Annotated in this window: 68 protein-coding genes and 1 riboswitch (1 of these 69 only partly in view); of the genes, 18 read left to right on the forward strand and 50 right to left on the reverse strand. The window is 34.6% G+C overall.

All coding sequences use genetic code 11. From position 1 onward, the window contains the following. Nucleotides 1-21: 21 nt before the first annotated feature. From MKO96_RS06280 to MKO96_RS06385, 22 genes are all read right to left on the reverse strand, one after another. Nucleotides 22-969 (reverse strand): DNA-binding domain-containing protein, encoded by a 948-nt coding sequence (locus tag MKO96_RS06280; RefSeq protein ID WP_240587388.1) that lies wholly within the window; start codon nt 967-969, stop codon nt 22-24. 649 nt (nt 970-1,618) lie between these two features. After that, a complete protein-coding gene (locus MKO96_RS06285; protein ID WP_064459934.1) occupies nt 1,619-2,527 on the reverse strand; it encodes a chemotaxis protein in 909 nt (302 codons plus the stop codon). Nucleotides 2,528-2,647: 120 nt separating this feature from the next. Continuing rightward, on the reverse strand, nt 2,648-3,133 hold the full coding sequence (locus MKO96_RS06290; RefSeq protein WP_042874817.1) for a hypothetical protein: 486 nt from the start codon (nt 3,131-3,133) through the stop codon (nt 2,648-2,650). Nucleotides 3,134-3,451: 318 nt separating this feature from the next. Next, entirely contained in the window at nt 3,452-3,790 is a 339-nt protein-coding gene (locus MKO96_RS06295; RefSeq protein WP_240587032.1) for a DUF3964 family protein, read from the reverse strand. Nucleotides 3,791-3,839: 49 nt separating this feature from the next. Then, entirely contained in the window at nt 3,840-5,153 is a 1,314-nt protein-coding gene (flgE, locus tag MKO96_RS06300; RefSeq protein WP_240587033.1) for a flagellar hook protein FlgE, read from the reverse strand. Between the two features lie 21 nt (nt 5,154-5,174). Then, nucleotides 5,175-5,747, reverse strand: coding sequence for a flagellar hook assembly protein FlgD (locus tag MKO96_RS06305; protein WP_001143481.1), 573 nt, complete (start codon nt 5,745-5,747; stop codon nt 5,175-5,177). A 3-nt stretch (nt 5,748-5,750) separates the two neighbouring features. Beyond that, nucleotides 5,751-6,866: a flagellar hook-length control protein FliK gene (locus MKO96_RS06310; RefSeq protein ID WP_240587034.1), complete on the reverse strand. Its 1,116-nt coding sequence runs from the start codon at nt 6,864-6,866 to the stop codon at nt 5,751-5,753. Between the two features lie 10 nt (nt 6,867-6,876). Next, a complete protein-coding gene (locus MKO96_RS06315) occupies nt 6,877-7,287 on the reverse strand; it encodes a hypothetical protein (protein ID WP_048566834.1) in 411 nt (136 codons plus the stop codon). 116 nt (nt 7,288-7,403) lie between these two features. Continuing rightward, nucleotides 7,404-8,708 carry a flagellar protein export ATPase FliI gene (locus MKO96_RS06320; RefSeq protein ID WP_240587035.1) on the reverse strand — a complete coding sequence of 435 codons (1,305 nt, stop codon included), beginning with the start codon at nt 8,706-8,708 and terminating at the stop codon, nt 7,404-7,406. Further along, nucleotides 8,705-9,391 (reverse strand): FliH/SctL family protein, encoded by a 687-nt coding sequence (locus MKO96_RS06325; RefSeq protein ID WP_240587036.1) that lies wholly within the window; start codon nt 9,389-9,391, stop codon nt 8,705-8,707. The genes MKO96_RS06320 and MKO96_RS06325 overlap by 4 nt, the downstream gene beginning before the upstream one ends. After that, nucleotides 9,378-10,382 carry a flagellar motor switch protein FliG gene (locus MKO96_RS06330; RefSeq protein WP_000883360.1) on the reverse strand — a complete coding sequence of 335 codons (1,005 nt, stop codon included), beginning with the start codon at nt 10,380-10,382 and terminating at the stop codon, nt 9,378-9,380. The genes MKO96_RS06325 and MKO96_RS06330 overlap by 14 nt, the downstream gene beginning before the upstream one ends. Nucleotides 10,383-10,395: 13 nt before the next feature. Continuing rightward, nucleotides 10,396-11,970 (reverse strand): flagellar M-ring protein FliF, encoded by a 1,575-nt coding sequence (locus MKO96_RS06335; RefSeq protein ID WP_240587037.1) that lies wholly within the window; start codon nt 11,968-11,970, stop codon nt 10,396-10,398. Nucleotides 11,971-11,992: 22 nt separating this feature from the next. Then, on the reverse strand, nt 11,993-12,292 hold the full coding sequence (gene fliE / locus MKO96_RS06340) for a flagellar hook-basal body complex protein FliE (protein WP_000701682.1): 300 nt from the start codon (nt 12,290-12,292) through the stop codon (nt 11,993-11,995). Nucleotides 12,293-12,308: 16 nt separating this feature from the next. Further along, complete coding sequence (flgC, locus tag MKO96_RS06345) at nt 12,309-12,722, reverse strand: flagellar basal body rod protein FlgC (protein WP_042511534.1); 414 nt, start codon at nt 12,720-12,722, stop codon at nt 12,309-12,311. Between the two features lie 20 nt (nt 12,723-12,742). Further along, nucleotides 12,743-13,150 carry a flagellar basal body rod protein FlgB gene (gene flgB, locus MKO96_RS06350; protein ID WP_240587038.1) on the reverse strand — a complete coding sequence of 136 codons (408 nt, stop codon included), beginning with the start codon at nt 13,148-13,150 and terminating at the stop codon, nt 12,743-12,745. A gap of 369 nt (nt 13,151-13,519) precedes the next feature. Continuing rightward, a complete protein-coding gene (locus MKO96_RS06355; RefSeq protein WP_001058080.1) occupies nt 13,520-13,792 on the reverse strand; it encodes a hypothetical protein in 273 nt (90 codons plus the stop codon). Beyond that, on the reverse strand, nt 13,782-14,150 hold the full coding sequence (locus MKO96_RS06360; protein WP_087951926.1) for a flagellar export chaperone FliS: 369 nt from the start codon (nt 14,148-14,150) through the stop codon (nt 13,782-13,784). Before MKO96_RS06360 ends, MKO96_RS06355 begins: the two co-directional genes overlap by 11 nt. Nucleotides 14,151-14,172: 22 nt before the next feature. Further along, the gene (locus tag MKO96_RS06365) at nt 14,173-15,576 is read right to left on the reverse strand and encodes a flagellar hook-associated protein 2 (protein WP_048561270.1); all 1,404 of its coding nucleotides are present in this window, start codon (nt 15,574-15,576) and stop codon (nt 14,173-14,175) included. Between the two features lie 19 nt (nt 15,577-15,595). Beyond that, entirely contained in the window at nt 15,596-16,459 is an 864-nt protein-coding gene (locus tag MKO96_RS06370) for a flagellar hook-associated protein 3 (protein ID WP_048561271.1), read from the reverse strand. A gap of 41 nt (nt 16,460-16,500) precedes the next feature. Continuing rightward, nucleotides 16,501-17,799, reverse strand: a complete 1,299-nt coding sequence (gene flgK / locus MKO96_RS06375; protein ID WP_071743550.1) for a flagellar hook-associated protein FlgK — start codon at nt 17,797-17,799, stop codon at nt 16,501-16,503. Nucleotides 17,800-17,816: 17 nt separating this feature from the next. Then, nucleotides 17,817-18,269 carry a hypothetical protein gene (locus tag MKO96_RS06380; protein WP_048561273.1) on the reverse strand — a complete coding sequence of 151 codons (453 nt, stop codon included), beginning with the start codon at nt 18,267-18,269 and terminating at the stop codon, nt 17,817-17,819. Nucleotides 18,270-18,285: 16 nt separating this feature from the next. Continuing rightward, nucleotides 18,286-18,750 carry a YaaR family protein gene (locus MKO96_RS06385; protein ID WP_000946323.1) on the reverse strand — a complete coding sequence of 155 codons (465 nt, stop codon included), beginning with the start codon at nt 18,748-18,750 and terminating at the stop codon, nt 18,286-18,288. Between the two features lie 143 nt (nt 18,751-18,893). Here MKO96_RS06385 and MKO96_RS06390 point away from each other — a divergent pair, with 143 nt between their 5' ends. Both MKO96_RS06390 and cheR read left to right on the forward strand, forming a co-directional pair. Then, nucleotides 18,894-19,391, forward strand: coding sequence for a hypothetical protein (locus tag MKO96_RS06390; RefSeq protein WP_048566824.1), 498 nt, complete (start codon nt 18,894-18,896; stop codon nt 19,389-19,391). Nucleotides 19,392-19,430: 39 nt separating this feature from the next. Continuing rightward, nucleotides 19,431-20,213 carry a CheR family methyltransferase gene (gene cheR / locus MKO96_RS06395; RefSeq protein WP_240587039.1) on the forward strand — a complete coding sequence of 261 codons (783 nt, stop codon included), beginning with the start codon at nt 19,431-19,433 and terminating at the stop codon, nt 20,211-20,213. A gap of 33 nt (nt 20,214-20,246) precedes the next feature. Here cheR and MKO96_RS06400 read toward each other — a convergent pair whose 3' ends face one another. The 7 genes from MKO96_RS06400 to MKO96_RS06430 all read right to left on the reverse strand — a co-directional run bounded on the left by MKO96_RS06400 (nt 20,247) and on the right by MKO96_RS06430 (nt 28,375). Then, on the reverse strand, nt 20,247-20,963 hold the full coding sequence (locus MKO96_RS06400) for a hypothetical protein (RefSeq protein WP_087980051.1): 717 nt from the start codon (nt 20,961-20,963) through the stop codon (nt 20,247-20,249). Between the two features lie 27 nt (nt 20,964-20,990). Next, complete coding sequence (locus MKO96_RS06405) at nt 20,991-22,343, reverse strand: transglycosylase (RefSeq protein ID WP_240587040.1); 1,353 nt, start codon at nt 22,341-22,343, stop codon at nt 20,991-20,993. Nucleotides 22,344-22,372: 29 nt separating this feature from the next. After that, the gene (locus MKO96_RS06410) at nt 22,373-24,016 is read right to left on the reverse strand and encodes a flagellar motor switch protein (RefSeq protein WP_240587041.1); all 1,644 of its coding nucleotides are present in this window, start codon (nt 24,014-24,016) and stop codon (nt 22,373-22,375) included. A 173-nt stretch (nt 24,017-24,189) separates the two neighbouring features. Further along, nucleotides 24,190-26,193, reverse strand: a complete 2,004-nt coding sequence (locus MKO96_RS06415; protein WP_098650490.1) for a chemotaxis protein CheA — start codon at nt 26,191-26,193, stop codon at nt 24,190-24,192. Nucleotides 26,194-26,322: 129 nt separating this feature from the next. Further along, entirely contained in the window at nt 26,323-26,691 is a 369-nt protein-coding gene (locus tag MKO96_RS06420) for a response regulator (RefSeq protein ID WP_000940570.1), read from the reverse strand. 150 nt (nt 26,692-26,841) lie between these two features. Next, the gene (locus MKO96_RS06425) at nt 26,842-27,519 is read right to left on the reverse strand and encodes an OmpA family protein (RefSeq protein WP_016134059.1); all 678 of its coding nucleotides are present in this window, start codon (nt 27,517-27,519) and stop codon (nt 26,842-26,844) included. A 22-nt stretch (nt 27,520-27,541) separates the two neighbouring features. Further along, nucleotides 27,542-28,375 (reverse strand): flagellar motor protein MotP, encoded by an 834-nt coding sequence (locus MKO96_RS06430; protein ID WP_240587042.1) that lies wholly within the window; start codon nt 28,373-28,375, stop codon nt 27,542-27,544. A 172-nt stretch (nt 28,376-28,547) separates the two neighbouring features. On the opposite strand from MKO96_RS06430, the gene MKO96_RS06435 reads away from it, so the two are divergent. Then, on the forward strand, nt 28,548-29,150 hold the full coding sequence (locus MKO96_RS06435; RefSeq protein ID WP_000400774.1) for an HD domain-containing protein: 603 nt from the start codon (nt 28,548-28,550) through the stop codon (nt 29,148-29,150). 25 nt (nt 29,151-29,175) lie between these two features. On the opposite strand, the gene hfq is transcribed toward MKO96_RS06435, so the two are convergent. Further along, nucleotides 29,176-29,364, reverse strand: a complete 189-nt coding sequence (gene hfq, locus MKO96_RS06440; protein ID WP_240587043.1) for an RNA chaperone Hfq — start codon at nt 29,362-29,364, stop codon at nt 29,176-29,178. A 54-nt stretch (nt 29,365-29,418) separates the two neighbouring features. Continuing rightward, nucleotides 29,419-29,637: an aspartyl-phosphate phosphatase Spo0E family protein gene (locus MKO96_RS06445; protein ID WP_033656016.1), complete on the reverse strand. Its 219-nt coding sequence runs from the start codon at nt 29,635-29,637 to the stop codon at nt 29,419-29,421. Between the two features lie 239 nt (nt 29,638-29,876). Between MKO96_RS06445 and MKO96_RS06450 the strand changes: the two genes are divergently transcribed. From MKO96_RS06450 to MKO96_RS06475, 6 genes are all read left to right on the forward strand, one after another. Further along, a complete protein-coding gene (locus MKO96_RS06450; protein WP_000120179.1) occupies nt 29,877-29,996 on the forward strand; it encodes a YjcZ family sporulation protein in 120 nt (39 codons plus the stop codon). Between the two features lie 165 nt (nt 29,997-30,161). Continuing rightward, nucleotides 30,162-30,629, forward strand: a complete 468-nt coding sequence (locus MKO96_RS06455; RefSeq protein WP_240587044.1) for a VOC family protein — start codon at nt 30,162-30,164, stop codon at nt 30,627-30,629. Nucleotides 30,630-30,634: 5 nt separating this feature from the next. Further along, nucleotides 30,635-31,849 carry an MFS transporter gene (locus MKO96_RS06460; protein ID WP_240587045.1) on the forward strand — a complete coding sequence of 405 codons (1,215 nt, stop codon included), beginning with the start codon at nt 30,635-30,637 and terminating at the stop codon, nt 31,847-31,849. Nucleotides 31,850-31,977: 128 nt separating this feature from the next. After that, a complete protein-coding gene (locus MKO96_RS06465; RefSeq protein ID WP_240587046.1) occupies nt 31,978-32,427 on the forward strand; it encodes an ArsR/SmtB family transcription factor in 450 nt (149 codons plus the stop codon). A gap of 19 nt (nt 32,428-32,446) precedes the next feature. Beyond that, nucleotides 32,447-33,667: an MFS transporter gene (locus MKO96_RS06470; RefSeq protein WP_240587047.1), complete on the forward strand. Its 1,221-nt coding sequence runs from the start codon at nt 32,447-32,449 to the stop codon at nt 33,665-33,667. A 126-nt stretch (nt 33,668-33,793) separates the two neighbouring features. Then, nucleotides 33,794-34,519 carry a sulfite exporter TauE/SafE family protein gene (locus MKO96_RS06475; RefSeq protein ID WP_240587048.1) on the forward strand — a complete coding sequence of 242 codons (726 nt, stop codon included), beginning with the start codon at nt 33,794-33,796 and terminating at the stop codon, nt 34,517-34,519. 94 nt (nt 34,520-34,613) lie between these two features. Here MKO96_RS06475 and MKO96_RS06480 read toward each other — a convergent pair whose 3' ends face one another. From MKO96_RS06480 to MKO96_RS06495, 4 genes are all read right to left on the reverse strand, one after another. Then, nucleotides 34,614-35,198, reverse strand: coding sequence for a type 1 glutamine amidotransferase family protein (locus MKO96_RS06480; RefSeq protein WP_240587049.1), 585 nt, complete (start codon nt 35,196-35,198; stop codon nt 34,614-34,616). 86 nt (nt 35,199-35,284) lie between these two features. After that, a complete protein-coding gene (nfsA, locus tag MKO96_RS06485) occupies nt 35,285-36,019 on the reverse strand; it encodes an oxygen-insensitive NADPH nitroreductase (protein WP_240587050.1) in 735 nt (244 codons plus the stop codon). Between the two features lie 201 nt (nt 36,020-36,220). Next, nucleotides 36,221-36,538: a magnetosome magnetite crystal formation protein family gene (locus tag MKO96_RS06490; protein WP_070168618.1), complete on the reverse strand. Its 318-nt coding sequence runs from the start codon at nt 36,536-36,538 to the stop codon at nt 36,221-36,223. Nucleotides 36,539-36,686: 148 nt separating this feature from the next. Continuing rightward, entirely contained in the window at nt 36,687-37,265 is a 579-nt protein-coding gene (locus MKO96_RS06495) for a YdcF family protein (RefSeq protein ID WP_240587051.1), read from the reverse strand. Nucleotides 37,266-37,425: 160 nt separating this feature from the next. Here MKO96_RS06495 and MKO96_RS06500 point away from each other — a divergent pair, with 160 nt between their 5' ends. Then, nucleotides 37,426-38,091 (forward strand): DUF421 domain-containing protein, encoded by a 666-nt coding sequence (locus MKO96_RS06500; RefSeq protein ID WP_240587052.1) that lies wholly within the window; start codon nt 37,426-37,428, stop codon nt 38,089-38,091. A gap of 36 nt (nt 38,092-38,127) precedes the next feature. Here the strand turns inward: MKO96_RS06500 and MKO96_RS06505 are convergent, their stop codons facing one another. Next, on the reverse strand, nt 38,128-39,483 hold the full coding sequence (locus MKO96_RS06505; protein ID WP_240587389.1) for an MATE family efflux transporter: 1,356 nt from the start codon (nt 39,481-39,483) through the stop codon (nt 38,128-38,130). Between the two features lie 129 nt (nt 39,484-39,612). Further along, nucleotides 39,613-40,458: a MerR family transcriptional regulator gene (locus tag MKO96_RS06510; RefSeq protein WP_240587053.1), complete on the reverse strand. Its 846-nt coding sequence runs from the start codon at nt 40,456-40,458 to the stop codon at nt 39,613-39,615. Nucleotides 40,459-40,725: 267 nt separating this feature from the next. On the opposite strand from MKO96_RS06510, the gene MKO96_RS06515 reads away from it, so the two are divergent. Beyond that, complete coding sequence (locus MKO96_RS06515) at nt 40,726-41,889, forward strand: cation:proton antiporter (protein WP_240587054.1); 1,164 nt, start codon at nt 40,726-40,728, stop codon at nt 41,887-41,889. Between the two features lie 63 nt (nt 41,890-41,952). On the opposite strand, the gene MKO96_RS06520 is transcribed toward MKO96_RS06515, so the two are convergent. The 8 genes from MKO96_RS06520 to MKO96_RS06555 all read right to left on the reverse strand — a co-directional run bounded on the left by MKO96_RS06520 (nt 41,953) and on the right by MKO96_RS06555 (nt 48,510). Further along, nucleotides 41,953-42,231, reverse strand: a complete 279-nt coding sequence (locus tag MKO96_RS06520) for a DUF3986 family protein (protein ID WP_240587055.1) — start codon at nt 42,229-42,231, stop codon at nt 41,953-41,955. An 82-nt stretch (nt 42,232-42,313) separates the two neighbouring features. Continuing rightward, a complete protein-coding gene (locus MKO96_RS06525; protein WP_140386722.1) occupies nt 42,314-43,663 on the reverse strand; it encodes an aspartate aminotransferase family protein in 1,350 nt (449 codons plus the stop codon). Nucleotides 43,664-43,843: 180 nt separating this feature from the next. Continuing rightward, the gene (locus MKO96_RS06530; protein WP_001027730.1) at nt 43,844-45,394 is read right to left on the reverse strand and encodes a solute symporter family protein; all 1,551 of its coding nucleotides are present in this window, start codon (nt 45,392-45,394) and stop codon (nt 43,844-43,846) included. Nucleotides 45,395-45,396: 2 nt separating this feature from the next. Next, nucleotides 45,397-45,738, reverse strand: coding sequence for a DUF485 domain-containing protein (locus tag MKO96_RS06535; RefSeq protein ID WP_000817375.1), 342 nt, complete (start codon nt 45,736-45,738; stop codon nt 45,397-45,399). Nucleotides 45,739-45,985: 247 nt separating this feature from the next. Then, entirely contained in the window at nt 45,986-46,615 is a 630-nt protein-coding gene (locus tag MKO96_RS06540) for a sterol desaturase family protein (protein WP_087980036.1), read from the reverse strand. 82 nt (nt 46,616-46,697) lie between these two features. Beyond that, nucleotides 46,698-46,991, reverse strand: a complete 294-nt coding sequence (locus MKO96_RS06545; RefSeq protein WP_000286360.1) for a hypothetical protein — start codon at nt 46,989-46,991, stop codon at nt 46,698-46,700. Between the two features lie 19 nt (nt 46,992-47,010). Then, the gene (locus tag MKO96_RS06550; protein ID WP_087980802.1) at nt 47,011-47,643 is read right to left on the reverse strand and encodes a LysE family transporter; all 633 of its coding nucleotides are present in this window, start codon (nt 47,641-47,643) and stop codon (nt 47,011-47,013) included. Nucleotides 47,644-47,781: 138 nt separating this feature from the next. Beyond that, complete coding sequence (locus tag MKO96_RS06555) at nt 47,782-48,510, reverse strand: YqcI/YcgG family protein (protein ID WP_001005945.1); 729 nt, start codon at nt 48,508-48,510, stop codon at nt 47,782-47,784. A 267-nt stretch (nt 48,511-48,777) separates the two neighbouring features. Here MKO96_RS06555 and cspB point away from each other — a divergent pair, with 267 nt between their 5' ends. Both cspB and MKO96_RS06565 read left to right on the forward strand, forming a co-directional pair. Continuing rightward, nucleotides 48,778-48,975, forward strand: coding sequence for a cold shock-like protein CspB (cspB, locus tag MKO96_RS06560; RefSeq protein ID WP_001161731.1), 198 nt, complete (start codon nt 48,778-48,780; stop codon nt 48,973-48,975). A 119-nt stretch (nt 48,976-49,094) separates the two neighbouring features. Further along, nucleotides 49,095-49,343, forward strand: coding sequence for a DUF2564 family protein (locus MKO96_RS06565; protein WP_000534395.1), 249 nt, complete (start codon nt 49,095-49,097; stop codon nt 49,341-49,343). A 33-nt stretch (nt 49,344-49,376) separates the two neighbouring features. Here MKO96_RS06565 and MKO96_RS06570 read toward each other — a convergent pair whose 3' ends face one another. The 3 genes from MKO96_RS06570 to MKO96_RS06580 form a co-directional block, all read right to left on the reverse strand. Beyond that, complete coding sequence (locus MKO96_RS06570) at nt 49,377-49,553, reverse strand: zinc-finger domain-containing protein (RefSeq protein ID WP_000358801.1); 177 nt, start codon at nt 49,551-49,553, stop codon at nt 49,377-49,379. A gap of 12 nt (nt 49,554-49,565) precedes the next feature. Then, nucleotides 49,566-50,225, reverse strand: coding sequence for a ribonuclease H family protein (locus tag MKO96_RS06575; protein ID WP_240587056.1), 660 nt, complete (start codon nt 50,223-50,225; stop codon nt 49,566-49,568). Between the two features lie 148 nt (nt 50,226-50,373). Further along, on the reverse strand, nt 50,374-50,862 hold the full coding sequence (locus MKO96_RS06580) for a QueT transporter family protein (protein ID WP_001026468.1): 489 nt from the start codon (nt 50,860-50,862) through the stop codon (nt 50,374-50,376). 6 nt (nt 50,863-50,868) lie between these two features. Beyond that, nucleotides 50,869-50,913: riboswitch (PreQ1 riboswitch) on the reverse strand. Between the two features lie 132 nt (nt 50,914-51,045). On the opposite strand from MKO96_RS06580, the gene MKO96_RS06585 reads away from it, so the two are divergent. From MKO96_RS06585 to MKO96_RS06595, 3 genes are all read left to right on the forward strand, one after another. After that, complete coding sequence (locus MKO96_RS06585; RefSeq protein ID WP_240587057.1) at nt 51,046-51,918, forward strand: aldose 1-epimerase family protein; 873 nt, start codon at nt 51,046-51,048, stop codon at nt 51,916-51,918. Between the two features lie 70 nt (nt 51,919-51,988). Further along, nucleotides 51,989-52,375 carry a reverse transcriptase-like protein gene (locus MKO96_RS06590; protein ID WP_002011911.1) on the forward strand — a complete coding sequence of 129 codons (387 nt, stop codon included), beginning with the start codon at nt 51,989-51,991 and terminating at the stop codon, nt 52,373-52,375. Between the two features lie 13 nt (nt 52,376-52,388). Continuing rightward, nucleotides 52,389-53,294, forward strand: a complete 906-nt coding sequence (locus MKO96_RS06595) for a DMT family transporter (RefSeq protein WP_240587058.1) — start codon at nt 52,389-52,391, stop codon at nt 53,292-53,294. Nucleotides 53,295-53,296: 2 nt separating this feature from the next. Here MKO96_RS06595 and MKO96_RS06600 read toward each other — a convergent pair whose 3' ends face one another. After that, nucleotides 53,297-53,557, reverse strand: a complete 261-nt coding sequence (locus MKO96_RS06600; RefSeq protein ID WP_001195212.1) for a DUF6123 family protein — start codon at nt 53,555-53,557, stop codon at nt 53,297-53,299. A 182-nt stretch (nt 53,558-53,739) separates the two neighbouring features. Between MKO96_RS06600 and MKO96_RS06605 the strand changes: the two genes are divergently transcribed. Then, on the forward strand, nt 53,740-54,300 hold the full coding sequence (locus tag MKO96_RS06605) for a cysteine hydrolase family protein (RefSeq protein ID WP_240587059.1): 561 nt from the start codon (nt 53,740-53,742) through the stop codon (nt 54,298-54,300). A gap of 34 nt (nt 54,301-54,334) precedes the next feature. On the opposite strand, the gene MKO96_RS06610 is transcribed toward MKO96_RS06605, so the two are convergent. Then, entirely contained in the window at nt 54,335-55,195 is an 861-nt protein-coding gene (locus tag MKO96_RS06610; RefSeq protein ID WP_240587060.1) for a GNAT family N-acetyltransferase, read from the reverse strand. Between the two features lie 122 nt (nt 55,196-55,317). On the opposite strand from MKO96_RS06610, the gene MKO96_RS06615 reads away from it, so the two are divergent. After that, nucleotides 55,318-57,671: the start of a DUF7507 domain-containing protein gene (locus tag MKO96_RS06615; protein WP_240587061.1), read on the forward strand. Its footprint extends 12,679 nt past the window's final position; the window shows 2,354 of its 15,033 coding nt (coding positions 1-2,354); it begins with the start codon at nt 55,318-55,320; the stop codon falls past the right edge of the window.

A 57,671-nucleotide genomic window follows, 5' to 3' on the forward strand; every position in this document is an offset into this window, starting at 1 on the left:
TTATTTTGTACCCAAATTTTATTACTGCGTTACACTCATAACCTGTCCACTACGATCAACCATAATTTTCATTTTACCGTCTTGTGCGTTATATAACCCTAATTTATGCAAATCTTGTTTACATTCTTTTACGAAGAAAGGCAATGTGCGAATTTGATCAATATCAGAGCTCGTAATGAAATGAATTAAATGATGCGTCATTTCTTTTATATCATGAACAAGCTCTTCCTTTTCTCGCTTTAACCTTTCATTTTCAACCCGTAATACATGTAATTCGCCCTCAAGACCACGAGTATTCTTTTCACCTTTTGAACGCTCTGCAGCCATGCTAGAAAGCTTATAGATTCCTTCCATGAACTGATGTAGTTCATGTTCTTTTCTTTCACTACACTGGCTAATCGTTTCAAAATTATCAACAATACCAGATATAACTGTTACAAGGCTTTTTTCGTTCTCTGTATTTGGAACTTCATTTCTTAATTCTTGTTTGTTTTCTTTTTTCATTTCAACAATTGGTTCTTTTACAGGCGTATATTTTCGCTTTCGTCCTGGTTTTTGTTTTTCAATATTTTCAAACGGTATTTCACATTTTTTTAATTTGTAATACGTATTTTGTAATTGACTTGCTGTTTTTGGAAAAAGATTTAGTTCTTTTTTACTAACGTATTTTGAAATATTCATAATGTTTAAACCGTGACGTTGGGAAAATTGATACACTTCATACAGTAACTCTAACTCAGACTTCAGCCATGTAATTGTAGATTTTTCATACACCCGCATCCCGCCATTTTTTTCTATATCTATTTGAAATAATACCATTCTATTATATAAATCAACTAATTCTTCATACTCTACTCGGAATTGTTTCTCTATTTTTTTTAATTCCTCTTCTAGTTGTACATCGTTCATTTTATTATTTGACATGTTTTGTAAAAGATTTAATACATTGATTGCTGTGTGGTGATACATAATCTGTGCCACTCCCCCTCATCCTTTCACAATTCTCATCTGACTCCCATGTCTTTTCAGAAAATAGCAATTTTTACATATCCATATTATAACATTTCGAAATTATCTGTCAAATATTAAACATACAAAAATGTATAGAAAGTATAGAAATAGAAAAATTATTTTTAATTAATATGTATAATTACATATTAATTATATTATATGGTATTTCGGATATATTTTCACCGAAAAAGTTTGCGTTACTACGCAACCTTACTAGCATATTCCAAAAATACGCTCTCTTATATTTTCAAATAAACAAGCTCGCTATTTATTCATTAAACGAATTGAAAATCTCGAAATAGAGACTATTTATACAGCCACAAACACTCCAGAAATGTTTAATCTTCCTACCTGTACAGCAGAGTATAGAATACAAAAAAGGAACTAGCCAGTACTACTTACACGTGGCTAGTTCCCTCATCCCTACTAAAAAATAGAGTTGTATATCAGTTCTTCAAACCCTCAATCAAAGGCTCTATTCTTCTACTGACCTAAAACCACTCCATATATCTGGTCTCACATCGCATCGGGCTCTATTAGGCACTGACCGCCACCACGCATGGTTAGAGCTTCTATTCCAGCTAAAAAAAGCTTTTCAAAACGTTTTTTACAGCACTAACTTATCAACTAAGCCAATTAACTCTTGAATATCTGGCTTACTTACTTGCGCATTTGCTCCTACAGCTTCGCCTTTATGGAATAATTCATTTGTAATTAATGAAGAGAAAATAATGACCGGTAAACGATTCATTACTTCACTATCCTTAACAACTTTCGTTAAATGATGTCCGTCCATTTTCGGCATTTCAATATCAGTAATTAGCAGGTGAATATGTTCAAACATTTTTTCCCCTTGCTCTTTCGCTAATTTTTCAATTTGCGCTAATGCTTCTGCACCATTGCTGAAGAAATTCATTTTCGTATATCCAGCTGATGATAATGTTTCTTCTAATATTTGACGAAGCATTGCTGAATCTTCTGCAATATAAATCACTTTTTCAGCTCGATCCGTTTTTTGCTCTAAACCTGCAAGTGATTTATTGTCATAGCCAGTACCGCTAATTTCACATACAATTTTCTCGTAATCTAATAGTAAGATGATTTTTCCATCTAGCTTTACAATACCAGATGTCGTTTCCTCTAGTCCCATAGATAATGAAGCTGGCTCATCAATTTGTTCCCACGAAATACGTTGAATACGATGCACTTCATCAACGCGGAAAATAACTTTCATTTGGTTTAATTCAGAGATAATAAATTTCGTTTGATCAAGTGGCTTTGTTGATTTTAAATTAAGAGCCGTTGCTAAATTAATAACAGGTAAAATTTCACCACGTACTTGAACAACACCCTCAACTGCATGATGAGATTCTGGCACAGTTGTAACAGGGAATGGATTAATGATTTCACGTACTTTCATTACATTAATACTAAATAGGTTTTCACCAACAGTATATGTGACAATCTCTAATTCATTTGTTCCACTTTCTAATAAAATACTTTGTGCTTGTGACATAAAGGTGTCGCTCCCCTTCCATTAATTCCGTATATCTAATTATTAAGCTTTATTAAACCGAAAAAGTCAACTACCTATATGAAAAATATAGATAGTCGAACGATTTATTTTAAAAGACGCTTACTCTTGTATAAACGAAGCAAGTGCCTCTAATAATACTTCTTGTGCTCCTACAATTTCTGTCGGCATTGCTTCCCACTTTTTCGAAAGCTCCGTTTCTACTCTTATTCTTAGCTCCGAATCCATTTCTTCTAGCACATATTCTTTCGTCGCTATATCAACATCAAGTAGCGCAAGCGCATATAATTCTGGATCATTTATTTTTTTAAATAATTGTTTCAATATAGATGGTGCTATATGTTTTAATTTTTCAATATGAATTTCCTTATCCGAAAACAGTAACTCATATTGAATAAACGTAACATTTTCTTTAATCACTTTAAAATAGCAATTATTTTTTTTATCATTTACAAAGTAACCGTTCGGATCTGCAATAATACTCTCTACTTTACGAATTAAATCTGGCAAACTACTCGCCGCCATTACAGTCCGCTGCTCAACCTCACTTGGCGAAATGAATGTAACGCGATACTTATTCTGCGCCATCCTCCTCACCTCTCCTTTTATAGAAATCTATCGTCACATACTATCTAGAAGGCACTGGCCTAATATGAAATGATTATCTCATTCCCAACCATCTCCGTACGCCTCCATAGCTCTATTCTTACAAATAGGAGCTCGTCTGGATCATAACTGTTTATCCACACTAAACTTTGCTTACCTCTTCTTATACTACCCTAGTAACTCTCCATACCTCTGTCCTTACACACCAGTCGCGGCCCTATTAGGCACTAACCGCTCCAAAACAACGCTAGGTCCTCTCTTCAACCCTAAAAAGAGCTTTTAAGGTCTTTTTAGATCTTTTTAAGAGCTTTTCAATAACTCGATGTTATTGAACCAAAATGCAATCTGCTGATCCGTTATCCCTGATAGTGTAATAAAAAACTCACGGCACTTCATCTCGTCCTTGAACAGTTGGTACTTCCATTCTCCTTCGTTACCAACACTTACGAAATAAAACTCATGAATACGGCCAATGATTGATTGCTTTTCACCAAATGAATATGCAGGTACTTGCTTAATTTCAAAGTGATCAGGTAAATATATATGCTCTTCTCGTTCCATTTTTAACACTTGCTCTGCAAGTTCACGTTTATTCTCGAAAAAAGGCAATTGTAAAATTCGCTCTTGTCTTGTCGTCATACGAATAAAAAACCCTTTCTACTACATTACAATTTTACTTTATGATATATTATCGAATTAAGTTTACAACTTCATTTAATACTTCATCTGACACTTTAATTACTTTTGCATTTCCTTGGAATCCACGTTGATAAAGCATTAAATCAACAAATTCTACAGATAAATCTACGTTTGAACTTTCTTTTGCTGACCCTCGTACATTACCTGCACCATTCTCACCAGCAACACCTACTCCTGGAATACCCGCTGATGGTGTCGCAACGTAATTTCCATTCCCTGTTTTCATTAATCCACCTGAATTCGGGAATGTAGCTACAGCTAGTTGTCCTACAACTTTCATACTACCATCTGAATATTTCATCATAACGAAACCACCGTCAGAAATAGAATAATCATTTGCAATCGCAGCTGGGCGCCCCGTTACTTCTGTTGTAGAAATAGTTTTCCCTGTCGGATAATTTGTTAAACCACTTAAATCCAGTTTCAATCCCTTTCCAAAAGGAATATCAACCGTTCCACCTTTAGTAATTTCGCCAGTTACTGGATCTTTTTGTACAGGTTCATCTGTTTGCTTTAAATTTCCTAATGTATCAAATATAAGCGGTTTGTTGTCCGGCATACCTTCAATAGGCTTAAATTCTTTTTCGTTTTTAGAATCATTTCTTACAGAAACTGAATATGTATATTCACCTGGCACTGGCTTTTCAACTTCTTTACCATCTACAGTCTCTTTTGTAGTCTTTTGTTTAATATTTACACGTAACGTTAACGAGTTCCCTTCCGCATCAAAAACTGTGAATTCGTGAGATAATGCATTTTGGTTTCTAGGAAGGTTTCCGCCTATTGTCGCTTTATCTGTTTGAATCCCACCAACAGCTGATCCCATTGGAATATGAATTGGGCTTGGTCGTGAAGAAAAATCTACTTCTTGTGTTCCTGTTTTTACACCATAACCTAGTACATACTGTCCACCTGTATTTGTAACATAGCTATCTTTCGATACACCAAAAGACCCTTTTCTCGTATACTCTACATTTCCAGCATTACGATCACCAACTAAAAACAAACCGTTTCCTTCTATCGCTGTCTCCATCTTATCACTAGTTAAAGTAATAGAGCCATCACTAAAATCTGTAGATGTCCCACTGAACTTTACACCGTTACCAATACTCTTTGGATTCGTACCAGCATAAGCACCATCACCACGTGAACCAACTGTATTATTATATAGCAAATCATCAAAAATAGCCTTTTGCTTTTTATATCCAACTGTTTGTGCATTTGCAATATTATTTGAAGTAACACTTAATGCATTTTGTGCTGCATTCATCCCTGTAATACTTGTATATAACGCTTTAATCATAACCTTTGTACACTCCTTTTATTAATCTGGCTTAACCTCTTCATTTTTTTCTATATCATCTTTCTTCTCATCTTCCGGATTAGTTTCTGTTATCGGTTTATCAGAAACCCTTTCTATGAAACGAAGTGAGACAACTTGATTATCAACAATCAGTTGCACATCGTTATTTTCAGCAAGTCGAACTGTTTCCACTTGACCAGTCACTTGCTTTCCATTATTGCTTACACCTCTAACGTACTTTCCTAAAAACTTCATCCCTCCATCAAGAGCCGTCGAATACATCGTTGATTGCAGTTTATCTACTGCTTTCGTCATATTCTGTACTTGCTCCATAAGCGATAGCTGTGCTGTTTGGTTCATCATTTGGTTCATATCCATCGCATTAAACGGGTCTTGATGTTGAAAGCTTGCTAAGAAAAGTTTCAGGAAATCATCTTTATCCATAATACCGGGTGTTTTTTGAGTACTTGCTGATACTCCGTTTGCTTGTTGAGCTGTCGACTGTGCACCAGTAACAGATGCGTTTTTTGTTTGTGCTCCTGCTTGTAACGGAATATGATTTGTACTCGTTGTATTTAATCCAACTGTTGGCACACTTTATTCCTCCAATAATCCCGCAAATTCTTTTGAATGTTGTTTTTCATGTTTCGTACTTGCTAATTTTTGTTTTTGTCTTTGCTCTTGTTCTCGCTGTTCTTTTCGATTTTCATCTTTATCTGAATAGCTAATTTGAATATTGATTTCTTTTTCTTTTAACTTCAGTCTCAATTCATCAAAAATGATTTCAACACGTTTTTTCGCATCATGTTTTTCCATTTCTACGTGAACATCAATTTGATCTCCATGTTTTTTCATAAACACCGTTAATGTACCAAGTTTTTCTGGATTTAACTGAAATAAAACACGCTCTTGTTTCACTACAAATTTTTGCAACGCTTCTACTTGTGCTTCCATTTTCTTTCCTAAGTCAGGTAACGTAACTTTCTCAGCGCCACTATTTGATTTTCCTATTTGATCCGTACCCGTTGCTTTATTTAATAACTCCGCACCCGTTGAACTCGAATCGTTTAACACATCACCTTCAGGCAACTCTCTCTTTACATCATCGCCCTCAGCTTTTGGAAGATCTACATCTAAGTTTTTGGAGTCTTCTTGTTTCTTTGCAATATTACAAGTTTCTGTTTCTACCACTTTCAATACTTGCATCGTTTGCTCCGGCATCTTCATTTTGTCTAATACCATTTGCATTGTATCTTCTAAACATATAGCATTTTTGATATTCATATTTGAAAGAAGCTCTTGCAACTGTTGTAATTCATTGGCGGGTAATTCGTTAAGTTTTATATTCCCATATTCTTTATATAGCTCTTGTATTTTTTGTATGTATTGATATAACAATTCCGGTTGCACACGTAATTGTTCAATTGCAACCATTTGCTCAGATACAGCTAATAGTAACTGTTCTGTCTCTTTTTTTTCTTCTTTCTTTACAATTGGCTCTTCTTTCGTTACTGATTGTTTAGAAAGAATATATTCTTTTTTTTCTTCTTTTGGTGCTTCTTCTTGTTTCATTTTCTCCGTTTTCGGCTGCTTTTTATTTTCCATTCTCATCGTACGATCGAATGAAGAATCTTCACTTTTTGATTGTACTTCTAGCCCTTTTTCTTTTTGCGGAGGTAAACTTTGTTGCACCGGTAATACAGACTGTATCACTATATTCACCTCATCCATTCATACACATTTTCAAATCAAGAAGCATTTTTTCTTCCTGCTTTTCTCGTACTTTAGCAAGCTTTCTACAACCTTCTTGATACATCTCATCAATGACACGTTCTTTTTCTTTTACTTGCTCTAAAAGGCTTTCATTTTTTCGAATAAAATCTTCCGTTTTTTTAATTTTCCGATTCCATTCTTCTATTCTTTCAGGTGAAAACGTATGTGACGAAAGCATACCGGCCATTATACGCTGCCCAGTTTGTACGACTTTACTACGCGATTTTACTACATATAAATCATATTCTTTTTTTTGTTCTATTTTTCTTTTTTCACCTGTTAATTCATACACTTCTTTCAAAATCTGTTCTTTTTCTTGATTTATTTGCAATTTTATCGTGTCGTACTGCTGCTTATCCACCTGTTTTCATAGCCCCTTCCTATTATAACGTTCTCTTTTTCTATTATATAGTTTTTTTCCAAAAAAATCTGTGAAATATTAAAAAACAAAAAAATAAGACCTCTTGGGCTGAGGTCTTATACTGTATGGTGCATCGCTTCAACAATATCATCAAGTTGGAAACTATCAGATCGACCTTGTTTTAAAAACGTATTTATACCTTCTACTTTGTTTTTACATTCAAAAATATAAGCATTTTCTGCATTTTCTTGAATCGTCCCTAATTTAAAATACAATTCATTTTCTTTATAAACAGATAAGATTTTTCTCATTTCATTTGCAAGTTGCCAATGAGTTGGCGAAACAATTTCTTCCATAATCCTACTCACTGAGTCTAGCACTGAAATAGCAGGGTAATGACTAAGTGTTGCAAGTTCACGTTTTAACACAATATGCCCATCTAAAATACCTCGTGCTAAATCTGGTACAGGTCCGTTTAAATCATCCCCATCAACGAGTACGGTATAAATACCTGTTATGGATCCCTTTTGTGTTTTCCCAGAGCGCTCTAACAGCTTCTTCATATAACTTTCCATTAAGAGTGTTTTACCACCGATCGGCAACTCTTTAACGGCAATATCAACACTTCTACGCGCATCAGCAAAACGAGTAACAGAGTCCATCATAAGTAGTACGTTATTACCTTGATCACGGAAATATTCAGCAATAGACGTTGCAAGTTTCGCTGCACGAAGTTGCATTAGGTGACTTTCATCTGACGTCGCTACAACAACGACGCTTTTTCGCATTCCTTCTTCACCTAATTCTTTTCGAATAAAGTCTTTTACTTCCCGGCCACGTTCTCCTACTAAGCTAATAACATTAATGTCAGCTTTTGCATTTTTTGCAATCATTCCGAGTAAAGTAGATTTACCAACACCAGAACCTGCAAAAATACCAATCTTTTGACCGATGCCAATTGTTAGCATAGAATCAATCGATTTGATTCCAGTTTCAAATACATCGGTAATTTCTTCACGTTCAAATGCATGAATAGGCGGGGCATCTAGTTTTATTTTTTGTAATGGAATATTCTCTGCATCCTCATTTAGTACTTCGCCATTTGCGCTTAACACTTTTCCGAGTAAATGATTCCCACGAGGTATGACAACATCTTCTGCAACTAATGCAACTGAATCTCCATAACATACTTTTTCTGTTTGTTCAAATGGAAGTAACATGTTGTTCTCTTTTTCGATTGCAATTACTTCACATAAGACGCTATGTTCTCCAACGAGACAAACATCACCGATTTTCGCCTTTGGCCCTTTCGCTACGAAAAACTGTTCTTGTACACTATGAACTTTACCGACTTTCGTATAAAACGGCGTTTCAATAAATGTATTCCATTTTTGGTTTTCATTCATTAATAGTCGATTCATACATTTTGCTCCTCAAATAACTTCTCTTCTTCCCATTTTTGGCGAAGTTTCGCAAATATAGGTGCAAATTTAAATTCAAAGAACTCTTTCTCTTCTTCTAGAACAAATTCACCGAACTGTAAGGAGAAATCATATTTCCATTCTACTAATTGTAGTAACCAATACTCTTTCGTATTTTCCTTCTCTTCTTGAATACGTTCAAATGTTTCTGGGTGTACGGTAATGACTAATTTTTCAAACGAAGTAGGCAACGTTTGAACGATACCAGTTAAAATGGGTAACACATCAAGCAATCGTGAATCTACCGCTTGATTCACGATTTTTTCTGCTAGATGAAAAGATTGATCCCATAATAACTCTGTCCATTCATATGCTGTTTCTTGTTGTTCTTTTTGAAACTGCATACGTGCTGCTTCCATCTGTTCCATTTGTTCATGAATATGCATTTGAAATTGCTCTTTATCTTGCAATAGCTGTTGACGCTCTCGTTCTAGCATTTGCTGTTCTTGCCTTAGTTGATTCAGTTCAGTATGTAATGATTGTTGCTGTGCAAGAAGCTCTTCATGGTCCACCTGTATTTCTTCTTCGACTTGAACTGGTATTGGTTTTGGAAATTGTAATTCATACGTTTCTTCAGAAAAAGAAACAGAATTCTTCGGAATTCTGTTTTTAAATAAGGACATCATCTTCACCTCTTTGAACGATAATTCTTCCTTCCTTCTCTAGCTTTTTCACTGTGCCTGTAATCGTTTGCTGTGCCTTTTCAGCATCCGTCATCTTAAGCGGCCCTAAGCCATCTAATTCTTCTAGAATCATCTCTTTACGGTTTGAAGACATACATGTAAATAATTTCTCTTTAATTTCTTCTTTTGCAATTTTAAGTGCTTTCGCAATAACACCGTTATCTGTAATTTCTTCTAATACACGACGAAGTGCAAGATCTTCAAGTCCGAGTAAGTCTTCAAATACAAACATGTTTTCTTTAATTTTCTCAGATAACTCATAATCCATTTCATCCAGCTTTTGAAAGACTGTTTTTTCAACACCTCGTGAAACATTATTTAAAATGTTTACTATTGTTTTCAAGCCATCCGTTTTATTAATTGCATTAAATGCCATATTATTTAATTTTGATTTTAATAAATCACCAATTTGATTTATTAATTCACCATCAACTTGCTCTAGCTTCGCAATCCCCATTACCGTTTCTACTCGCTTATGATCTGGTAATCTCTCAATTAATTGAGAAGCAAGCTGCGGTTTAATATAAGAAGCGATAATCGCAATCGTTTGTGGCGATTCATCATTAAGTACAGTAAGAAGCGGTTCTAAATCCGCAAGTGAATTTAAGAATTCAAACGGATTATCTTTGTTATACCAAAGATCTTCCAATAATTTTTCTAGTTCGTCTTCTGGCATATTTTTAAATATGCGACGAATATATTCTTTATCCGGAGTCACTAGGTTTAATTCTTTTACATTTAATTCATACAAGAACTCCCCTAGTACATTTTCTAACGTTTCCGGTTTATATACACGAAACTTCGCGATTTCACGAAGTAATACTTCTTTTTCCTCAGCCGTCATATATTCAATGACTTTTGCTGCCACCCCTTCTTCTAATGTACGAATAAGGATGGCAGCTTTTTCTTTGGAGGAGATTTCATCTAACATCGTTGTTCCTCCCTTACTGTCCATTTAACCATTTTTTAATTACTTTTGCAGTGCCTTCTACATGTTCTTTCGTAGCATCATGCACTTGTTCATCTAACGTTGGTTCTTTCGGTTCTTCTGGTTCTGGTTTTGACTCTGGTACTATTTTTTCTTCAGGAATTTCCATAATACTTTCATTACTTGCAGCAATTTCCTCTTCTGCTAAGTATTCTTCATATTCCTCTTCTTCTTTCTTTCTCTTACGTCTTGCTAATAAGAACCATACTAGACCACCAATCGCTAATAAACCAGCTGGAATTCCACCGAATAACCACCAGTTTATACCGCTTTCTTCTGGTTCTTTTTTCTTCTCTTCTTTCGGCTGATCAAACTGAACAGTTACAACGTTAACTTGACCGTTTGTAAAGTTTCCATTCGGATCAGCTTGAAGCCCAGCAGCTGTGCCGATTGCTTCTTTGAAAGTAGTCATATCCATTTTTCGTTTTACTAACGTATCGTTGTCTACCCATACTACAACATTTGTTTTTGTTAATTCTGGATGTTTCTTAATCGTTTCAACTGTTTTATCTATTTCATAGTTTTCAATTTTGTTACCATTTTTATTATCGTAGACGATTTTTCCATTTTGATTATTGTTCGTACCGTAATTTGGCACTTCACCGTTCGCTGTAATACCAGCGCCTTGTTTCGTCTCTGCTCCTTCTTGCGCAGTAGAGCTTTCTTCTTGCTCTTGTTTACTACGAAGTACACCTTTATCACCATATTTTTCTGACTGGCGTGTAACTTCATCATAGTTTACAGATACTTTCGTATTCACTTTATATTCATTCGGTTTAAACATCGTCATTAATGTTGCGTCAATATCTTGCTTTAGCTTACCTTCAATTTGATGTTGCATCTCTACTTCTTTTTCATAAGAAGAGGAACTAGTAGAATGCGCTTCATCTGCTCCTTTTGAGATAATACCTTTTTTACTATCAATCACGCTTACTTCTTCTGCTTTTACACCTGGAACTGCAGCACTAATCATTTGCTGTATACCTGCAACTTGATCTGCCGTTAATAATTGGCCACGCTTCACTCCAACCGTAATCGCAGCTGTTCCTTTTGCTTTTTCTTCATCAAAAATTGTCTCTTTTTCAGGTAATGTAATTTGAACATTCGCCGTTTCAACTGTCGCAAAGTTTCTTACGATATCTTGCTCCAATTGCTTTTTCGTACCGACAATTTGCTTCATTTTTTTATCTTGCTCACTTGAACCGAGCGAGCTTTCTAATAAAATTTCCTCACCGCTTTTAGAATTAAACGGTAAGCCCATTCCATTCATTTCTTTCCGAACCCATGGAGCATCATTTTTTTGCACACGAATCGATCCATCGGCCGCTAACTGATAATCGACACCTAACTTTGATAATTCTGCTGTAATCTCTTGCTTATCTGTATCATTTAAATTTTGATATACAACAACATATTTATCTGGCAAGGTGAAGTATAAAAGTGCTCCTGTTACAATCGCTAAAAGCGCAGCACCGATTACTAGCTTATGCCACGTTTTTAACGATTGGATAACATTTTTTATCTTTTCCATTTAAACACACCCGTCCACTTTCCTAAATTTGCATATTAATTAGTGACTTATAATTTTCAATAAGATTATCACGTACGAGAGCAGCCGTTTTCATTTGAGACTCAGCTTTCTTCTGCTGAATTAAAACGTCATGCGTTTCTCCTACTCCTTTAGTTAGTAAATCATATACTGCTGTTTGCGCATTGTTTTGCGTTTGATTCATATCTTCCAATAAATCAATAAACTTTTTCCCCTCAACTACAGATGTTTGAGACGTTTTCGGTGCACCAATTGACTGAATTGCTCCAAATGGCTGTGTATTTAACATTGGTTGGATTTTCATATTACTATATTCCCCCTTATCCTCGGCCGATTTCTAAATCTTTATCAAGCATTTTTTTATTCGCATTTAATACACTTGTATTCGCTTCGTACATTTTTTGGGCAACCATTACATTCGTCATTTCAGCAGTCACATCAATATTTGGATAACGTACATATCCTTCTTCATTTGCATGGGGATGTGTTGGGTCATACACTAAGTTTTCAGTTTTATCTGCTTCAATACTTTTTATTTTCACCCCATTAGTAGGAGACCCATCTAACATATTTGCAAAACTATTGTTTGATTCTAGTACTACGCTACGACGCTCATATAAATTTGCCCCCGGAGCCGCCGTTGTATTTGCATTTACAATATTGTTAGAAGTAACTTCCATCCACTTTCTTGCTGTCGTTAGCCCTGAGCCACTTGCATTAATTGCCTGAAACATCGTTGTCTCTCCTTCTACTTTTAACGTCCGCGTGCCGCTTGGTTAATTGCATATTGTGTATTAATCGCGTTAATTGAAATACCATATAACTGATTTGCTTTCATTAAATCTAGCATTTCTGTCGTTACATCCACACTATTTCCATCTTTATTCGTTTGCATTGATTTTGTTTGAATCTTTGCATATGTATTTTTCGTATTCACTGTCGGTAAGTGCATTTCATTCGTTTGATATAAATCTGGATTGCTCTTTAAGTCCGCAGCATTGTTTTTATATAATGCACTACTTTTATTCATTTGCTCAGCAAATGCTACATCTTGTGCTTTATAACCAGGTGTATTCGCATTTGCAATATTACTAGAAACCGTATTTCGTTTCGTCACTAAATAATTCATATAATGGCCTACATCACTCACTAAATCCGGCATATTCCACACCCTTTCTTTTTTAACTTAATGATCCACTGATGGAAGTTTCACTTCATTATTTATTTTCTTATATGTATTTATTAAAATATTAACAATCATGTACCCTTACATATTTTATTCCATTTTTTCATTGTTGTCTTTAGAAAAATACAAAAATATAAAAAAGAATACAAAAAAACTGTATTCACGCAATAATCTATGAAACATTTCAATATATGATCTACAAACTAAAGTTCATTTTCATATTATTTAGATTACTACTATTTTTTCATTACAGTCATAAAATGAAACCTCAATCAGCGGAAGTCTTTATTTAAACAAAGGAATGGATCCCCTCTTAAAAGGGGAATCCGTTTCTAAACTCAATCATTAAAATTTACCGTAAAATGAATTAGCTTTCATGCGCCCATCATTTGTCATAATCATTTCTTCCAAAATCTTTTGCTTATCTCGAATATGCTGTGCCGCTTTAATAATAAATGGGCTTACTTCTGCTGCAACTTGCGCACGTGTTTCCTCATCCAATGTCATCATCCAGCGATTTAGCATCTCACTCTTCTCAGCAAACTCTCCATCTGACACTTGCAATTCACCGATTTCATTAAAACAGCCGACAAACGTCCGATAAATATCATTGTTCATTTTCAAGTGCTCCGCGGTAACCGTCTATTAAATCTTGTAACACTTTCACAATCGCATCCATGTCTTTTGCTTCACGCGTTACTTTCATCGTTTGAATTTGAATGCTAATCCAATCGTATAAACCGTACAGACTATCATATAAATCTTTTGTAATTTCAGGATTTAATTGAAGCTTTAATTCTTCAAAAATACGTTCTAACTTTTCAAGAAGTGCATCTCCTTCTTGTATTTTAAAAGCATTCAACAGTTCTTCTAAATTACGAAACTCTACAATACATCTTTCATAAATAAAAATTGTATTTTTAATTGGATTACTCGTCATAATATCATTTTGCATATAACGTTGCCATGCTTGCATACAATCACTTCCTTACCTTTCATTAATCATCACTTTTTTGTTTTGTCATTGCTTTAATTGTTTTTAATTGGCTATCAAGCGCCGCTAATGTACTTTCTAGCTTTTGATACTTCTTCACAATTTCATCTTGTTTTTGCAAGTTTTGCGTCTCAATATCTTTAATCTTTTTATCTAAATCACTTACACGTGAATCAATGTTTTTTACTCGTTCTCCAACTACACCTTTATCACCAAATAACTTATCAAGTGGTTCTTCCATCATTTTTCCTAAACCGTTAGAACTAAAGAAAAATTGCTTCGCTGCATCTGGCTTCTCTTTTAGTGCTTGTGTTAATTTTTCATCATTAACTTCCATCGTTCCATCTTGCTTTAATTGAATACCAAATGAGAATAAGTAATTGCCCTCTTGTGAAAATGTTACAACATTGTTCATAGCTTGACGCACACTTTGCATAATAGCTTGTCCTTGGAAGGCCCCACCTTTACCAGCAAAGATATCTACTGTAGCAACAGCTTTATTATAATCTGCAACCATCTTTTTAATAATATTTGATGCGTCTGTTACGTTTGAGTCACTTACTGTGAATTTTAGATCTATGCCTTTTGCTTTTGGTTCTGTTGTTGTACCTGCATCTGATGTTCCTTCTACTTTCGGCTCAGTTACTTTTAACAATTCAATTTTCACGCCTGGAAGAGCTTCAATTGTATTGCTAGGACTTTTACCTTCAATACCATTAATAGTATATTTTGCATCTAATGCTTCGTTAATAGTATTTAATTTCATTTCCGTGGCAAGTGGGTCTTTTCCTTCCACTTTCGAATAAAACAAATCTGTAAGTACATTCGGTGGTGTCTTTTCTAATTTAATTTCATTCATTGCCCCTTCTTTTTTCGAGGTCATGAAAATTTTATCTCCAAGTGTATAAGCCGATACACCATAATCTCCGTCATTAATTTTATTAATTAAATCCTTATATGTCATATCAGTTGTTACTTTTAGTTCTTTATCACCTAGTTTTATTGTTTCATCTTTAGGAAGCTTCGCATTTATATCAGTAACCTTATTAGAGGCTATTTGATGACGCTGTGCAAGCTGAGTAATCGTCATATTAAAAGTGCCAGCAATTGCACCACCATCAGCTTTTACATCTATATAGCCTTCTTGCGTTGTCGTTACTTTTTTTTCATTCCCTTTAAAAGCCGCTAAGTTTTTAAAAGTTTGTGTGAAAGAGCTAAATTCCGATTTCAAACTTGTATATAATAGTTTATCATTTGTAAGATCGTTCTTTTCTTTCGTATACGGTGTTTTCCTCATATCTAACGCTTGCAGCTCTAATTCTACTAGGTTAGAAGTATCGATCATATTATTTCCAAGGTTCCAAATCTGTTGTCTACCACCAATACCTGTCATCGTTGTTCCTGCCATTTTTCTCACTCCCTGTATATTACATGTAGTCTAAAATACTCGTTTTACTCATCGTACTAACTGCTTTAAGCGTTGCTTCATACGTTGCGTTTATATAAGCTAAATCAGAGATTGCTACCGCTAAATCAACATCTTCAATTTCTTTACGATTTTCTTGAAGCGCTAGGTTTTGCTCGCTTAAAATTGTTTTGAACGTCTCCATTGTGTTCATTGTCGAACCAACTTCAGTTGTACGATTAATGATGCCATCTAAATTTTTCTTATTTTCTCCTAATAAAGGCTGTAATGCTTTTTGGTCACCTTTTTGCATCGCTTCGCTCATCTGTTTTAACGTATTTATAACAGGAGATAATAGCGCTTCGCCGTTACGAAATGCTTTTAATTCATAACCGTCATTTAGTTGCCAGTTCACATCATTTTGTCCACCTTGATACGTACCATCTTCTGTAAATGGTGGCTTCTCTGCACTATCACCACCGAAAATATAACGGCCTTGCTCTTTCGTATTCGCTAAATATACAACTTGTTTTAAAATTTGATCAATCTCTGCACCGATTGCTTTCAATTCTTTTTCACCATTTTGCTCACTTAATGCTTGTACTGTTAATTGATCTGCTCTCGTTAAAGATTTCAAAACACCTTGTAAAGTATTTTCAGTTTGTGTTAATACATTTTTCGAATCCGCTATATCTTTTTGCATTTGCTCCATATTCGCCAATGAATGTTGAATTGCAAATGATTTACTTGCTGCAAGTGGATCTTCACTCATAAAAAGGTTTTTCTTCCCTGAAGTTACTTGATTTCGGTGGTATTGTTGTTGCACATTCAAATCCATTAACTGATTCTTTGCCCAGCTTGCATTTTGAAATGTAGATACTCTCATTTCTATCTCCTCCTTATATATTTCCAATCAATTACTATCACTTATCGAATAATCGAAAATAGACTATCAAACACTTCATTCATCGTAGTGATAGCTTTAGAGTTTGCGACGAAGTATTTTTGGAAGGCCATTAAATTAACCATTTCCTCTTCCATATTCACACCTTCAACACCCATTTTTTCTTGCTGAATCCCCTCTAATAAATCCCCATGAATTTTTTGATAAGCATTCACTGCACTTTTATCAGATGCAACACCAACTACGAATTGGTCTAATGCTTGTTTATAAGAAAGACCTTCTTTATAATTTCCATCTGTAATTGCTGCTAGTTTATTTGCTGTTTCAGCTGATATTTTCATTTTCGAAACATCTTTTGCAAATTCAGGGTTTAATTTCATATCTTTCGCTTGATCTCCAACGAAGAACTCTTTTCCCATTACTGTGTTCACTTCATTCTTTACAGAGCTCATTAATTCTTCAAGGTTTTTCTTATAACTAGCAATCTTCGCTTTCGTATCGATCGCTGATTGGATTGCTCCACTAGTTAAAGGAATTTCCGAACCGTAAATTTCAGCAGTCATTGGTTCCTTTTCTTTATTTAATTGAAGTGGATATGTATCTTGTCCATTTACTGTTAAAACACCATTCATTCTAACACTCGCGATATTAGGATTCATAGATTCATAAGACACTTCTATATTTGCATACTTAGACATTTCTGTAATGATACGATCACGTTCATCCAAAAGTTGATTTGGTACTTGTGTACCTGCTTGTCCAATTTTTTTATTCGCTTCCGCTAAGCTGCCAGCAAGACGATTAAATTCATTGACATGCGCTTCAATATCTTCTCTCGTTTGTGCTTCTGCTGTATCTAAACCTTTCGCCAGACGATTTACTTGGCTTGTAAACTTCCCAGTTTCAGCAATTAATGTGTCATAGTAATTTGGTTGTTCTGGATTTTTTGCAACTTCACGAAAGGCATTAAAGAAGCCATCCATTAAACTAGATAATGAATTCTTTCCTGTCGTTCCAACCATAGATTCTACACGTGATAAAGTCGAATTCATGTAGTTATAGTATGAGAGTTGAGATAATTGATCGTTAAACTGTTTCGTCTTCACTTCATCTGTAATACGGTCAACACCTAGCGTTTGTACACCGTAACCTATTTTTTGTTCCGGTGAATAGCCATGACTTGCTCCAGCCGATCCGTAATTCACCATTTGACGCACATAACCAGGCGTATGAATGTTAGATAAATTTTGTTTCGTCGTTTGTAATCCCATTTGTGCCGCTAACAAACCCGATAGCGGCGTATTATAATCAGATAGTCTCATTATGTTTCACTTCCCCTTTACAATAGTTCGTTCATAAAGATTTGTGAATTATTGTTTCGCTCTAAATTATATTCAGAAACGGAATCCACAATACTTTCTGTAGTTTTTAATAGTACGTTTAAGTAATATTGATTTTTCAAAAGAATCATTTTTACATTCTCTTCTAATTCAGCTACATTTTTTTGTAATTCTTCCATTTTTTCAATTTCTTCATGAGAAAAATACGAAAATAACGCACTTACGCGAAATGATTCCACGCCCTGTTCTTTACAAAACTGAACAACCATTTCTTCAAATGAACTTGATAACTTTTTTAAACCATCAATGTACTGCAATTGCTCTACTTGTAACTTTTGAACTGCATTTACATTTTTATGTTTTAAATTCTCATATATTTGTTCTCCAAGCGCTTGAATGTTTTCATATGCTTTTTGAATAATAACGAGCTTTTCATATAATTGTATGTACATATAGCTTCCTTCCCTTTTACAAGACTAAATTTACAATTAAACCGTGGATTTCCCCAATTTGATTTAACATTTCTAAATGTCCCGTTTTCGTATTAATTAAATTCATAACATCTTCTAACTCATTTAATCCCATTTCCGCCTGTTTCACAATCGTCATTTTCTGTGAATATCCGTAACGCGGATGGCGAGACATGACATCTTTATATTGCAATACATTATCTACGTAAAAATTCAAAAATGATTTTACTGTATTTTTGTATTCCATTACATTATCAAGCGTTAATTCCATTTCAATTTTCTCTTTAATTTCTCCAATGTTATCGACAAATGCTTCCATTTGTTCTAACAATTTATCTTTTTTCGGATCTGCATGCAAATTATCCGAAAATGCAAGTCCTGTCCTGACATTTGCTTCTTTCGGCATTTGAGTAGCAGGCGGTATATGCGATAAAATTGGATTATGCGAGATCGAACGCAGCATATATATCACCTATTTATTTTTTTATTTCTTCCTAAACTTAATCGTAAAATCCAGTTATTTATAATTATACTCTGAACACTAATATTTTGCAGTTATTTTTTATAAAAGATATGTTACAATTTAGCATGAGGTGGCACAAATCTATGAATATTTTTCTTTGTGGTTCAAATCAATTAACAGCATTAGATCAAGAAGAAATAAAAAAATTTTTAACTGACTATGCTCACAAACATAAAATTTACATATTATGTTATAAATCTATCGAAAATGAGATTCTTCGTTTTTTCATCGAAAACGAAAGACTCGCTCAAAATTTATGCCTTTACACGCTACAGCCGTTACAAGCATTAACAGATGAATTTCAAGAGGTCGTTGATTACTTAAAAAGACATGGAGCCGAGTATGTTACTTTTGATCATCCTTCCGACTCCATTTACCGATCGGATTATATGTTTTTTGTAAAACAAATAATCGAAGATACCGATTTAGTTCTCTGTTTTTATAATGGGGACAAGCATACATCTGTCATTCCCGTTGACGTTGCAAAAGAAGCAGGAATTGATGCTGTTATTTATGATTTACCAGGTTTACATGAAAAACAGATGAAAAAAAACTTTGAACAAAAAATCCGTATGATGTAAAGGGGGAGGCACAATATCGTTATTGTGCCTATTATAAATATGATAATTGAACAAGATTATGATCATTTTATCGCGAGTTTTAAACAACAATTCAATATGGATATCGCTTCATATAAACAAGATAGAATGCGTCGTAGAATCGATGCTTTTATTTCGAGAAAAGGCTTTGAGAACTACACTAATTTTTTAAGTAATTTACGTACTGATCAAAATTTATTTTTAAGTTTTATTGATTATATTACAATTAACGTTTCAGAATTTTTCAGAAATAAAGAACGTTGGCAAACGTTAGAGACGAAAGCACTACCAAAATTACTCGAACAAAATAAAGGAAAATTAAAAGTATGGAGTGCCGCTTGCGCTGCCGGTGAAGAACCATATACACTCTCTTTAATTTTATCAAAGCATCTGGCTCCATTTCGTTTTGAAATACAAGCAACAGATCTTGATTTTCACATTTTAGAAACTGCAAAACGCGGTCAATATACAGAACGTTCTTTAAAAGAATTACCTATCGATTTGAAAGAGCGTCATTTCACAAAAGAGAATGATATATATTCATTACATCAAAATATTAAGCAAAACGTCACGTTCAAACAACACGACCTATTAATGCAGTCGTTCGATACAAATTACGACTTAATTATTTGTCGCAACGTAATGATATACTTTACTGAAGAAGCAAGAGTAAAACTTTATGAAAAGTTTAGTCGTTCTTTACGAAAAGGCGGCGTACTATTTGTTGGTAGTACCGAACAAATTTTAACACCTGAACGTTATAATCTTCAGAGATTTGATACATTCTTCTACGAGAAAATATAAAAGAGGTCGTCACAATGTAAAGTGACGACCTTTTTATATAACTCGAATTAAAATAATAGCAACAATCCATACAAAGAGAAAAAGAAACGTCATAGACCATTTATGTTCTTGCATCGTATGTTTCAAAGCCTGTGATAATTGTGTCATATTCATTTCTGCAAGTGCTCTCCATACGCTTACATCCCGCTCTTTAGCAGTGCGGTCTGTAACGCTAATTAAAATGGTTTCGTTAGACAATTTCGTTATATAAGCAGTAATAACCGTTACCATTAAATTTATATTTCCTTCTGAAGAATCACTTTCCACTCTAGAAATGAGTGCACTTACATCTAATAACGGAATATGTACCTTTCTACCAAATGATAGTTGTACTTCTGCGAAATCATACGTTCCATCTAACAAAGGAAGTTCTTTTATATGCGCCTGTTTCACAAGTCCTTGCAGGCTTCTCATTACTTGTTCAAATATTTTTTCTGTTTGCTTTCCTTCTCCAGATAGCGTGTGTAACTTTTTAAAGAGTAGTAATACTGTATCCATCTCTTTAGAAAGCATTTCCTTCATAACCTTTCCATCACCTAAACTCGCAAGTAAAATCCCTATTTCATTATTTTTCGAAATAACCTTAGACTGTCCAGTAAACACTAAATTGCTATGCTTTCGTTCTTTCTGAATTTCATGTTCCGAAATAGCTGCAGGCTGTTTTAATGGTTGTAGCGTCTTATCTTCAATTGTCGTACGTTTAATTTCCATTTAAGCGCCTCCACTACTATGAAATAATTAGCCCCATTCTTTATTACTTTTTAAAACTAAAAACAATACGAATAAACCTGACATGATAGCAAATACATTAGAAGCTTGTATTCCCGGTTCACTTTTAGCTTCTTTCTTATCTTCTGGCTCTTCTTGTTTCTCTTTCTTTTTCGAAATGACTTGATTGTTATTATCTTTATCTTTTTGAGCCTTCGCTTTATTTACTTCCTTGTTGTCTGTGAGAGGCTCTTTTATAACATAAGTAATTTTTTCTTTCTCTTTCAGTGGTTCTTTTATAAGATCGTTTACTTTCTCTTCTTGCTTCGGAATTTGAACAACTGGCGGTTTTTCTTCCAGGAGCGGGATCTCTATTTTTGAGTCTTCCTGCTTCTCTGGTTCTTTCTCAGGTTCTTCCTTATCTTCTAATTTATCTTCATTCTTTCGTTCTTCTACCTTTTTATCCTCTTCTGTTTTTTGCTCCAAAATAGAAACGATATACTCACTTTCCTCAACCAGTTTATTGCCGGCCGCATCCACTATCTCTACAAGTATTTCGTATGTCCCGATTGGCAACGCATCCGTTATTTCAAATACTTTTTGCCAATCCATGTCGCGCTTATTGTAATCTAATAAAAATGTAATCTCTTTATTTTCTTTCCCTTTTAATGTAACACGAACCTCTTTCACAACTGATTCTACGTCTGTCGCCTTCACTCGCACACGTATAGAATCGCCTTGTTTCCGTTCAATTAGCTTCTCTTTCGCCTCGTCAACAGTAACTTTATGCAACTTCGGCAGTTCTTTATCTATTGTTGGCGTGTCATTATTTATACGAATAAATGGGACTTTCACTTCATTTTCTATAAGCTCTTCTTTCTCAGTTTCTTTAGAACTTTGAATGAGCTGAAGATTCCAATCACCTTGCAAATCAAAAGTTTCGACCTTGTAGTGAGCAATCCATCGCTTCGTTTCCTCTTCATACTTAAACGATAGCATTCTTTCTTGCTCATACTGATCTCCTTTTTTTGGCAAGTGCAAAATACCTTTTATACTTTGAACATTTTGCTCTTTCGGCTCTACAATAACCCGCACTTCTTCGCCAACTTTTAATTCTGGCTTATTTACTGTAATAACCCCTTGATCCGTTTCTATTTTTTTTTCGATTTCTTGTTCATTTGCTACTTCTTGTTGTTCCTCTTTACCTTGATTCACTTCCACTTGCTCTGGCTTCCCATGAACTTCTTTGTTTTCTTCTTGCACATTCATTTCATTTAATTTTTGATCTGGCTCAATTTGTTCTTCCGCCTGACTTTGCAGAGGGAAGAACAGACACACATTTATGAATAACCAGCTCATTAGAAAAAACTTTACGTTTTTCATCTACTAGCTCAAACTCCTATTTCAACGACTTATAGCGATTTCGTCACTTTTACTCCGAAAAACCCATCTACATTTACAAGTTCACCATACGCCACCAATACATCATTTACATAAATACGAATTGGCTCGTCAATATCCTCATCTAGTACAACCGCTTCATTCTCTTGTAAACTTAAAATATCTTGAATTGTTTTCACTGTGCTTCCAAATACAAATTTCACATTCATTTCTACATTTTGTAAGATGGATGTGTCCATGTATACTGGTTCTATTTGTTTTACTTCTTTAAATTCAATAGGTTGCACAACAGGTTCTACAATTTTTTCTTCTTCAATTTCTTCCGTAACAATCTCTTCTTCCTCTTCCATCATTGGATATAGAAGTCTTCTTACCATTTCTTTCGCTTCTGAAATCGGTAAAATTTGATACATTTTCGATTGAAGCAGGTCGCCAATTTCAAGCTTGAACGTAATTTGGACGAGTTCATCCACTTTCATTGACTCTCCCAAATATTCCATTTCTTCTTTTAACGTTACGAATTTAACATTTGGTGGTGTCATGTCCATTTTTTCTTGAAACATTTCTGACATCGCCGTCGCAGCATGCCCCATCATTTGGTTCATGATTTCTTTAATACCGCTCAGTTCTAATTCACTAAGCTCCTTCTCTGGATCAACTTCCCCTGTTCCCATCATCATTAAATCTACCATTGTTAAAGCGACATCTTTCGTAAATACGAATACATTTTCATTCTTTAGCCCTTCAACAAAATCAACATTTAAAATAACAAACGGGACTGGTACTCCGTCATAATGACGAACATTGATTGATTCTACATTGGGCGTACTAATTGTAACTGGCTGATTTAATAGTGTTGACAATACTGTTGAAGCTGAACCAATTGAAATATTTGCAATTTCACCAAGGACATCTTTCTCTTCTTGTGTTAAATGCTCTTTTTCAACTTGTTCTTCTACAATCTCAGTTTCCACTACTTCTGCTGGCTCATCTTTTTCTTCTACTCCACCAGATAATTGCATTAATTTATTTACCATTCGTTTCGCATGTTCAACTGAAACAATTTGCACAAGTTTAGAGTTTACAAGATTATCTATCTTTAAATCAAACGATACTTTAACAATCGTTTGATTCCCATCAATCTCGGAAATTTTCTCCATTTCTTCTGATAACTTTACAACTTTAATTGTCGGCGGAGACATATCTACTGTATCTTGAAAGAATTCTGACATAGATGTAGCTGCGAACCCCATCATTTGATTCATCGCTTCTTGTACAGCACTTAGCTCTAATTCACCAAGTTCTTTTCCGTCTTCCACTTCACCTGTTCCCATCATCATTAAATCAGCAATGGATAATGCAACATCTTGCTTAAGGACAAGAAGGTTTTCCATATCTAATCCTTTTGTAAAATGAATGTTTAATACAACGTGTGGAACTTCGACGTCGCTTGAATCATATAAATCTACCAATTCTATGCGAGGAGCAGTAATACTTACTTGCCTATTTAAGATTGTTGATAATACAGTCGAAGCTGAACCAAATGATATATTTGCAATTTCGCCAAGAATATCGCATTCTTGAGGCGTTAAATGCTCATTTTCTTTTTCTAGCACAATTGTGCTCGTATCCCCTTTTGTGTGTTGCTCAGGCATTTTCTCTGCCTCCTCATTTCTGTTTTTCTATCAAATGATATAAACTCTCATTTTATTTTAACAAACTTATTATATAAAACGTTAATATGTATTTATTCCCATTTTTAGATTCGTAACGATTAGCCAAAAAGCTCCCCAATTGTATACAAGTGGGGAGCTTTCCTTCATTCCTATTATAAACCTTCTGGGTTTAAAATGAGGACCACTCGTCCATCACCGAGAATTGTCGCACCAGAGAAATAATTCGAACTCTCTGCAAAGAAGTCACCTAATGACTTTAGGACTATTTCTCTTTGACCGATAATAGTGTTTACAATAAGTCCATAGCTGCGATGTGTATTACGAACAATTAACACAGGAACCATTTGACCATCATATGACGCAAACGCCTCATCTACTGTTTTCTCACCAAATACAGTACTTAAATGCTTCACTTCAATAATTTGATTACGGTAATTTAACACATCTTTTCCTTGTAAGGATTGGATGTCTTCTCTCTTAATCCGAATTGCTTCAACAATATTACCAAGAGGGAAAGCATAACGTTTATCGTTCGTTTGAACAAGCATAGATTGAATAATGGACAACGTTAATGGCAGTTCAATTCTAAATGTACTACCTTTTCCTTCTTCAGAATCAATAATTAAATGTCCACCTAAACTATGGATTGTATGTTTCACTACATCTAATCCAACGCCACGCCCAGAAAGGTCGGATACAACTTCAGCTGTACTAAATCCTGGTTGGAAGATCAAATCAAATACTTCACGGTCCGTTAATTTATTTGCCTCAGATTCTGTTACAACACCATTTTTAATCGCTTTTTCTAATACTTTCCCTTTATGAATTCCATTTCCATCATCCGTAATTTGAATAACGACATGATTTCCACTATGAAACGCTTCTAATTTAATCGTACCTGTCTCATTTTTCCCTGCATCACGACGTTGTTCAACAGTTTCAACACCGTGATCAATTGCATTACGAATTAAATGGACGAGTGGATCACCGATTTCATCAATAACAATTTTATCAACTTCGGTGTCTTCACCTGTAATTTGTAAATCGATTTTCTTCCCTAAATCTTTCGCTAACATACGTACCATACGCGGGAAACGATTGAATACCGTTTCAATTGGTACCATACGCATGTTTAGTAGAACATTTTGAATATCTTTTGAAATATCACCTAATCGATTTAAATGCTCAATTAATTCCTTGTTTTGAATTGCTTGTGCCAATTCATCTATACGACCACGCTCAATTACACTTTCTTCAAACATGTTCATTAATCTTTCAATTTTTTCTAATTGAACACGTATGGAACGATTTTCCACTTTACCATTTTTCGTTTTTGCAGCGCTTTTAGCAGGTGTAGCATTAGCAGATTGCTTCGATACTTCTTTAGTTGATTCCACATGAGTAGCCGCTTGTAAATCTTCCTGCATAGCTTCTTGTGTACCCAATTCTTTCGAGACTACTTCTTTTAACGTATGTCCTTGCTTCACTTCTACTTTCTCAATTTCAGAAACATGAAGCACTACTTGTTTTAATTCTTCTTCACTTTGATCAGTATCCATAAATACTGTGAACTCAAAACCGAAAGCATCTGCTTCAATTTCTTCAATACTTGGAACTGTTTTTTGTACATTGCCTACATTTTGCAGTGCCTCAATACACATAATTGCACGTACTGCTTTTAAAATAGCATGTTGCTCAACAGTTATATGCACTTCATGCGAAACTGCATCATCATTATTTATAAGTTCTTGCTCAATATATTCCGCAGGAGTTTCTACATTGCCATTCAATAATGCTTCTAATTTCTGCTTAGTTGTAATTACATCAATATTGCCCATTCCGCCTTGTTGCACATCTGCAACCATCTTCTCTAAATTATCAATGCACTCAAAAATCACATCAATAATCTCTGCATTTACAACTATATTCCCATGACGAATTTCATCTAAAACGTTTTCCATTTTATGCGTTAAATCCGCCATTTCCGTAAATTCCATACTCGCTGACATACCTTTAAATGTATGGGCTGAGCGGAATATTTCTCCCACAACATCCATATCAGTGGGATTTTGTTCTAAAGTTAGCACATTTTCATTTAGCGATTGTAAATGTTCTTCTGATTCCTCAAAAAATATATTTAATAGATCTGTTTGCATTTTCATCCCCTACCTGTCTAACAAACATTTCATTTATGTATAACAATTTAGTGTTTTAAAGCAAGAAAAAAGGGGGCCACACGCATATCCGCTATCAATGTTTAGATTCCTTGTGGCACCCCTTCTATATTAGCTGTTTGCTACTTTTGTTAAAGCTTCAATTACTCGATCCGCTTGGAATGGCTTTACAATAAAGTCTTTTGCTCCACCCTTAATTGCATCTAATACCATACCTTGTTGTCCCATTGCAGAACAAATAACAACTTTTGCACTTGAATCAATTTTAATAATTTCTTTTAATGCTTCAAGTCCGTCCATTTCTGGCATAGTAATATCTAATGTTACAATATCCGGTTGAAGTTCTTTAAACTTCTGAATTGCTTCTACTCCATTCTCTGCTTCACCAATAATTTCAAATTCAGAATTACTTTTTAATAAGTTTTTAATCATCGTTCGCATAAACATCGCATCATCTACAACTAAAATTTTATGTGCCATTCTTTTTAATTCTCTCCTTCTATGTATAAATATATCTTAATATTTCACCTTATCATTCTCACTCATTATACAAAATAAAATGATAAAATTTAATATTTTTTTAAAAGAATTTTCGTATTTTTATTATTTTATTATCAAAATAATAATATACTATTCTTTTATATAAATGACAACGCGACGGTTTTTCTCCCAATTTTGCGGTGAATCATTTGGTACAACTGGCTTTGTGTCTGCATATCCTACCGCAGCTAGCCTTTTATCATCCACATTATACACTTCGATTAAGTGGTGAATCATATTTGCTGCTCTTGCTGAAGACAGCTCCCAGTTAGAAGGGAATTTGTCATTATGAATAGGTCTACTATCTGTATGCCCTTCAACAACAATCGGATTTGGTACTGATTGGAAAAAACCAACTAATTGACTTATTATCTCTTTCGCTTCTGGTTTAACGTTCGCGTCACCCGTATCAAATATTAAATTATCTACTATAACGACGCTTACTCCCGTATCCTCTCGATATACATTCACTTGACTAATACCGTTATTATCTACATATGCTTTTAACTTTTTATATAATTCGTCCATTCTCTTTTTAGAGACCATTTTTTCATCATTTTTTTCATGTGAAATATCTGGTATTGTATTTTCCATTACTTTTGCATCTACTTGCTCCACGTCACTAAACTTTTCAAGCATCTGTGACAATTTTACTGCATCCTGCTTTGATGTAGCAACTAGTAATACAAAGAAAGTTAATAATAACATCGTTAAATCTGTAAAAGTCGTCATCCAACGAGGCGATCCCTTTTGCGGTCGTTGCATCATAACCATACCACTCCTTGAAATATTAGGCTGCTCGTTTTACTTTTTTTATCTTTGTTTCGTATACATATGTATCGAGTTTCAACTTTAATTTAGAAGGAATTTGACCGCGATATAATTCTGAAATCGCTTCAATAACAAACTTCTTCTCTGTATATAAATCTTCAATACCACGATACACTTTTTCAGCAAGAGGGATTGCAATCATATTTGCAAGTACTGATCCATACAATGTCGTTAACATCGCAACTGCCATCCCTGTACCAATTTGCGATGTGTCTTGCAAGTTTTGAAGCATAATGATAAGACCGATTAAAGTCCCTATCATGCCCCAAGCTGGAGCAAAATCGCCAATTTTATCTAGTAATGCTGCCCCTTTTCTTAACTCATACACTTCCGTTTCAACATCTTTCATTAACACTTCTTTTAATTCATCTTCATCGTAACCACTTAACATTAATCGAATTCCTTTTTGAATAAAAGGATTGTCTACTTGCTCTCCATCAACTTCTAAAGAAAGCAAACCGTGTTTTTTAGACTTTTTCGAAAAATCGACAAACAAATCCGTTAACTGTTCTAAATCTTCTTCTTTTCTATGTAAAACAGTAAAAATACTTTTCGTATATTTTTTTATTTCTCCAAATCGATATGCCACAACAATTGTCGCAGTTGTTCCCCCTATTACAATTAAAATAGATGAAACATCTAAAAAGTTTTTAAAAGCTTTTACTCCGCCGCCACCAATCATAATCGCTGCCATTACAATAGCAAAACCTACTATTATGCCCACTGGGCTAGAAATATCAAACTTCCTTTTTTTTCTTTCTGGTCTAGCAAACACTTGATTTTCGTCTCCCATATTCCGGCCCTTCCCTTTTCATTTTTATAAAACATTTTTTTATTTTAATAATGCGTTTTCACATATAATAAGTATTATACGCTCATCATCTATTTATCGCAATATACTCATAGAATTGACACATTTCATTTCCATATTAGAATTATAGTATGGAAATATGAGGAGGATCACGATGGAACATAACATTTTACAAGTCATTGCACTAGCAGAAAAACTAAAATATGAAATGCGACATAGCTGGCTTTCTAACGGACGTCAAGAAAGCGTTGCTGAACATACGTGGCGCATGTCTCTAATGGCCATTTTAGTTGAGCCTTATTTAGATCAAAAAGTAAATATTGAAAAATTACTTAAAATGGTTATTATTCACGACCTAGTCGAAGCTGAAGCTGGTGATATTCCTGCTTTTGATACAATGAATAGTCATGAATTACAATTACAAAAACAAAAAAATGAGCAAGAAGCAATTTTAAATATTAAACGAACATTAAAAGGTTCTCTCGGTGAGGAATTATATGATTTATGGATGGAGTTTGAAGCGAAAGAAACGTACGAAGCAAAAGTTGCCAACGCACTTGATAAGCTTGAGGTGAAAATTCAGCATAACGAAGCTGATATTGATACGTGGCTACCAATTGAGCATAAAATGACATTCCAAGTGGCAAAGCATACAAACTTTGATTCTTTCCTATCTAAATTACAAAAAATGATTGAACAAGATGGAGAAAAGAAATTACTAGCTGCCGGCATTGACGTGGAAGCTTGCAAACGATAATGAAAAGACACTCAAATTGAGTGTCTTATTTCATTATCGTTGATACAGCCTGCTTGTAAATCAGTTGTTGTTTTCCATCAACTAACATTAAAACGGTAAATTTGTCTATCGCAATAATTTCTCCTACTATTCTAACGCCACTTTTTAAAAAAACTGTAACAATACCTTTTTCTTCTTTTATTTGTTTATATAGCTCTTCTTGTAAATGTTCCAAATAATTTTCTCTCCTTTTTCACAAAATATCTTAATATGAAAAACTATAAATTATTTATTTGTGTACTTTATCTTTTACATTCATAAACTTATTAATAAGTATATCTAAATCTCGGCTAAATAACAAAACTTTATCATGTTCCAATCCGTGTCTAGCAACAAGTTGAATTAGCTCTTTTTTTTTGTTTTCTATTTTATTGTGTAATTTTCCCATCTCCATCTCTTTACTAAAACTCCCTTTTCCCATAATATTACTTGTAAAATTATAGTACAAATCCTCTCATAAAAAAATATAAAAATGGTTTTTTTTACAATTTTTATGTTTTTTTATGAACAAATCGCAAAATATATAACGATTTCTTCACATATCCCTAGCTCAATATACAATCAAAATGACCATACAGGCGTTTGTCTAATTACAAAAGAGACTGGCTCCTTTTCCATACAAAAAACATACTGTATATAGTAGTCCATGAATTATATAGATTAACTTACTCAAAAGGAGGAAAACATATGAGCTATGGTGGAAGTTGCGCTGGTTTCGGCGGTGGATTTGCTTTGCTTATCGTACTATTCATCCTTCTAATCATCATCGGATGTAGCTGCTGGGGTGGCGGCGGATACGGATACTAATATATCCTATCCTTAACAAATGAACGAAAAACTATACGAAAACAGCTCATATTTGAGCTGTTTTTTCATACTTTCGTATGAAGCCATATCCCTCCTTTTTGTGATTTCAACTAAAAAAAAAACGTTTACTATGAAATAAGAAATATTTTACTAAGGAGGATTACAATGATTAAAGGTCTTTACGAAGCACATTTACCTGTCCGGAACTTAGAGATATCAATATCTTTTTATGAATCACTTGGACTGAAATTATATAAAAGAGGAGATGATATTGCTTTCTTTTGGATTAAAGAAAACGAAAGTTGGCTCGGTCTTTGGGAAGGCACAGAATATAAAGTTAATTATCATCCCTCTTTACGACACATCGCCTTTCAAGTAAACTTACATGATTTAGAAAATGCGATTCATTGGCTAAATCAAAAAGGTATTTCAGCAAGAAAAGATTTTGGAATGGAACCAATTGAACCGATTGTTTTTCCAGAATTAGCGCATGTCGCCGTATACTTTAACGATCCTGACGGAAATAGTTTAGAATTAATTGCACAATTACCTATTGGACTTCCTACAGCGGAGAAAGTGTACTTAAGCGAGTGGAAAAAACAAGTTCAAGCATCATCATTACATAAAGATTAAATTTCATGTCAGTTTCTTATTCCACACTTCTAAAAACAAATAAAAACTTCAATAAACTATTTTACGGGCAAATGCTAAGTGTACTTGGAGATTCGCTTCATACTGTAGCTTTATTAACATTCGTCTATAGCATAACGGAATCTCCATTTATGATTGCACTCACCTTTGTAAGTAAAGGATTACCTCAACTTCTTCTTAGCCCTTTCATAGGCGGAGTTGTAGATCGTTTTTCTAAAAAGAAGATTCTGCTTTTCACCGATATTTTACGAGGCATAATCGTCCTCACTTACTTATTTGCACTATATAAAATTGAGATTATTTTCATTTCTAACATATGTTTATCCGTACTTTCTTGTTTATTTGAGCCGGCTAAACAAGCAACCTTAAAACATATCGTACACCAAAATCATTTCGTAACTGCTAACTCTCTTTCTAGTACAATTAATAGTTTTATGTCTATTATGGGGGCTTCTTTAGGCGGAATCCTTGCACAATCTTTACATATTGAGTTCGCTTTTTTAATCAACAGCCTGTCATACTTTATTTCAGCCTATTTTATCTATACTATGAGTGTCCCTTCTCATGATACTTGTAACAAGAAAAAACCATTTTTTACTGATATAAAAGATGGTTACACATACATATTACAAACAAAAATCATTTTAACGTTAATTCTTGTCGGCATTTCATGGGGCATGATTGGAGGCGCTTATCAGCTACTTCTAACGATCTATGCCGAAAAGATTTTCCACACCAACATTGGAATTTTATATACGGTTCAAGGGGCTGGGCTTATGATGGGAAGCCTCCTCGTTAATCTTTATATGTCTCATAATAAAGAAAAAATGAAAAAAGCATTTGGTTGGGCCTATTTCCTACAAGGAATTTTCTTTCTCGGATTCATTTTATCCGATCAACTTATTATCGGTATCATTACACTACTCTGTATGCGCATAGCAGGAGGAATCATCGTTCCACTTGATACGACATTACTTCAAACTTACACGAATGAAAATATGATGGGTAAAGTTTTTTCATTCCATTATTCTATTTATGGATCTCTTATTCAGTTATCCATGTTTTTTACAGGAGCGCTTTTAGAAATTCTTTCTCCGCAAATTATTGGTAGCCTATTAGCTATATGCTGTATTTTTGTTAGTTTTATATGGCTTTACCTGTTTTATCGCGGGAAACTGAGTGAAGAATCTACTATCACTTAATAGCATGTTTATGTACATGCTATTTTTATTTATGTCGAAATATAAAGGAAAAAGGCGATTTATTTCCCTTACGTTCTAATTTTTTAGAATGTACAATAAATTTAGATTACAAGAAAGGAGAGGTCATAATGTTTGACGATAGACTTACTATTTCAGCTGAGCAGCAAAAGCTCATTTCCAACGCAACTCGCATTCAAATTCTTCACCTTTTAAAAGATGAAGCACTCACTGCAAAACAAGTAGCTACTAAACTAAGTAAATCTGCTGGTAGCGTACATTATCACGTTCAAATTTTATATGATGGAGGGTTACTTGAATTAGTAGACACGAAAGAAAAACGAGGAATTATTGAAAAATATTACAAGGCAAAATCTGCTCATTTCTATATTGAAGAAAACGGCACAGAAGGAACGAATACAGGCAGTCATATTGTATCTCATTTATTTTTAACTCCAGAAGAATTACAACAACTTACTTGGGAAGTTACACAAGTTTTATTACGCTGGGAAAACAAAACCGCTCGTCAATCAAACTCCGAAGAGGAATACGCTATTTCCTGCAGGATTAAAAAACAATGAAAGAAAGGTCCATTTGCTCATGAAAAATAAATTATTATTATTGTCGGGAACAGGAATTTCTCGTTTAGGTGATTTTATGTATCTCATCGCCCTAAACTTAATGGTGTTAAATAGCACAAACTCCCCTGCTGCTGTAGCAGGATTATGGATTGTAGGTCCAATTGCCACCGTTGTTACAAAAATATGGTCTGGTAGCATAGTAGATCGATTAAACAAACGTTCCATTATGCTCATCACAGATATAATTCGAGCAGCTCTCATTGGGTGTATTCCACTATTTGATTCTATTTGGTCCATTTATATTTTTATCTTTTTGACTCGTATTGCTACATCATTTTTCGATCCAGCTTCATTTTCTTATAAAACAATGCTCATACGAGCTGAAGAACGCGCTCAATTCAACGCTTGGAATAACTTTTGTACAAGCGGGGCTTTTATTATCGGTCCAGCCCTTGCTGGAATACTTCTCACCACGTACTCAGCATCTTTTGTGATTTACTGCAACTCACTTTCCTTTCTACTTTCTACTATTCTCATTTATTTCTTACCAAACATTACATTACAAACAAAGCAAAACGAAGAAGTTGCAAATACTTTCGTACAAACATTACGAAGTGATTGGAAACAAGTTTTTTCATTCGCTCGAACTGAAACTTACATCATTCTCATATTCGTTTTATTTCAAGCGACTATGCTTGTTTCTATGGCGCTCGATTCACAAGAAGTTGTTTTCACAAATCAAGTACTGTTTTTATCCGACATGGAATATAGCATGCTTGTTAGTATAACTGGTGCTGCTTATGTTTTCGGTTCATTTCTTGTTTCTCTCTTTGCCAAACGAATACCAATTCAACATTGTATCGGACTCGGTATGATATTCACAGCAATAGGTTATGTAATTTTCGCTTTTTCAAATTCATTTATAGTTGCAGCAGGCGGTTTCATTTTACTTGGCATTTCTTCATCATTTGCTGGCACTGGCTTTATCACATTTTATCAAAATAACATCCCTGTACATATGATAGGACGTATCGATAGCGTGTTTGATTCCATAAAAAATTTCATCCAAATCTTTTTCGTTTTAGCAATTGGAGCATCCGCACAATTTCTTTCTGTTCAAATTACTGTAATAAGTAGCTCGTTACTCATTCTTTTCCTTTCCTGTTTATTAGCAATCCGGGTAATGACTCCTTCACGTGAAAAGTATTTTAAAGCTACAGGGTCATCATTGGAATATTAAATACAACATAAAAAGCGGCTATTTAGCCGCTTTTTTCCCGTATTAAAGGACAGTAAGCCCCCCACTGATTAAAGTATCACTTTATGTTAAAATATGTATTGGATCTAATTATGTAGGAGGGCTATTTTGGAGATTATATTCATTTTCATATGTATTATATTAGTAGCTTCTATTTTACAAACAAGCACAGGTTTTGGCTTTTCTATTATGGCAACACCTTTCTTACTCATGGTATTTCTACCACAAGAAGCTATACAAATAAATATCATTTTATCGTTAATTATTTCTATGTCACTCATTTGGAAAATAAGAATGGACATTGATTTTATTCTACTGAAAAGATTGATTTTTGGAAGTATAGTTGGTGTTCCTTTTGGTATTTTCATTTTCATTTCTATTAACATCAACACGTTTAAATTAGCAATTAGCATCCTGCTCTTACTATTAACGTTGATGCTAATATGCAACTTTAAAATTAAATCAACAAAATCTAGAGATTTCTTAGTGGGTGGATTATCCGGTCTTTTAACGACAAGTATCGGTATGCCCGGACCTCCCCTGTTACTGTACTTTACAGGAACTGATACGAAAAAAGAAAAGTTGAGAGCAACTACTTTAGCTTTTTATCTATTTATATATTTCATTAGTCTACTAACTCAAATACTATTTACTGGCACAAACAAAACAATTTGGGAATCAAGTTTTTATGCAATTCCAATCGTATTTTCAGGCTTGTATATAGGTCAAATTATTTTCAAATGGCTTAATCAACGGATTTTCAAAATATTTACGTATATCCTTTTGAGTTGTACGGGTATGTATCTTCTTATTGAAAGTTTGCATTTCTTATAAGTAAGTTTTTCAAAATAATATATGCTTTAGATTGTACAAAAACATATAGACTTAAACGATAAAAAGCGACTATTATGCCGCTTTTTATCTTCACTTAAACTAACGTTTCATCACAAACCTCTGGTACATTTTTAAAGTATTGCAAGCTCTCCTTCACTTCAGCTTCGTTAAATAAATTGAGCTGCTTCATTATTTCAGCAGCAAATTCCACGTACGCAGATCCTACCGCTGTTATTATTTTCCCATCAACGGTTACATCTTTATTTTGTTTATATTCCCATTCATGTAAATGCGCTAATTGTTTTTCATCTGGTGTTAATGATGTTGAGAATTTCTTCTTATTAAGCACGCCTGCTGCATGTAGTAAAGATGTCCCTGCACAAATACCCGCTATCCATTTATTCTGCTTATGTAATTCATTCACGATCGATAACAATTGATCATTTTCTAAATGATCAAAAATATGTCCTCCTGGTACAATAAACAATTCATAATCCGCTACTTCAATATGCTCGATAGAGACATGTGATTGACACAAAAAACCACCTTCTCCTGTAACTGTTTTTCCGTCTACTGTTGCTGTTATTATTTCGAATTCCTTACTTATCAAAAATAAACTCGCTATATTCACTTCAAATTCTGCAAATCCATCAAATAAAAAGAGTAAAGCTTTTTTCATATTATCTCCTCCCCCTATACTTATTCGAAGACAATCATATTTCTCCTCCAAAAAAGGCAGACCTGCATGCAGGTCTGCCTTTTTACTCATTTCTTATTAAATCCTTTTTCACTTAAAAACTCTTTCATATGCATTCTTTTTTCTTTAGCCATAAACGAACTCATTGATTCCGTCCATGTTACATTTTTCTTGTTTGCTGATCTTTCTTTGTAATACGAGCTCATCGTTTCATCGTATTCGTTTAATAATTCATCATATTTCTTTTCATCATACCCATTTTCATGAAGGATTGCTGCTACTGGTAAACGTGGTTTCACTCCATGATCTTCATCTGGTACACCAACTGTCATTCCGAATACAGGATATACTTTATCCGGTAAATGAAGCAATTCACTCACTTCTCTCGGATTATTACGAATACCACCAATATAACAAATACCGTATCCTAACGATTCTGCTGCTAACGCTAAGTTTTGTGCGAACAATGAAGCATCTACCGTCGCAACGATAAAGTCTTCTACTCCTTCATGCTTAATCTCTGTACCATGCTGTTCACATGCCATTTCAAGTCGTTTTAAATCTGCACAACAAACAAAGAATGCTGCGCAGTCTTTCACGTGACGATTTCCCGATAGCTCTGCTAGTTTAACCTTTAGGTCTTGATCTGTTACATATATAACAGAATACGCCTGTACAAAATGCGAGGAAGCAGCATGCTGCGCAGCTTGCACCATTCTTTCTACTACATCTTTCGGAATTGATTCTTCTTTATATTTACGAACTGAAACGTGTTGCTCCATTTTATGTATGATCTCATTCATGAAAAACACTCCTTTTTTCTCTTCATAATGAAAAATTAACATATTTTTTTTAATATTCACAACTTATAAGCACAAAAAGAGCAATTCTTTTTGAATTGCTCTTTTTTACATATATATTAGTATGGTAAATGAAATTATATCGAAGATTTTTCGAATATATCGACTTACCTACAAATTTACATCAAATTATTCCTTGTCTTATTACGCTGTTTTCAAAACTTTAACACCTTTTACGATATTCCAAATGAAGTAATAAATCCCTACAAGAATGAATACTGCATAGGTGATCATCATGCCAATTCCAGCACCATCAGATTGGTTGAAACTTAAACCATATATGCCGGATACTGCTAATCCACCAAATAAAATCGCATACGGGAAAATATGTGACCAAAATGCTTTTTTCGCGTGGTACTTCACTTCATCCTCCGCAACGAAGTACACGATAATTGGCAGTAAAAATGGTGCAAAAAAGATACTAAAGTAACATAGTGAAGATAATATATTATTTCCTTTCATCCGATTCACCTCTAAATAGTTTTTGTTATCTTCATTATGTCAGGAATCCACTCTAGAAACTATCGCTTTACCTTTCATAAACATGACATCTTTGTAAGATTTTCATCAAAAATAATCCCGCCTGGACTTCCAGATGGGATTATTTTTTCTATATTCGATTCATAAACCAATATTTCGTAATAGCTAAATACTCTCGTATATTCGATGGAATGACAATTCGCTTCGGTGTTTCGGCCGGGAGACCTTCTAATTGTAGACCTTGTTTTGCTGCTATTTTTTTCGCTCTAAACATATGGAAGTCGTTTGTTACGATCATTCCTTTTTTCATATTGTCCGGAATTAACGGTTTTGAGAATTTAATATTCTCATCTGTACTCGTTGACTTATCTTCCATTATAATGCGGTCTTCTGCAATTTTTAGTTTCATTAATCCATTTTTCATTGCTAATGCTTCTGAAATATCTTCTCCTTTTCCTTTCCCTCCAGATACTATAGCAATTGTTTTCTCATGTGATTGTAAATACTCAGCTGCTTTATCAATACGATATTGCAGTGAGTACGACGGTTTCGTTCCATTTACTTTCGAGCCTAACACAATCATATAATCCGCATCGTAGGTTGCATTCATATGTCCATGCTTATATATGTTATATTGTAAAAATCCCGCATAAACGGCGCAAACCATTATAATTCCTATCATATACTTAATTATTTTCTTCTTTTTCATATCCATATACTCCTAAGTTCTTTGCTTCTTTCATGATAATATCCATTTATTTGTTTGTATACAGACAAATTCCAATTCACCCTAATTTATCCTCTGGAAAGTAATATTTATATTTCTTTCGGGAACAGTAAGTACAACTTTGCACGAAGGAGTGTCTCTATTGCTTCTCTTTTTATGTAACGTATCGTTCTTTTTCATCTTATTTTTACTATCACTTAAGATGCTCGGTAAATCAGCTTTAGCACAACTAACTCCTCATGATTTTGGTGCTATTATCTTTTTATCTTATTTAGCTTTTCAGGCCATACCAGTCTCTGGTGCTTTGCAAGCTTTTCTCGGTATGGTCGTTATTACATGTTTACATTTGCTTCTTACAAAATTAAGCTTACTAAACAAACTAAATCGTTTTATTCTTGGACACCCTATCATTTTAATTAAACATGGGGATATTATTTTTGAGAACTTACAAAAAAGTAGATACCCCATTGCTGAACTACTTTCTAACCTTCGCGTTGCAGGATACCCGAGTGTTCACGAAATTGAATACGCTATTTTAGAAGCAAATGGAGCCATTAGTATTTTGCCAAAGCGTGAACTTGTACCATTAACTCCAAAAGATTTGAACATAGATGTTACGTATGCTGGATTACCAATTGCCCTTATCGTTGATTCACAAATTCAATACGATAACTTAAAGTTAATTCATAAGGACGAAAAATGGTTATATAACGAATTAAAAGAAAAAGGCATCACTAATATTAAAAGCGTTGCTTTCGCGTCTGTTCAAGAAACAGATGGATCTTTTGCGATTAGTTTAAAAGAGTAAAAAAATCCCCTTACTTGCTCAAGGGGATTTTCTTCATTATATTGCTTCTTTCTTTCCCGCCATATTTAATGGAACAGGATGTTTCATACGATTCATCGAAAATACGATAATCGCTGTCAATACTTCAGCTACTGGCATAACGAGCCAAATTCCGTTTATCCCAAATAATTTTGGCATAATCCATAATAATGGAATAATAAATAGTAATCCGCGGCTCATAATAATAAGTACTGATTTCTTCGTTTGTCGCACTGATTGGAAGTACTCTCCGTATACAATGTTATAGCCTAAAAATACGTATTGAATAAAGAACAAGCTAATACCTGTTAATGTTAACTCCAATAATTCTGGAGATTGGACATCAAATAGACCAATAATATATTTCCCGAAGAATAATCCGATAACTATTGCAATACCACCGAGTACTACTGCAATTTTTACAGCGAACCTCAATCCTTCACGCAATCTTTCGGCTAAATTTGCACCGTAATGGAAACTAGCGATTGGCTGTAAAGCTGCTCCAACGCCGAAGAATAATAGTAATGTCATCGCATGAATACTATTCACCATCGCATAAGAAGCGACTCCTACTTCTCCTGCGTATTGAACGAACGCGATATTAAAACCAATCGTTACTATCGCTACTGTACTTTCTGCTGTAAAGCTAGGGAAACCAATTACCATAATTTGTTTAACAGTATCCCATTCAAAATGGAATTTCGTCCACTTTAAAATACTACTTTTTCTAAAGAAGTGCGTTAATAATACAAGGAAGCCAATCGCTGCTGAAAGAATAGTCGCTGAAGCCGCACCTGTTACGCCCCATCCAAAGATGAATATAAAGATATAGTCAAACACTATATTTAATACAGCCGTTACAACTAGACCTGCCATTGCTAAATTAGGATTTCCATCATTTCGTATAAATGTACTTAAAATATTTTCTAAAACGTATATCATTCCAAATGTTAATAACACATGTAAATAGTCTAACGCATACGGTAAAATCACTTCGTTTGCACCGAATAAGTATGCTAAATCTTCTATTCTCCATAAGCAAATCGCTGCTAAAACACCTACGATAATTACTGCTACCGTCATGGATTGCGTAAAAATAGACCTTGCTCTTTCTAATTTATTTTCACCTAGTGCAATGGAATATAACGTTGCCCCGCCCATTCCAATCCATAATGAAATAGAGAAGAAAATTGAAAAGGCTGGAATAGCCACGTTTACTCCTGCTAATCCGTTCGCTCCAACTCCCCGACTAATCATAACCGCATCAATCACAATATTAACTGACATTAATACCATTCCAAGAACAGCTGGTATTAAATATGAAATAAATAAACTTTTTATCGGTTTTTCTCTTAACTTTTCTGTTGTTTCCATCATATAAATGCTCCTTTTTCAATGCTCTGTTCATAGTTTAAACCTTCAAGTTACTTGAAGGTCAATAGAGAATTAAAAAATAGGTAACTGAATTATTGTGTTTGATGCCAATTTATAATGATACGAGTCCTACATCTTATTGCTTTGTTTTTTCATTATAGGAATTTGAATTTCTGTTACTTGTTCCTCTGGATTGTCTGTTACAGACCAATCAATTAATGCAATCTCAATCGCATCTCCACTTACTTCGTACCCTTCTTGATCAATATATTTCATTAACTTCTTATATGTTTCATCCGTTTCTTCATATGGACCATGGTGATATACACAGGCAAATATGCCTTCTTTAATTTCATCTGAACTATGTATTTGAAAAGGCATGTAATCCAAAAGAATAAAAACACTGCTATATGCTTGAAACTCATTTTGCATTAATCCTTTTTTTGCAACTGTTACACCGATATCTCCAGAAAATAAGCTATCATCCATTTGCCTCATATTTTTTTGCAACGAATGAATATAGTACTCAAACATATCATCCGTCGTATTCGGGGCAACCGCAATTGCTGTAATTTTTCGCTGCGGGATCTCTTTAATTACCATTTGTTCAGCTTTTGCTTTTGTTGCTTCCTTAATTAAATGAATTCTATGCTCCATTTTCGCCAAAGCATACTCAATTTCTCTTTGTTTTTTCAACATCATTTCTTGTTGTTTTTCCAGTAAATTAAGTGCGTATGCTGGATTTCTTTCATCAATATATTTCTTAATTTCCTTTAATGGAATATTTAATTGACGTAAAAATTTAATCGTATCTAATAGTGAAAATTGATCGATTGTGTAATAACGATAATTTGTTTGCGGGTCCACAATGGACGGATGAAAAATCCCCTTTTCATCATAATAGCGTAAAGTAGATTCCGCTATATTTTGCATTTTTGCCATTTCTCCAATTGTAAAACGTTTATTTAATAACATATACCCTTCTCCAATTCATAAAAATGTCGCCTTGTTTCTTCTTATTATATAGTGATTCCCTCCATACCTAAATCGAATCCTATCATGAAAATCTGCTATTTTTCCATTGATTTTTCATACATTTTATTATATATTAATTACAGGTTCAAATTACAAGTTCAAAAGAACTCGTAATCAGACCCTTTGTTTAATGGGTTTTACATATTTTCATTAGGCAAATTCCGAGAAATCGTATGATAAAAATAAAAATGATGAGGAGAGGATCCGATGGATTTCGAATTTTTCTTTCAAATTGCACTTATTTTATTAAGTACAAAGCTTGCTGGTGATCTTAGTGTTAGACTAGGTCAACCTTCTGTACTAGGTAAATTAATTGTCGGTATCGTTATCGGTCCAGCTATATTAGGTTGGATTGAAAATTCAGAGCTTCTAACACAATTAAGTAATGTCGGTGTTATTCTTTTAATGTTTATGGCAGGACTTGAAACAGACTTAGAGGAATTAAACGCAAATCGTAATTCTTCTTTAGCAGTTGCACTTGGAGGTATCCTTCTTCCATTCGTAGGTGGTTACGTTTCTGGTCTTGTTATGGGAATGGAACAAGGAAATGCTGTATTTTTAGGATTACTTCTATGTGCGACAAGTGTTAGTATTTCCGTACAAACACTTCGTGATTTAGGAAAGATGAAAACACGTGAAAGTACAACTATGCTGGGCGCGGCTGTATTTGATGACATTCTTGTTGTTATTTTATTAGCATTTGCAATGAGCTTCTTAGGTACAGACGATGTTAACTTAACAATGGTTATCTTGAAGAAAGTTGTATTCTTCGCTTCTATTATTTTAATCGGATGGAAAGGTGTTCCTGCAATCATGCGCTGGTTATCACCACTGCGCGTATCTGAGTCTATCGTGAGCGCGGCTCTTATCATCTGTTTCTCATTCGCTTACTTCGGTGAATTATTAGGAATTGCTGGTATTATCGGTGCTTTCGCAGCTGGTATCGCTATTTCTCAAACGAACTACAAGCATGAGGTAGAAAAGAAAGTAGAACCAATCGCTTACGCTATGTTCGTTCCAGTATTCTTCGTTAGTATCGGTATGAATATTACATTTGACGGTATTGGTAATCAAATTTGGTTCATCCTAGCATTAACAGTAATCGCTGTATTAACGAAACTAATTGGTTGTGGATTCGGTGCACGAATGACTGGATTTGATGCTAAGTCTTCTGCCATTATCGGTGCTGGGATGGTTTCTCGTGGTGAAGTTGCACTTATCATCGCAGGAACAGGGCTTTCTTCAGGTCTATTAGCACAAGATTACTTTACAGCTATCGTTATTGTCGTTATTTTAACTACAATGATTACACCACCAATGTTAAAATACACTTTTGGTGCAAAAGATAAAGCGGTGAAAGCAAGTAAATAAGCTTTCTACAATAAAAAGAGATTACTATCTTATAAGATAGTAATCTCTTTTATCATTTTATCTTTACACAATTCCATTCTTTTTTAACCAGTTTTCAAAAATAATTCGCACTTCTTCATCATCCATATCATTACGAAATGAATACACCATAATGCCGTAATCATCTATATATTCACCTAGTTTCATTTCCTCCACTTTTTTATAAAAGTCGTCTGCCTCATAGTGCGGAATATAAGCATCCCAAACTGGTTCATTTATTCTTTTGTACGCCGTCACTTCTAAATCATATCCATCTTCATAATATCCGATGTGATAATGTTGACTAGGATCATATTTCTTCATAATAATTCCCCTCCCCTTGAAAATTTATCATATTTCACATAATAAACAAAAGCGAGCTGTATATTACAGCTCGCTTGATTCATTAAATACGTTCCATCGCTGTCTTCAACGTTCCAACAACAAAGGCAATTTCTTCACTTGAAATAACAAGCGGTGGTGCTAATGTTAAAACGTTATTATATCCTGCTGTTGTCATGCCGTTTCGTCCTATAATTAAGCCTTTTTCTTTACAAGCATTTACAACACTTGCAATTTTGTCGTTATCAATTGGCTCTTTCGTTTCTTTATCATTTACTAGTTCAATTCCAACTAATAGACCTTTTCCTCTAATATTCCCAACAAGTGGATGCTCTCCAATTTCTTCTTTTAATTGCTCTAATAAAAGCGAGCCCATTTGTGCAGATCGCTCAATTAAATTTTCATTTTCCATAATCTCTAAGTTTTTAAGCGCTAATGCACAAGCTGCAGGATTTCCACCAAATGTATTAATATGACGGAAGAATTCATATTCTCCCTTCCCTTTAAATGCTTCATATATTTCTTTTTTCACAGCTGTCGCTGATAATGGTAAATATGCGCTCGTAATCCCTTTTGCCATCGTAATAATATCCGGCTGAACGTCATAATTCATAAATCCAAATGCTTTTCCTGTACGTCCGAAACCGCAAATCACTTCATCGCTAATGAGAAGTGCACCGTGTTTTTGACACGTTTCATGAATAGCTTTCATATAGTTTTGTGGCGGCATTAAAATGCCCCCGCCCGTAATAATTGGTTCCATAATAAAAGCTGCAATCGTTTCACTTAATTCCCATGTCATAACGCGATCTACTTCTTTTACACATTCCACATCATAAATATTCTCTCTTTCTATTCCAGGCATACGATAACAATCTGGCGGCGTTACATGTAAAAATCCTGAAGCAAATGGCTCATATTGATATCTACGCTGTGCTTGTCCCGTCGCTGCCATCGTTGCCATTGTATTTCCATGATATCCGCGGTAACGCGACATAAATTTATAACGATGCGGTTCACCTTTTTGAGCATAGTATTGCCTTGCTATTTTAAAAGCCGTTTCGTTCGCTTCCGAACCACTATTAGAGAAGAAAATAACATACTCTCCTCCAAGCCACTCATTTAATTTTTCAGCAAGCTTTATAGCCGGTTCATGCGATTGTGACATCGGAAAGTATGATAATGTTTGTAATTGCTTATAAGCCGCCTCTGCGAGCTCTTTTCTGCCATATCCACTATTCACACACCAAAGACCACTCATACCATCTAAATATCGTTTTCCTTGTATATCTTCAACCCAGCACCCTTCTGCTTTTGCCCCTACCATTGTATTATTTGGACTAAAGGGACGCATTCCGTGCCAAACATATTGCTCATCTTTTGCTAATAATTCATCAGTCTGTTTCGTTTTCATCATTTCTTCCACCTTCCATAACAACTTATTTTTCACAAAAGCTGCGCTGGTGCCATGATGATTTAATTTTCTCCCTGCTTATTTTCATTCCACAAAATTAAGACAAAATCCTACTTACAATACAGTAATATTTACAAGAAAAAAAGAGCTTTTCTTATATATCGAAAAGCCCTTCTCTTTTTAATGGGAAGACGCATCACTAACACCATGACCTGTATTAGATTTCACAAGAATCTCATCAAATTTCGCAGCATCTTCTTTCTTACTAGATAACACGGTTCCTAAATATGCTGCAAGGAATCCAAGTGGAATTGAAATAATTCCAGGTGTCGTATATGGGAATATCGCTTCCCCAACAAATATAGCTTTTCCGGCTACAGGGTTCCAGACATTTGGACTTAACGCTACGAGAACAATTGCTGATACAAGACCAACAACCATACCCGAAATGGCACCTGTTGTATTGAAGCGCTTCCAATATATTGTGAATAATATAACTGGTAGATTTGCACTCGCTGCAACTGCAAATGCTAATGAAACTAAAAATGCTACGTTCAATGTTTGAGCAAATAACGCTAGTATAATGGATAATACCGCTACTCCAATAGACGCATAGCGAGCCATTGACACTTGCTCTTTTTCCGTTGATTTCCCCTTGCGAATAATTTCATTATAAAAATCATGTGCGAATGCTGATGCTGCTGTTAATACAAGTCCTGCCACTACAGCTAAAATAGTTGCAAAGGCAATTGCTGATACGAAAGCAAATAAGAAATCTCCACCTAACGCTTTAGCTAATAAAGGTGCTGCCATATTACCAGCAGGGTTTGCTTTCATAATTGCCTCATTTCCTACAAATGCCGCTGCTCCAAACCCTAAGAAAATCGTCATAATATAAAATGCGCCAATTAACCACGTAGCGTATACAACAGATTGACGTGCTGTTTTTGCATCACGTACTGTAAAAAAACGAACAAGAATATGTGGTAATCCGGCAGTACCAAGAACTAGTCCTAAATTTAAAGACAGTGTATCAAGACCATCCTTATACTTTACTCCTGGATTTAAAAACGAATCTTTTAACGGAGTAGCAGTTTTCATTTGCGCGAACATTTCAGTCACACTAAAATTAAATTTGGAGAAAACGATAACAGAAATAATAAATGTACCAGCCATAAGTAGTACAGCCTTAACAATTTGTACCCAACTCGTCGCAGTCATTCCGCCAAAAATAACGTACACTGTCATTAATGTACCGACGATTAAAACTGATGTCGTATATTCGATCCCTAATAATAATTTAATAAGTGCACCAGCCCCAACTAATTGTGCAATCATATAAAAAATCGAAATCGTCATCGTATTAAGCGCTGCAACGCCGCGAACTTTTTTCGCATCAAAACGTGCCGCAATCATATCTGCTAACGTGTACTTCCCTAAATTTCGAAGCGGCTCTGCAACTAAGTATAATACAACTAAGTAAGCAACTAAGAAACCGATACTATAAAAGAACCCATCAAACCCAGTTAATGCGATCGCTCCGGCTATACCAAGAAAAGACGCAGCAGACATGTAATCTCCCGCAATGGCCAGACCATTTTGCCAACCAGTTAATCCCCCTCCAGCTGTATAAAACTCACTCGCATTTTTCGTTTTCTTCGACGCAAAATAAGTTATGACGAGTGTACCAAGAACGATGATTAAAAATAATGCAAAAGCGGTTATATTCAAAGTTAGCCCCTCCCTTTTTGCATATCTTGTAGAATTTTTTGCGAGATTTCATCAAAGGATTCTGCTTTTTTGCTATAAATCATACATAATGACCACGTCATTATAAATTGCGCAAATGCAAACACCCATGCCCACGTAACATCCCCAAATGCTGGTGTATTGAGCACCTTTGAATACGATGTTAAAATAGGTAATGCAATAAAAAAGCTTAAAAAGAAAATACTCATCGGAACGATAAACTTCTTTTTCGTATTTAATAGCAATTGAAATTCTTCTGACTGAACAACCTCTGTATAATTAACCTCATTTTGTAACTTACGTGCTGACGTATCATCTCGTTTCATTCTCCGATCCCCTCTCTTACTAGAAATACAATTCCCCCTTGCATACCTAAAGACTAAATTTTATAAATATTCAGAAACTTATTTCCATTTTAGACAATCCATACATTCCTGCAAAGATTTTTCGATAGACATTTTTCGGCATTTTCCCCTAAGTTTTTAATATACTTTTTCAACATAAAATTTACGTACTTCAATCTCATACCAGTCAAGATTTGATGCCCATTAAAACAGAATAAAAAAGTAGTGCTTATCGCACTACTTCTGCCTTTTTCTCTTTTTCTAAATTACGAGCTGTTTCGCTTAATTCAACGTCTTTTCCATCTTTAAGTGTTCCAAATATGAAATCGAATACTGGATTTGAAACACCAAACCAAAACTTTTCATTTTTATAATGGTGTAATATGTGCTGTTTTTTGAGCCATCGCCCAAACTTAGTGAACGGACGAATCGGCTTATGTGCAATATAATGTTTCCATTCATAAACGAGAAGCATGATAATCATTCCAATTCCGAATGAAAGTGTAATAGTAACACTTTTTGTTATACCATATGCTATAAGTAAATATATAGTAAAGCTAGGTATACTAAACCATACAGGCAAAAACAATAGTTTTAAATCATCTGGATATACGTGATGATCATAATGTAATCTTCTTAACATTTTTAATAAAAATACATTTTTAGGTGGCTTTAAATGGAATAAAAATCGATGTGTCATATATTCGTTAAGCGTATAAAAAACAATCCCAAACAAACACGCGAACATACCGATCCATGTGAAAAATTGCATTTTTAAAATAATAATGAAAATAAATAAAATACTATACATAATAACGATATCATGTTGTAAAAAGAACTCTTTCCCCACTCTCTTCATCTTCCTTCCCCCTTTTCTAAAAAAACAGCCGCAACATATCGTTACGACTATTTCTTTTATTTTTTATTTTATTCTATTCACTTTACAAATTTGCCTGCTGCTCTATTGTCGAGAAAAAATTGTTCGATCCAAATATATTTTGCTTTGGAATAATATGTTCCACCGCAAACACTGTTACTTCTCCTCTTTGTACCTCTCCAATAATGAGCCCAAATATTTCATGATTTAGCGCAAACGTTGGTTGCTTTGTTTGTAGTAATCTTGCTGCATTATGAAATACCGCTTCATATAGTGGATTCCTATCAGTAATTTCTTTTCGGATCTTTGGTGCTAACGTAATAATAATTTCTTTTCCGTCAATAGTGGTTCGATACATAAAAATCTCCCCTTCAATCTTATGTGAACAACTGTAAAGCTTTGTATGCAAAATGGATAGAATATCCTACTAAAATAATACCGGCTCCGGCTGTTATATAGCCAAGTGCTTTTTGCTTTAATAAAGTTCTGCCAAAATGGACAGAAAAAGCAATATTTAAATTCCATAAAATAATGCCAACGATAATACAAAGACTGTACAAAAAGGCTTCTTGTTTCGTTACCTTCGTAAGCAATGAGCTAAGTGTACTTCCGTATATACCAAACCAAAAAACAAGATTTAATGGATTGGATATCGCAATTAAAAAACCTGCCATAAACGATTGTTTAAGTCCACCTACCTCTTCCTTTTTATATTCCATACTCGAGTGGGAAATTCCTTGTTTTACACTTTGAAATCCTAAATAAAATAATAAGAAAAACCCTGTGCAATACATAAAAGCTTGTACATATGTATACATAAACACAGAAGATAAACCGAAATAAATGAGAAGCATAAACAAAATATCTGCAGTCATTCCACCAATTCCAACAACCCATGCATGCCAAAAACCTCGTTCAATTCCTCGTTTTAACATTTCAATATTAATCGGACCTACTGGCGCAGCTAATGAAATACCTAATACAATTTGTTGTATAATCGCTCCAAACATCGCTCTATCCTTTCTACTTCCTTTACTATTAAGTAATGATGTAATGATTAAAAATAGACTAGCTTTCATCAAAATATTTACTACTAAAATACCCTTTTTTATCCAAAATATGCAAAAGAGCCATCTGGATGATGGCTCTTACTTTTCTAACTTATGAAGAAAAGGACATTTTCCTTTTATCGGCTCTACATCGTCCCCTATGAAGTATTGTTTCCATTCACGATGATCTGGATCACCATAATGACTAATGTTAGGATGTTTCGGTAGCTGATCCCACTTTTCAACTCGATCTCGGACCGTTTGTCTTGAATATGCTCCTTTAGGGCGATCCCCTTCTAATCCATCAAAGATGGTGCGCGGTTGAAATCCAATAACGAGAGAATTTCCTAAATGCCTAGTTTTTCGTTGTTTATAAGCTGGCGCATTTCCAAATGCGAATATCGGTTCACCACCAAATGAAAATTCCCATAAGTAATGGTCTGGGTCTTCTGGAATTTGCTTCGGCCATGTTTGATCATCGTTTTCATGTAAATATTGTAGTACTTTCCAAAAGTAATCACGATAATATTCTAGTGATTGTTCCTCACATTCCGGTTCCACAAAAAGAAAGAATCCTCTTCTTACAATTGGGCGCTCTTTCATTAACTCTAAAAAAGATAACATTGTATGTGGCAAATGACTCCAATCATTATGAGAGAGAAATGAATAACGAAGTTCATTCTTTTTCAAAGCTGTTAAGCCGAAATAACACGGGAAAGTTGGTTCTAGCACGACACTCGAAAAATTTTGAAATTCTTTTGTAACCCAATTTGGTATGTCAGTTCTCGTTCTCATTCCTTCATTATCTAATAAATAAGACTCATTCATTCTTTCTTTCACCTCATTATGTATAAGCATTCAATTAAGAATATTACATACTCGGCCTGTCCTATACCTATTTAAAAATTCGGCTGGAAAATTATTTAAAAATACAAAAAAATAAAATCGCTTACTTGACTAATTTCTACCAATTCGTGTATATTTAAATTAATCATTTAGCAGAATATTCAATATTATAGCATTTTTAGTTTATATTATCTTTCAAATGAATTTTACTAAATGAAAAAAGCAAATGTTTTTAGGAGGAATTGTAGCATGCAAGGAAAAGTAAAATGGTTTAACAATGAAAAAGGTTTTGGATTTATCGAAATGGAAGGCGCTGACGATGTATTCGTACATTTCTCTGCTATTCAAGGTGACGGCTACAAAGCTTTAGAAGAAGGTCAAGAAGTATCTTTCGATATCACTGAAGGAAACCGCGGACCTCAAGCTGCTAACGTAGTAAAACTTTAATCCAACATATAACAGGAGGTTACCTTACTTGGTAACCTCCTTTGTTATTCCTTTGTATATTTCCGTTTTACAGAGCAAAAACTATGTGAAATGCGCAATATACAAAGGAGGAAGTAATAATGGGATCAGAAGTAAATGATTTTGAAGAAGTGAAATTCCGTGTAGAAACAGCACAAAAAATGGTAGGGTCAGCGACAATTTCAATGGATCCAGATACATTAGAGCATGCGACTACTGCTGTAGAAGCCGCTCGCTCTCAGCTTGAAATTATGAAATCTGTTGCGACAGATTTAGATGAGCCATTTTTAATGAATGAGGAAAAGAAATTAAGTAAATGCGAGCATCAATTAAATGAAGCAAGACACTAAAAAACATCCAGAGAATTTTCTCTGGATGTTTTTTCATGATAACTGTTCTCCATACTTTTTCAATGTTTCTCCAACTGTACATTGTCGTATACAAAATGAATGCGCATAATACTTACTATTTGTCTTTCTATTATGTTCCCGCAAAAAACACCCTTCACAATACGTTTCTAATAAGTCATTTACCTCTGTAATGAGTTGCTTTTTATCCACCTTTGCACCTCTCTATTCGGTTATTTCTTTATGACTATCAATGACTGTTCCTTCTAATGCTTGCGTAGCTAATTGATGCGCTTCTTTATTTTGTTTTCTAGATATCGGCTCACATACAAGTTTTAATTTCATTTGCTTCGCTTTTTGTTCAATTTGATCTAAGTAATGATTTAAATGCTCATCATAACAAGGCCATTCTCCAGCCAATTGCTGCAGTACAACTTGAGAATCGCCGCGAAGTGTAACTGCTTCATACTTAATACCGAATTCCTCGAGTATATTCATGCCATGTAGTAATGATGCATATTCCGCTTCATTATTATCATATATACCTTCTATATATGCATTACGGCGAATTCGGTAGTTTTTATTTCCTTTTTTATAGTACACACATATACCTACTCCAGCTTCTTTCGTCTGTACATCATAACCGCCATCAAAATAAACGAGTATTTCTTGGGGCTCTTCCTCCACTTGTTTACTCAGCTTTTTCATTTCCTTTAATGACCATTCTGCATCCATTTCATCATAAAATGATAGTTCTTTCACTCTTCCTGTTTTCTCGAAATCCTCTGCAAATTGCAATACATCTTCTATGTTCATATAATCTGTCGTTAATTCCGTCTGCAATCCGCTCTTTGTTTTATACAACCAATGAATTTTATATTTCATACTAGATTCCCCTTATATAAGGCTTCTTATATGTAGTCAGCTAATGAAAGCCTCACTTTATTTTATTATATTGTATCAAGAGTCACAGCATTATATTCAATATGATTACATACAAAAAGAGCTATCCCTATAGGAATAGCTCTTTCATCTATTGCATAAATCTTTCAAATTGTACTCGTTTATTAATCCAGTACATTACAGGCATGCCAATTGCCATGACAACAAATTCACCGATTGCACATGTTAACCAAGTCAACATAAATGGTAAATCAAATGCAAGATGAAGCTCAATTGCAATCATAAACATTGTAATTGTAAAAATAACTGTATTAAAAATCATACGAGCCCAAACACCTTTAATAAATCGCATAGAAATAATCGTTGCAACTAATGCAAGAATAGATTGCCCTACTCCAAATACTAAATCGTAAGCGATCATTGGTGAGAAAAAGAGATTTGTTAAAAATACACCTAATACAATTCCGTAAATTGCTTTCTTATTAAATACAACAAGATGATTAAACATCTCTGAAATACGAAACTGTACATTCGTAAAGCCAAATGGCTGAATAAGCATAGAAACAGCAATATATAATGCCGCTAAAATACCATTACCGACTAATGTTCTAATATTCATGACAAAATCTCCTTAGTTTTTTTACGTGGGATGGTTTCGAACCACGTTATTCGTTTTTTAAGCAACAAGATTATATTCTATGCAATACACACTCTTTCGTCAATAGATTCCTATCATTAACTACCTTTTTTCTTTTGGACAACGTATAATAAAACATATGAAAGATTTAGGAGGTTTCACTTCATGACAGCAACAATTCAAAATGAAAAAGTGATCGTTTCCATTTCTGACAAAGGTGCAGAATTACAAAGCGTTCGCTTAAAAGAAGATAACACTGAATACTTATGGCAAGGTGATTCTACTTATTGGGGGCGCCGCTCACCAATTTTGTTCCCAATCGTCGGCCGATTAGTAGATAATACATACTACGTAGATGGTAAACCTTATTCTTTAACACAACACGGCTTCGCTCGTGATCTTACATTCTCTGTAAAAGAACAAAGTGAAACGAAAATCACTTATATCGTTACTAGTAATGAAGAAACATTAAAAAAATACCCATACGAATTCGAATTACTCGTGTCTTATGAACTAGACGGACAAATCGTTCATGTAACATATGAAGTGAATAATCCTACTTCAAAAGAAATGTTCTTCTCAATCGGAGCACATCCTGGATTCAACTTCCCGTTATTAGAAGGTGAATCATTTACAGATTATCATTTATCATTTAATGGTTCTGAACACTTAGAAACAAGCGTATTAGAAGGACCTTACCTTTCAAGTAAAAAGCAATTAATCGCTGAAAATACGAATGAATTACCACTTACATACGATTTATTCAAAAATGATGCGCTTATTTTTGAAAATATGAATACGGATGAAATCTCTATTCGTTCTCATAAACATAATAAATTTGTAAAAGTAGAATTTGATGGCTTCCCATTTGTTGGCGTATGGACACCAGTCGAGAACGCACCTTTCTTATGTATTGAACCTTGGTACGGGATTGCTGATGAAGTAAATCCAGCAAAAGATTTCAAGGAAAAAAAAGGAATTCAATCTTTACAAGCGAATGAAACATTTACATGTCGTTATAGTATTACAATCGGCTAAGTTACTCTATCCCCTACTTCAAAGAAATATATAAGTAGGGGATCATCTTATAATATGGAGGTTTCTCATTTTGATTGAAGTATATATTGATGGTGCATCAAAAGGAAATCCTGGTCCTTCTGGTGCAGGTGTGTTTATTAAAGGGGTGCAACCAGCTGTACAATTATCATTGCCCCTTGGGACAATGTCCAATCATGAAGCAGAATACCACGCTTTACTTGCGGCATTAAAATATTGCACGGAGCATAATTATAACATTGTCTCTTTTCGTACAGATTCACAACTTGTCGAGCGAGCTGTTGAAAAAGAATACGCAAAAAATAAAATATTTGCACCACTATTAGAGGAAGCATTACAGTACATAAAAAGTTTCGATCTCTTTTTTATTAAGTGGATTCCAAGTAGTCAAAATAAAGTTGCTGATGAATTAGCTAGAAAAGCTATCTTACAAAATTAACGGGGGTATGAGTGTGAAAAAAGATTGGGTTGCTCCTCTTGCGTTATTATTTGTCTCTTTTATTTGGGGAGCTACGTTTGTTGTCGTTCAAAATGCTATGTCTTTCGTTGGTCCATTTACTTTTAATGGTATTCGCTTTTTATTCGCTGGAATTATTTTATTATTCGTTCAAATGGTTTTCTCAAAAAAAGCTTCAAAACAAGATATAAAACAGAGTAGTCTCGCTGGATTAATCGTTGGATTCTTTTTATGCGTTGGCTATGTATTACAAACATTTGGCTTACTTTATACAACTTCTTCAAAAGCTGGTTTCTTAACAGGACTTAGTATCGTTATGGTACCCATTTTGTCTTTTATCTTTTTAAAACAAAAAGCTAACATTTTCATCGTACTTGGCATTGCTGTAGCAACAGCAGGTTTATACTTACTAACGGCTGGTGATTCTTTTCAATTGAACATTGGAGATATACTCGTTCTCGGTTGCGCAGTTGCTTTCGCTGCCCATATTCTTGTTAACGGCTTCTTCTCTAAGAAAATATCACCTTTATTGTTAAGCACGTCGCAAGTATTAGCTGTCGGTATGTTTTCTTCTATTTGCGCCTTTTTGTTTGAAGATTGGGAAAAATTATTTTCAGTAGCACTATGGACGAATTCTTCCTTTTTATTCGCTCTATTTCTAACTTCCCTATTTGCGACATCCATTGCTTTTTTTATTCAAACATCAGCACAAAAACATACGTCTCCAACGAGAGTAGCAATCATTTTCGCAATGGAGCCCGTTTTTGCTGCCTTAACAGGCGTTCTCGTTGCAAACGAACAACTTTCTGTCTCTGCTATTATCGGATGCCTATGTATTTTCCTAGGCATGGTTTTTGTTGAATTACCTTCCAAAACAAAAAAAGAAGCGCAGGCTGCATGAAGTTACGCTTGTAACTTCCGCATAAAAGCCTTAGCGCTTTTTTTATCTGTAATTTCTTCTTCTTTCAATCGTTCCAATAACGCAACAAAATAACTTCCATCAAACTGTAATTGATGTTTAATTGTCGCTTCTATTGCTGCGTTCACAATTCCATCAGATGCACCAGTATATCCTTGTCCGAACATAATAAATCCTTGTGCTTCCTCTGATAATTTAAATCCTTTCGTATGTAAGAATGAAAGATAATCTTCTACTGTTTGCATGTTATTCCCACCTACTCAAAAATTCTCCATCTCCTATCATACATGTTTTTACACGCTATGAGAATGAAATTTCTTTGACAACTTTGTAAATCTATCGTCTACTACATAGACAATAGAGGATTTCCTTGCAATATGAATGAATATGTATAGTGGAACTTATTTCATATTAAAGGGGAGACACGATGAAACAAGCACTATTAATTATTGATGCACAGCAAGAATTAATGGATGGAAATGAACAAGAAAAAGAAGTTTTTCGTAAAACCGAGTTATTATCTACACTAAATACAGCCGTACAGAAAGCGATAGATGCAAATGCCCTTATTGTTTTCGTAAGAGATATCGATGTTGCTTCTGGTAGCGGAGAAGGATTTGAAGTACATAATGCAATTAAAGTACCTCAGTTTGCAATCCTTATTAATAAAGCAGCAACAAACTCATTCTATGGCACTTCTCTACTTGAACTTTTAAAAGAAGAAAAAATTAATCATATCGTTATCGGTGGATGTAAAACAGAGCATTGTATTGACACTGCTGTTAGAACAGCAACTGTACAAGGATTTGACGTTACATTAATTAAAAACGGTCATTCCACAACTGATTCTAACGTATTATCTGCAGAGCAAATTATTGGTCATCATAATAAAACTCTACATGGACATTATAACGTTGATCATTTTTCTATGGTGAGAGATATTGAGGAAGACCTCTTTCAACCTATTCATGATCAATATCGTGATTAATAAAAAAGAATCCTTCGTTCAGAAGGATTCTTTTTTATCCAAAAATTTGCGCTGCAATGCTATATAACTCATTATTCCTTTTTAATAATTGATTACTATTTTTCATCATTATTGGTGGTGTATTCACCTTTTGAAAACCAGCAATCTCTAACTCTTTCAGAAAATCGTCCTGTCCTTTTGGTACATCCATTCTTAATCTCCCATCATGCCCTCTTGCTAAAGCATGTACTATTCTCATTGCCATTGCATCATTTTTAGCAACGATTGGTCCTATTATTTTATTTTCTAGCGTTTGTATACTTATACCGTATCCTACTACATTTTCTTTTGTATCCTTTACAACGACACACTGATCACTTTGCATAATTCTTTGTTTTAAAAACTCGTTTCGACTTGTTCCAAATGCGCCTTCATCTATTTTTATTATTTCTTCTAAATCCCCCTCTTTATAATTCATCACATATTCTTCATTTCCTTGACAGTTAGAATTCGTATTGTACGAGTTACATATGTATTTAGAAATATAGCTCACTGCCCTAAATCCTAACTTTTCGTATAAAGGCTTCCCCTCATCTGTAGCAATCAGCATAATTGAAGTTCGAGCTGATACGCTATTCATGCAAGAACTCGTTATCGCCTTTCCAATCCCTCTTCCCTTATAATCCGGATGGACAATTACCATTCCTATTGACGCTAACGCCTCTCCGTATAATATAATTGCAGCGCTTGCAATCAGTTCTTTTCTCTCATTCCATACGCCATATACAATACCTGAATTAAAAATCGTTTCAACTTCTTCTCTGTTATAATCCCAACCAATATAAGAAGATAATGCAACAATATCATTTATATTATCTTTTCTAAGACGCTCCACTCTTAGTTTCAATCCAATCATTCTCCAACCCCTTATTTAGACATTTAAATCATTATTACTAAATCAACTCGTACATGTTTCCCTTTATTTGTCACACACATATCCTATTTTGACCAAGACTATATTGTAAATGAGGTGACAACATGCCCATTACGAATCGATTTTCTACCACCACAAACGGCGCACTCGCTATTACAGGAAATACTTTAGGCTTAAGTAAAATTAGCAATCAAAACCGTGCTGGTACAATCGGGGCAATTGGTGCATTCGCAACTACGAATACCGCTTTACAAGTACCTACTTTTCCTGCTGGGACAACGTTAAACTATACACAAAATAGTTCTACCGCTCTTTTAAATATCCCTGCTGGTAGTACGATTCTTTACGCAGAACTCATTTGGGGTGGCAACTATTTGTCTCGTGATCAAAACATTACGAGTGTATTAGGGAACCCTGTTTCTTTTACAACACCTGTTTCAACATACTCAATTACGCCTTCAGCTGTTACAGCTTCCAATCAAACATTCGTTTCCGGATCCATCACATTTGGATTCTATACACGTTCTGCAGATGTAACATCCCTCGTTCAAGCGGGAGGATCTGGCTCTTATACAACCGGCTCTGTCCCTGGACTTGTGGACCCTATAGATGCTTCTAACGGAACAATTAATTCGGCTGGATGGACACTTATCGTTGCTTATCAAAACGGTACATTACCTGCAAGAAACTTGACGATTTATGTAGCAGGTAACCGTGTTTCCGCAGAAACTGGTAGTGCCGATGTATCTGTCTCAGGATTTTTAACACCTTCAGGGGGACCTGTAAGCGGGAGATTATTTTTAAGTTCCACTGAAGGGGATGCTGATTTAACTGGAGATCAAGCTTTATTTGGACCAAATTTCAGTTCATTAAACGCTTTATCTGGGCCAAATAATGCTATAAATAATTTCTTCGGTTCTCAAGTTAATAATGCTGCTGGAAATTTAGATACAACTGGAACATTTGGAACACGAAATCAAAGTGCTTCTACAAGCACAAACATCTCTGCTGGGAGACAGGGCTGGGACATTACTTCTATTGATATTTCTCCTTATTTAACAAATTCTCAAGTGTCCGCCGCAATCCGTTTAACAACTAACGGAGACGCGTATATGTTGAATACAGTCGGTTTACAAATCAACATAAATTCTCCTAATATACAAGCAACGAAAAGCGTGAATAAAAGCGTCGCGGCAATTGGAGACGTTCTCACTTATACAGTTACTATCCCTAACACGGGACTTCTTCCTGCCAATAACGTTATTTTTACAGACATTCTCCCTAACGGTACTTCCTTTATACCTGGGACTGTAACGATAGATAATGTCCCGCAAACAAACGCAAATCCGGCTGCTGGTATATCTCTTGGAACCATCAATAATAACGCTTCTCGTACAGTAACTTTTCAAGCTACTGTCGTTTCTCTTCCAAGCAAAAATCCTATCTCTAACACTGCTAATATTACATTTCAATATACACCGATCGCCGGAGGAACAACTTTTAATGGTCTTGCCACAAGCAACTCTGCAGGAACACAAATTAACCTCGCAGATATTAATGGCACAAAATCAGTTAACAAAATATTTACCGATATTGGCGAAACGTTAACTTACAGTATTGCCTTAGCTAATATAGGAAATATTGCAGCAACGAACGTTATATATACGGATCCGATTCCTAGCGGGACTACTTTCATTCCAGGGAGTGTAACTGTTAACGGCGTCACTCAAGCTGGAGCGAATCCCGCTAATGGTATATCCATTGGAACCATTGCTGCTAATTCTACGACTACTGTTTCATTTCAAGTATTCGTTCCTTCTATCCCCCAAACAAATCCAATATTAAATAGTGGCACAACAACATATCAATACATTCCTGTGCCAAATCAACCGGCAGTAAATGGGACTGATACGACGAATATTGTCTCCACTCAAGTGAACAATGCTACTGTAACAATGACGAAAGCAGTAGATAAAAATTTTGCAGATATTGGTGATACACTAACGTACACCGTTTCCTTTACAGGTACAGGTAATACGAATGCGAACAACGTTATTTTTACAGATATCATTCCTACCGGAACAACTTTTGTCCTTAACAGTTTAACAATAGATGGCACGACACAAGTGGGCGCAAATCCCGCTGGCGGTGTGAACATTGGATCGATCCCAACTGGCTCAACAAAAAACGTTTCATTTCAAGTAGTAGTAAACACAATACCCGCGTCAAATGTCGTATCTAATGGTTCAAGTGCTTCTTATCAATATACCGTCAATCCTAGCCAATCACCCGTTACGAAAAACATTTCTTCTAATCTCGTTTCCACCCAAATTAACAATGCGAATTTAACATTAACAAAATCAACAAACAAACAATTTGCCACAATTGGCGAAACAATCAGTTATACAATTCTTATTACAAACAGTGGAAATACAGCCGCAACTAACGTGCAACTAAC

Origin of the sequence: Bacillus sp. ES1-5 (assembly GCF_022487605.1) — a bacterium.
GTDB classification, from domain to species: domain Bacteria; phylum Bacillota; class Bacilli; order Bacillales; family Bacillaceae_G; genus Bacillus_A; species Bacillus_A wiedmannii.

Excerpts from the sequence above, each read along its gene's own strand:
- MKO96_RS06280 (WP_240587388.1), bottom strand. The coding sequence starts at position 969 with ATGTATCACCACACAGCAATCAATGTATTAAATCTTTTACAAAACATG.
- MKO96_RS06285 (WP_064459934.1), bottom strand. The coding sequence starts at position 2,527 with ATGTCACAAGCACAAAGTATTTTATTAGAAAGTGGAACAAATGAATTA.
- MKO96_RS06290 (WP_042874817.1), bottom strand. The coding sequence starts at position 3,133 with ATGGCGCAGAATAAGTATCGCGTTACATTCATTTCGCCAAGTGAGGTT.
- MKO96_RS06295 (WP_240587032.1), bottom strand. The coding sequence starts at position 3,790 with ATGACGACAAGACAAGAGCGAATTTTACAATTGCCTTTTTTCGAGAAT.
- flgE (WP_240587033.1), bottom strand. The coding sequence starts at position 5,153 with ATGATTAAAGCGTTATATACAAGTATTACAGGGATGAATGCAGCACAA.
- MKO96_RS06320 (WP_240587035.1), bottom strand. The coding sequence starts at position 8,708 with ATGAATCGACTATTAATGAATGAAAACCAAAAATGGAATACATTTATT.
- MKO96_RS06325 (WP_240587036.1), bottom strand. The coding sequence starts at position 9,391 with ATGTCCTTATTTAAAAACAGAATTCCGAAGAATTCTGTTTCTTTTTCT.
- MKO96_RS06330 (WP_000883360.1), bottom strand. The coding sequence starts at position 10,382 with ATGTTAGATGAAATCTCCTCCAAAGAAAAAGCTGCCATCCTTATTCGT.
- MKO96_RS06335 (WP_240587037.1), bottom strand. The coding sequence starts at position 11,970 with ATGGAAAAGATAAAAAATGTTATCCAATCGTTAAAAACGTGGCATAAG.
- fliE (WP_000701682.1), bottom strand. The coding sequence starts at position 12,292 with ATGAAAATCCAACCAATGTTAAATACACAGCCATTTGGAGCAATTCAG.
- flgC (WP_042511534.1), bottom strand. The coding sequence starts at position 12,722 with ATGTTTCAGGCAATTAATGCAAGTGGCTCAGGGCTAACGACAGCAAGA.
- flgB (WP_240587038.1), bottom strand. The coding sequence starts at position 13,150 with ATGCCGGATTTAGTGAGTGATGTAGGCCATTATATGAATTATTTAGTG.
- MKO96_RS06355 (WP_001058080.1), bottom strand. The coding sequence starts at position 13,792 with ATGAACAATGATATTTATCGGACGTTTGTCGGCTGTTTTAATGAAATC.
- MKO96_RS06360 (WP_087951926.1), bottom strand. The coding sequence starts at position 14,150 with ATGCAAGCATGGCAACGTTATATGCAAAATGATATTATGACGAGTAAT.
- MKO96_RS06365 (WP_048561270.1), bottom strand. The coding sequence starts at position 15,576 with ATGGCAGGAACAACGATGACAGGTATTGGTGGTAGACAACAGATTTGG.
- MKO96_RS06370 (WP_048561271.1), bottom strand. The coding sequence starts at position 16,459 with ATGAGAGTATCTACATTTCAAAATGCAAGCTGGGCAAAGAATCAGTTA.
- flgK (WP_071743550.1), bottom strand. The coding sequence starts at position 17,799 with ATGAGACTATCTGATTATAATACGCCGCTATCGGGTTTGTTAGCGGCA.
- MKO96_RS06380 (WP_048561273.1), bottom strand. The coding sequence starts at position 18,269 with ATGTACATACAATTATATGAAAAGCTCGTTATTATTCAAAAAGCATAT.
- MKO96_RS06385 (WP_000946323.1), bottom strand. The coding sequence starts at position 18,750 with ATGCTGCGTTCGATCTCGCATAATCCAATTTTATCGCATATACCGCCT.
- MKO96_RS06390 (WP_048566824.1), top strand. The coding sequence starts at position 18,894 with ATGAATATTTTTCTTTGTGGTTCAAATCAATTAACAGCATTAGATCAA.
- cheR (WP_240587039.1), top strand. The coding sequence starts at position 19,431 with ATGATAATTGAACAAGATTATGATCATTTTATCGCGAGTTTTAAACAA.
- MKO96_RS06400 (WP_087980051.1), bottom strand. The coding sequence starts at position 20,963 with ATGGAAATTAAACGTACGACAATTGAAGATAAGACGCTACAACCATTA.
- MKO96_RS06405 (WP_240587040.1), bottom strand. The coding sequence starts at position 22,343 with ATGAAAAACGTAAAGTTTTTTCTAATGAGCTGGTTATTCATAAATGTG.
- MKO96_RS06410 (WP_240587041.1), bottom strand. The coding sequence starts at position 24,016 with ATGCCTGAGCAACACACAAAAGGGGATACGAGCACAATTGTGCTAGAA.
- MKO96_RS06415 (WP_098650490.1), bottom strand. The coding sequence starts at position 26,193 with ATGCAAACAGATCTATTAAATATATTTTTTGAGGAATCAGAAGAACAT.
- MKO96_RS06420 (WP_000940570.1), bottom strand. The coding sequence starts at position 26,691 with ATGGCACATAAAATTTTAGTTGTAGATGATGCGATGTTTATGCGAACG.
- MKO96_RS06425 (WP_016134059.1), bottom strand. The coding sequence starts at position 27,519 with ATGATGCAACGACCGCAAAAGGGATCGCCTCGTTGGATGACGACTTTT.
- MKO96_RS06430 (WP_240587042.1), bottom strand. The coding sequence starts at position 28,375 with ATGGGAGACGAAAATCAAGTGTTTGCTAGACCAGAAAGAAAAAAAAGG.
- MKO96_RS06435 (WP_000400774.1), top strand. The coding sequence starts at position 28,548 with ATGGAACATAACATTTTACAAGTCATTGCACTAGCAGAAAAACTAAAA.
- MKO96_RS06450 (WP_000120179.1), top strand. The coding sequence starts at position 29,877 with ATGAGCTATGGTGGAAGTTGCGCTGGTTTCGGCGGTGGATTTGCTTTG.
- MKO96_RS06455 (WP_240587044.1), top strand. The coding sequence starts at position 30,162 with ATGATTAAAGGTCTTTACGAAGCACATTTACCTGTCCGGAACTTAGAG.
- MKO96_RS06460 (WP_240587045.1), top strand. The coding sequence starts at position 30,635 with ATGTCAGTTTCTTATTCCACACTTCTAAAAACAAATAAAAACTTCAAT.
- MKO96_RS06465 (WP_240587046.1), top strand. The coding sequence starts at position 31,978 with ATGTTTGACGATAGACTTACTATTTCAGCTGAGCAGCAAAAGCTCATT.
- MKO96_RS06470 (WP_240587047.1), top strand. The coding sequence starts at position 32,447 with ATGAAAAATAAATTATTATTATTGTCGGGAACAGGAATTTCTCGTTTA.
- MKO96_RS06480 (WP_240587049.1), bottom strand. The coding sequence starts at position 35,198 with ATGAAAAAAGCTTTACTCTTTTTATTTGATGGATTTGCAGAATTTGAA.
- nfsA (WP_240587050.1), bottom strand. The coding sequence starts at position 36,019 with ATGAATGAGATCATACATAAAATGGAGCAACACGTTTCAGTTCGTAAA.
- MKO96_RS06490 (WP_070168618.1), bottom strand. The coding sequence starts at position 36,538 with ATGAAAGGAAATAATATATTATCTTCACTATGTTACTTTAGTATCTTT.
- MKO96_RS06495 (WP_240587051.1), bottom strand. The coding sequence starts at position 37,265 with ATGAAAAAGAAGAAAATAATTAAGTATATGATAGGAATTATAATGGTT.
- MKO96_RS06505 (WP_240587389.1), bottom strand. The coding sequence starts at position 39,483 with ATGGAAACAACAGAAAAGTTAAGAGAAAAACCGATAAAAAGTTTATTT.
- MKO96_RS06510 (WP_240587053.1), bottom strand. The coding sequence starts at position 40,458 with ATGTTATTAAATAAACGTTTTACAATTGGAGAAATGGCAAAAATGCAA.
- MKO96_RS06515 (WP_240587054.1), top strand. The coding sequence starts at position 40,726 with ATGGATTTCGAATTTTTCTTTCAAATTGCACTTATTTTATTAAGTACA.
- MKO96_RS06520 (WP_240587055.1), bottom strand. The coding sequence starts at position 42,231 with ATGAAGAAATATGATCCTAGTCAACATTATCACATCGGATATTATGAA.
- MKO96_RS06525 (WP_140386722.1), bottom strand. The coding sequence starts at position 43,663 with ATGAAAACGAAACAGACTGATGAATTATTAGCAAAAGATGAGCAATAT.
- MKO96_RS06535 (WP_000817375.1), bottom strand. The coding sequence starts at position 45,738 with ATGAAACGAGATGATACGTCAGCACGTAAGTTACAAAATGAGGTTAAT.
- MKO96_RS06540 (WP_087980036.1), bottom strand. The coding sequence starts at position 46,615 with ATGAAGAGAGTGGGGAAAGAGTTCTTTTTACAACATGATATCGTTATT.
- MKO96_RS06545 (WP_000286360.1), bottom strand. The coding sequence starts at position 46,991 with ATGTATCGAACCACTATTGACGGAAAAGAAATTATTATTACGTTAGCA.
- MKO96_RS06550 (WP_087980802.1), bottom strand. The coding sequence starts at position 47,643 with ATGTTTGGAGCGATTATACAACAAATTGTATTAGGTATTTCATTAGCT.
- MKO96_RS06555 (WP_001005945.1), bottom strand. The coding sequence starts at position 48,510 with ATGAATGAGTCTTATTTATTAGATAATGAAGGAATGAGAACGAGAACT.
- cspB (WP_001161731.1), top strand. The coding sequence starts at position 48,778 with ATGCAAGGAAAAGTAAAATGGTTTAACAATGAAAAAGGTTTTGGATTT.
- MKO96_RS06565 (WP_000534395.1), top strand. The coding sequence starts at position 49,095 with ATGGGATCAGAAGTAAATGATTTTGAAGAAGTGAAATTCCGTGTAGAA.
- MKO96_RS06575 (WP_240587056.1), bottom strand. The coding sequence starts at position 50,225 with ATGAAATATAAAATTCATTGGTTGTATAAAACAAAGAGCGGATTGCAG.
- MKO96_RS06580 (WP_001026468.1), bottom strand. The coding sequence starts at position 50,862 with ATGAATATTAGAACATTAGTCGGTAATGGTATTTTAGCGGCATTATAT.
- MKO96_RS06585 (WP_240587057.1), top strand. The coding sequence starts at position 51,046 with ATGACAGCAACAATTCAAAATGAAAAAGTGATCGTTTCCATTTCTGAC.
- MKO96_RS06600 (WP_001195212.1), bottom strand. The coding sequence starts at position 53,557 with ATGCAAACAGTAGAAGATTATCTTTCATTCTTACATACGAAAGGATTT.
- MKO96_RS06605 (WP_240587059.1), top strand. The coding sequence starts at position 53,740 with ATGAAACAAGCACTATTAATTATTGATGCACAGCAAGAATTAATGGAT.
- MKO96_RS06610 (WP_240587060.1), bottom strand. The coding sequence starts at position 55,195 with ATGATTGGATTGAAACTAAGAGTGGAGCGTCTTAGAAAAGATAATATA.